At 42.0% G+C, this 57,671-nt stretch carries 63 protein-coding genes (2 of these 63 running past the window's edge); 20 read left to right on the top strand and 43 right to left on the bottom strand.

What is annotated here, in order from left to right:
• Positions 1–395: the final stretch of a DNA/RNA non-specific endonuclease gene (locus tag FD961_RS01845; protein WP_215393870.1), read on the top strand. The gene continues 634 nt to the left of window position 1, outside the view; the window shows 395 of its 1,029 coding nt (coding positions 635–1,029); its start codon lies off the left edge, out of view; its stop codon occupies positions 393–395.
• Here the strand turns inward: FD961_RS01845 and FD961_RS01840 are convergent.
• Positions 387–629, bottom strand: coding sequence for a DUF3820 family protein (locus FD961_RS01840; RefSeq protein WP_071464694.1), 243 nt, complete (start codon positions 627–629; stop codon positions 387–389). The two genes, FD961_RS01845 and FD961_RS01840, sit on opposite strands and share 9 nt — an antisense overlap.
• Positions 630–795: 166 nt before the next feature.
• Here FD961_RS01840 and FD961_RS01835 point away from each other — a divergent pair, with 166 nt between their 5' ends.
• From FD961_RS01835 to FD961_RS01815, 5 genes are all read left to right on the top strand, one after another.
• Positions 796–1,710, top strand: coding sequence for a DUF6662 family protein (locus FD961_RS01835; protein WP_215393869.1), 915 nt, complete (start codon positions 796–798; stop codon positions 1,708–1,710).
• 23 nt (positions 1,711–1,733) lie between these two features.
• Positions 1,734–2,282: an FMN-binding protein gene (locus FD961_RS01830; protein ID WP_215393868.1), complete on the top strand. Its 549-nt coding sequence runs from the start codon at positions 1,734–1,736 to the stop codon at positions 2,280–2,282.
• A complete protein-coding gene (locus tag FD961_RS01825; RefSeq protein WP_251371307.1) occupies positions 2,279–3,097 on the top strand; it encodes an FAD:protein FMN transferase in 819 nt (272 codons plus the stop codon). Before FD961_RS01830 ends, FD961_RS01825 begins: the two co-directional genes overlap by 4 nt.
• Complete coding sequence (locus FD961_RS01820) at positions 3,094–3,498, top strand: hypothetical protein (protein WP_215393867.1); 405 nt, start codon at positions 3,094–3,096, stop codon at positions 3,496–3,498. The genes FD961_RS01825 and FD961_RS01820 overlap by 4 nt, the downstream gene beginning before the upstream one ends.
• 67 nt (positions 3,499–3,565) lie before the next feature.
• Positions 3,566–4,381: a sulfite exporter TauE/SafE family protein gene (locus FD961_RS01815; RefSeq protein ID WP_215393866.1), complete on the top strand. Its 816-nt coding sequence runs from the start codon at positions 3,566–3,568 to the stop codon at positions 4,379–4,381.
• A 79-nt stretch (positions 4,382–4,460) separates the two neighbouring features.
• Here the strand turns inward: FD961_RS01815 and FD961_RS01810 are convergent, their stop codons facing one another.
• The 6 genes from FD961_RS01810 to FD961_RS01785 form a co-directional block, all read right to left on the bottom strand.
• Positions 4,461–5,189 (bottom strand): ABC transporter ATP-binding protein, encoded by a 729-nt coding sequence (locus FD961_RS01810; protein WP_071464690.1) that lies wholly within the window; start codon positions 5,187–5,189, stop codon positions 4,461–4,463.
• 30 nt (positions 5,190–5,219) lie between these two features.
• Positions 5,220–7,148, bottom strand: a complete 1,929-nt coding sequence (locus tag FD961_RS01805) for an ATP-binding cassette domain-containing protein (RefSeq protein WP_215394314.1) — start codon at positions 7,146–7,148, stop codon at positions 5,220–5,222.
• 2 nt (positions 7,149–7,150) lie between these two features.
• The gene (locus FD961_RS01800) at positions 7,151–8,029 is read right to left on the bottom strand and encodes a branched-chain amino acid ABC transporter permease (protein WP_071464689.1); all 879 of its coding nucleotides are present in this window, start codon (positions 8,027–8,029) and stop codon (positions 7,151–7,153) included.
• 140 nt (positions 8,030–8,169) lie between these two features.
• Positions 8,170–9,354 (bottom strand): ABC transporter substrate-binding protein, encoded by a 1,185-nt coding sequence (locus FD961_RS01795; protein WP_215393864.1) that lies wholly within the window; start codon positions 9,352–9,354, stop codon positions 8,170–8,172.
• Positions 9,355–9,501: 147 nt separating this feature from the next.
• Positions 9,502–10,386, bottom strand: coding sequence for an EamA family transporter (locus FD961_RS01790; RefSeq protein WP_215394313.1), 885 nt, complete (start codon positions 10,384–10,386; stop codon positions 9,502–9,504).
• Between the two features lie 28 nt (positions 10,387–10,414).
• Positions 10,415–12,034, bottom strand: coding sequence for a GMC family oxidoreductase (locus tag FD961_RS01785; protein ID WP_215393863.1), 1,620 nt, complete (start codon positions 12,032–12,034; stop codon positions 10,415–10,417).
• A gap of 113 nt (positions 12,035–12,147) precedes the next feature.
• On the opposite strand from FD961_RS01785, the gene FD961_RS01780 reads away from it, so the two are divergent.
• Genes FD961_RS01780 through yjgA form a run of 3 tightly spaced genes read left to right on the top strand, consistent with a single transcriptional unit; the run spans position 12,148 to position 13,363 of the window.
• Positions 12,148–12,450, top strand: a complete 303-nt coding sequence (locus FD961_RS01780) for a type II toxin-antitoxin system RelE/ParE family toxin (RefSeq protein ID WP_215393862.1) — start codon at positions 12,148–12,150, stop codon at positions 12,448–12,450.
• 36 nt (positions 12,451–12,486) lie between these two features.
• On the top strand, positions 12,487–12,804 hold the full coding sequence (locus FD961_RS01775) for a helix-turn-helix domain-containing protein (RefSeq protein ID WP_071464685.1): 318 nt from the start codon (positions 12,487–12,489) through the stop codon (positions 12,802–12,804).
• A 31-nt stretch (positions 12,805–12,835) separates the two neighbouring features.
• Positions 12,836–13,363 carry a ribosome biogenesis factor YjgA gene (gene yjgA / locus FD961_RS01770; protein ID WP_215393861.1) on the top strand — a complete coding sequence of 176 codons (528 nt, stop codon included), beginning with the start codon at positions 12,836–12,838 and terminating at the stop codon, positions 13,361–13,363.
• On the opposite strand, the gene FD961_RS01765 is transcribed toward yjgA, so the two are convergent.
• The 7 genes from FD961_RS01765 to pcaD form a co-directional block, all read right to left on the bottom strand.
• Complete coding sequence (locus FD961_RS01765) at positions 13,360–14,448, bottom strand: acyltransferase (protein ID WP_215393860.1); 1,089 nt, start codon at positions 14,446–14,448, stop codon at positions 13,360–13,362. The two genes, yjgA and FD961_RS01765, sit on opposite strands and share 4 nt — an antisense overlap.
• A gap of 18 nt (positions 14,449–14,466) precedes the next feature.
• A complete protein-coding gene (locus FD961_RS01760) occupies positions 14,467–15,057 on the bottom strand; it encodes a c-type cytochrome (protein WP_215393858.1) in 591 nt (196 codons plus the stop codon).
• A gap of 5 nt (positions 15,058–15,062) precedes the next feature.
• Positions 15,063–16,295 carry a sorbosone dehydrogenase family protein gene (locus tag FD961_RS01755; protein ID WP_251371304.1) on the bottom strand — a complete coding sequence of 411 codons (1,233 nt, stop codon included), beginning with the start codon at positions 16,293–16,295 and terminating at the stop codon, positions 15,063–15,065.
• Between the two features lie 128 nt (positions 16,296–16,423).
• Positions 16,424–18,586: a TonB-dependent receptor gene (locus FD961_RS01750; RefSeq protein WP_215393857.1), complete on the bottom strand. Its 2,163-nt coding sequence runs from the start codon at positions 18,584–18,586 to the stop codon at positions 16,424–16,426.
• A gap of 18 nt (positions 18,587–18,604) precedes the next feature.
• Positions 18,605–18,790, bottom strand: a complete 186-nt coding sequence (locus FD961_RS01745) for a hypothetical protein (RefSeq protein ID WP_215393856.1) — start codon at positions 18,788–18,790, stop codon at positions 18,605–18,607.
• Between the two features lie 30 nt (positions 18,791–18,820).
• Positions 18,821–19,399, bottom strand: a complete 579-nt coding sequence (locus tag FD961_RS01740; protein ID WP_215393855.1) for an HdeD family acid-resistance protein — start codon at positions 19,397–19,399, stop codon at positions 18,821–18,823.
• A 55-nt stretch (positions 19,400–19,454) separates the two neighbouring features.
• Positions 19,455–20,270: a 3-oxoadipate enol-lactonase gene (gene pcaD, locus FD961_RS01735; protein WP_215393854.1), complete on the bottom strand. Its 816-nt coding sequence runs from the start codon at positions 20,268–20,270 to the stop codon at positions 19,455–19,457.
• A gap of 142 nt (positions 20,271–20,412) precedes the next feature.
• On the opposite strand from pcaD, the gene FD961_RS01730 reads away from it, so the two are divergent.
• The 4 genes from FD961_RS01730 to FD961_RS01715 are packed head-to-tail and all read left to right on the top strand — an operon-like array spanning position 20,413 to position 22,958.
• Positions 20,413–21,387, top strand: coding sequence for a tripartite tricarboxylate transporter substrate binding protein (locus tag FD961_RS01730; protein ID WP_215393853.1), 975 nt, complete (start codon positions 20,413–20,415; stop codon positions 21,385–21,387).
• A gap of 20 nt (positions 21,388–21,407) precedes the next feature.
• Positions 21,408–22,328, top strand: coding sequence for an amidohydrolase (locus FD961_RS01725; RefSeq protein WP_215393852.1), 921 nt, complete (start codon positions 21,408–21,410; stop codon positions 22,326–22,328).
• 19 nt (positions 22,329–22,347) lie between these two features.
• A complete protein-coding gene (locus tag FD961_RS01720; protein ID WP_071464676.1) occupies positions 22,348–22,581 on the top strand; it encodes a hypothetical protein in 234 nt (77 codons plus the stop codon).
• 5 nt (positions 22,582–22,586) lie between these two features.
• Positions 22,587–22,958, top strand: a complete 372-nt coding sequence (locus FD961_RS01715; protein ID WP_215393851.1) for a hypothetical protein — start codon at positions 22,587–22,589, stop codon at positions 22,956–22,958.
• Positions 22,959–23,033: 75 nt separating this feature from the next.
• Here FD961_RS01715 and FD961_RS01710 read toward each other — a convergent pair whose 3' ends face one another.
• A complete protein-coding gene (locus FD961_RS01710; RefSeq protein WP_215393850.1) occupies positions 23,034–24,323 on the bottom strand; it encodes a serine hydrolase in 1,290 nt (429 codons plus the stop codon).
• 178 nt (positions 24,324–24,501) lie between these two features.
• Between FD961_RS01710 and FD961_RS01705 the strand changes: the two genes are divergently transcribed.
• Genes FD961_RS01705 through cobA form a run of 3 tightly spaced genes read left to right on the top strand, consistent with a single transcriptional unit; the run spans position 24,502 to position 27,720 of the window.
• Complete coding sequence (locus tag FD961_RS01705; protein ID WP_215393849.1) at positions 24,502–26,208, top strand: nitrite/sulfite reductase; 1,707 nt, start codon at positions 24,502–24,504, stop codon at positions 26,206–26,208.
• A complete protein-coding gene (locus FD961_RS01700; protein ID WP_215393848.1) occupies positions 26,205–26,798 on the top strand; it encodes a DUF934 domain-containing protein in 594 nt (197 codons plus the stop codon). Before FD961_RS01705 ends, FD961_RS01700 begins: the two co-directional genes overlap by 4 nt.
• A gap of 31 nt (positions 26,799–26,829) precedes the next feature.
• Complete coding sequence (gene cobA / locus FD961_RS01695; protein WP_215393846.1) at positions 26,830–27,720, top strand: uroporphyrinogen-III C-methyltransferase; 891 nt, start codon at positions 26,830–26,832, stop codon at positions 27,718–27,720.
• Here cobA and FD961_RS01690 read toward each other — a convergent pair.
• Complete coding sequence (locus FD961_RS01690) at positions 27,643–28,005, bottom strand: sirohydrochlorin chelatase (protein WP_215393845.1); 363 nt, start codon at positions 28,003–28,005, stop codon at positions 27,643–27,645. The genes cobA and FD961_RS01690 overlap by 78 nt on opposite strands.
• A 125-nt stretch (positions 28,006–28,130) precedes the next feature.
• Between FD961_RS01690 and FD961_RS01685 the strand changes: the two genes are divergently transcribed.
• Both FD961_RS01685 and FD961_RS01680 read left to right on the top strand, forming a co-directional pair.
• Positions 28,131–29,159, top strand: a complete 1,029-nt coding sequence (locus FD961_RS01685) for a calcium:proton antiporter (RefSeq protein WP_215393844.1) — start codon at positions 28,131–28,133, stop codon at positions 29,157–29,159.
• A gap of 176 nt (positions 29,160–29,335) precedes the next feature.
• Positions 29,336–30,418 carry a glycosyltransferase gene (locus FD961_RS01680; RefSeq protein ID WP_215393843.1) on the top strand — a complete coding sequence of 361 codons (1,083 nt, stop codon included), beginning with the start codon at positions 29,336–29,338 and terminating at the stop codon, positions 30,416–30,418.
• Positions 30,419–30,717: 299 nt separating this feature from the next.
• On the opposite strand, the gene FD961_RS01675 is transcribed toward FD961_RS01680, so the two are convergent.
• The 17 genes from FD961_RS01675 to FD961_RS01595 form a co-directional block, all read right to left on the bottom strand.
• Positions 30,718–31,704 carry an NAD(P)-dependent oxidoreductase gene (locus FD961_RS01675; protein WP_215393842.1) on the bottom strand — a complete coding sequence of 329 codons (987 nt, stop codon included), beginning with the start codon at positions 31,702–31,704 and terminating at the stop codon, positions 30,718–30,720.
• Positions 31,705–31,737: 33 nt separating this feature from the next.
• Positions 31,738–32,541 carry a glycosyltransferase family 2 protein gene (locus FD961_RS01670; protein WP_215393841.1) on the bottom strand — a complete coding sequence of 268 codons (804 nt, stop codon included), beginning with the start codon at positions 32,539–32,541 and terminating at the stop codon, positions 31,738–31,740.
• 22 nt (positions 32,542–32,563) lie between these two features.
• A complete protein-coding gene (locus tag FD961_RS01665) occupies positions 32,564–33,676 on the bottom strand; it encodes a glycosyltransferase family 4 protein (RefSeq protein WP_215393840.1) in 1,113 nt (370 codons plus the stop codon).
• Positions 33,677–33,678: 2 nt separating this feature from the next.
• A complete protein-coding gene (locus FD961_RS01660) occupies positions 33,679–34,656 on the bottom strand; it encodes a glycosyltransferase family 9 protein (RefSeq protein WP_215393839.1) in 978 nt (325 codons plus the stop codon).
• A 21-nt stretch (positions 34,657–34,677) separates the two neighbouring features.
• The gene (locus FD961_RS01655; protein WP_215393838.1) at positions 34,678–35,679 is read right to left on the bottom strand and encodes a glycosyltransferase family 4 protein; all 1,002 of its coding nucleotides are present in this window, start codon (positions 35,677–35,679) and stop codon (positions 34,678–34,680) included.
• 32 nt (positions 35,680–35,711) lie between these two features.
• A complete protein-coding gene (locus FD961_RS01650; RefSeq protein WP_215393837.1) occupies positions 35,712–36,608 on the bottom strand; it encodes a glycosyltransferase family 2 protein in 897 nt (298 codons plus the stop codon).
• Complete coding sequence (locus FD961_RS01645; protein WP_215393836.1) at positions 36,589–37,713, bottom strand: hypothetical protein; 1,125 nt, start codon at positions 37,711–37,713, stop codon at positions 36,589–36,591. The genes FD961_RS01650 and FD961_RS01645 overlap by 20 nt, the downstream gene beginning before the upstream one ends.
• A 5-nt stretch (positions 37,714–37,718) precedes the next feature.
• A complete protein-coding gene (locus tag FD961_RS01640) occupies positions 37,719–39,011 on the bottom strand; it encodes a lipopolysaccharide biosynthesis protein (RefSeq protein ID WP_215393835.1) in 1,293 nt (430 codons plus the stop codon).
• Positions 39,011–39,877, bottom strand: a complete 867-nt coding sequence (locus FD961_RS01635; protein WP_215393834.1) for a class I SAM-dependent methyltransferase — start codon at positions 39,875–39,877, stop codon at positions 39,011–39,013. Before FD961_RS01635 ends, FD961_RS01640 begins: the two co-directional genes overlap by 1 nt.
• Before the next feature lie 109 nt (positions 39,878–39,986).
• Complete coding sequence (locus FD961_RS01630) at positions 39,987–40,199, bottom strand: UDP-N-acetylglucosamine 2-epimerase (protein ID WP_371817165.1); 213 nt, start codon at positions 40,197–40,199, stop codon at positions 39,987–39,989.
• Between the two features lie 162 nt (positions 40,200–40,361).
• Positions 40,362–41,252, bottom strand: a complete 891-nt coding sequence (locus tag FD961_RS01625) for a transketolase family protein (protein ID WP_215393833.1) — start codon at positions 41,250–41,252, stop codon at positions 40,362–40,364.
• Positions 41,245–42,051: a transketolase gene (locus FD961_RS01620; protein WP_215393832.1), complete on the bottom strand. Its 807-nt coding sequence runs from the start codon at positions 42,049–42,051 to the stop codon at positions 41,245–41,247. The genes FD961_RS01625 and FD961_RS01620 overlap by 8 nt, the downstream gene beginning before the upstream one ends.
• The gene (locus FD961_RS01615; protein ID WP_215393831.1) at positions 42,048–43,112 is read right to left on the bottom strand and encodes an NAD(P)-dependent oxidoreductase; all 1,065 of its coding nucleotides are present in this window, start codon (positions 43,110–43,112) and stop codon (positions 42,048–42,050) included. The genes FD961_RS01620 and FD961_RS01615 overlap by 4 nt, the downstream gene beginning before the upstream one ends.
• A gap of 13 nt (positions 43,113–43,125) precedes the next feature.
• Positions 43,126–44,208, bottom strand: a complete 1,083-nt coding sequence (gene rfbG / locus FD961_RS01610; RefSeq protein WP_251371302.1) for a CDP-glucose 4,6-dehydratase — start codon at positions 44,206–44,208, stop codon at positions 43,126–43,128.
• Positions 44,199–44,975 carry a glucose-1-phosphate cytidylyltransferase gene (rfbF, locus tag FD961_RS01605; RefSeq protein ID WP_215393830.1) on the bottom strand — a complete coding sequence of 259 codons (777 nt, stop codon included), beginning with the start codon at positions 44,973–44,975 and terminating at the stop codon, positions 44,199–44,201. Before rfbF ends, rfbG begins: the two co-directional genes overlap by 10 nt.
• A 155-nt stretch (positions 44,976–45,130) precedes the next feature.
• Positions 45,131–46,306, bottom strand: coding sequence for a hypothetical protein (locus tag FD961_RS01600; protein WP_215393829.1), 1,176 nt, complete (start codon positions 46,304–46,306; stop codon positions 45,131–45,133).
• Positions 46,307–46,403: 97 nt separating this feature from the next.
• Entirely contained in the window at positions 46,404–47,639 is a 1,236-nt protein-coding gene (locus FD961_RS01595; protein ID WP_215393828.1) for a hypothetical protein, read from the bottom strand.
• A gap of 600 nt (positions 47,640–48,239) precedes the next feature.
• Here FD961_RS01595 and FD961_RS01590 point away from each other — a divergent pair.
• The gene (locus FD961_RS01590) at positions 48,240–49,241 is read left to right on the top strand and encodes a hypothetical protein (protein ID WP_215393827.1); all 1,002 of its coding nucleotides are present in this window, start codon (positions 48,240–48,242) and stop codon (positions 49,239–49,241) included.
• A 10-nt stretch (positions 49,242–49,251) separates the two neighbouring features.
• Here the strand turns inward: FD961_RS01590 and FD961_RS01585 are convergent, their stop codons facing one another.
• Genes FD961_RS01585 through FD961_RS01575 form a run of 3 tightly spaced genes read right to left on the bottom strand, consistent with a single transcriptional unit; the run spans position 49,252 to position 52,905 of the window.
• Positions 49,252–50,220 (bottom strand): GDP-L-fucose synthase, encoded by a 969-nt coding sequence (locus FD961_RS01585; RefSeq protein WP_215393826.1) that lies wholly within the window; start codon positions 50,218–50,220, stop codon positions 49,252–49,254.
• Positions 50,221–50,236: 16 nt separating this feature from the next.
• Complete coding sequence (gene gmd / locus FD961_RS01580) at positions 50,237–51,364, bottom strand: GDP-mannose 4,6-dehydratase (RefSeq protein WP_215393825.1); 1,128 nt, start codon at positions 51,362–51,364, stop codon at positions 50,237–50,239.
• Positions 51,365–51,423: 59 nt separating this feature from the next.
• Positions 51,424–52,905 carry a mannose-1-phosphate guanylyltransferase/mannose-6-phosphate isomerase gene (locus FD961_RS01575; RefSeq protein ID WP_215393824.1) on the bottom strand — a complete coding sequence of 494 codons (1,482 nt, stop codon included), beginning with the start codon at positions 52,903–52,905 and terminating at the stop codon, positions 51,424–51,426.
• A gap of 182 nt (positions 52,906–53,087) precedes the next feature.
• On the opposite strand from FD961_RS01575, the gene FD961_RS01570 reads away from it, so the two are divergent.
• Positions 53,088–53,234 (top strand): hypothetical protein, encoded by a 147-nt coding sequence (locus FD961_RS01570; RefSeq protein WP_215393823.1) that lies wholly within the window; start codon positions 53,088–53,090, stop codon positions 53,232–53,234.
• A gap of 83 nt (positions 53,235–53,317) precedes the next feature.
• Here FD961_RS01570 and FD961_RS01565 read toward each other — a convergent pair whose 3' ends face one another.
• The 7 genes from FD961_RS01565 to FD961_RS01535 all read right to left on the bottom strand — a co-directional run.
• On the bottom strand, positions 53,318–53,857 hold the full coding sequence (locus tag FD961_RS01565) for an HPP family protein (protein WP_215393822.1): 540 nt from the start codon (positions 53,855–53,857) through the stop codon (positions 53,318–53,320).
• A 156-nt stretch (positions 53,858–54,013) separates the two neighbouring features.
• Complete coding sequence (locus FD961_RS01560; protein ID WP_215393821.1) at positions 54,014–54,322, bottom strand: high-potential iron-sulfur protein; 309 nt, start codon at positions 54,320–54,322, stop codon at positions 54,014–54,016.
• A gap of 367 nt (positions 54,323–54,689) precedes the next feature.
• On the bottom strand, positions 54,690–55,472 hold the full coding sequence (folE, locus tag FD961_RS01555; protein ID WP_215393820.1) for a GTP cyclohydrolase I: 783 nt from the start codon (positions 55,470–55,472) through the stop codon (positions 54,690–54,692).
• 17 nt (positions 55,473–55,489) lie between these two features.
• Positions 55,490–55,861 (bottom strand): MAPEG family protein, encoded by a 372-nt coding sequence (locus FD961_RS01550; RefSeq protein ID WP_215393819.1) that lies wholly within the window; start codon positions 55,859–55,861, stop codon positions 55,490–55,492.
• 41 nt (positions 55,862–55,902) lie between these two features.
• On the bottom strand, positions 55,903–56,535 hold the full coding sequence (gene plsY, locus FD961_RS01545) for a glycerol-3-phosphate 1-O-acyltransferase PlsY (RefSeq protein WP_215393818.1): 633 nt from the start codon (positions 56,533–56,535) through the stop codon (positions 55,903–55,905).
• Positions 56,536–56,566: 31 nt separating this feature from the next.
• Entirely contained in the window at positions 56,567–57,499 is a 933-nt protein-coding gene (gene xerD / locus FD961_RS01540; RefSeq protein ID WP_371817164.1) for a site-specific tyrosine recombinase XerD, read from the bottom strand.
• On the bottom strand, positions 57,483–57,671 hold the final stretch of the coding sequence (locus FD961_RS01535; RefSeq protein WP_068947903.1) for a YajQ family cyclic di-GMP-binding protein. The gene runs 297 nt beyond the window's last position; the window shows 189 of its 486 coding nt (coding positions 298–486); its start codon lies off the right edge, out of view; it ends in the stop codon at positions 57,483–57,485. The genes xerD and FD961_RS01535 overlap by 17 nt, the downstream gene beginning before the upstream one ends.

Below are 57,671 nucleotides of genomic sequence, written 5' to 3'. Positions count from 1 at the left end.
ATGAGGCTCAAATGTCCCCGCCGATCTCTTATGCAGAATTAATAGGGAAGACGGGAATCGATTTTCAATTGCCGTTGAACAAGGGCCCTTCTCAGACCCAAGCAATCGCCCCCAATACCAAGCCAAATAAGGCCGTTCTTGGCGGGTGGTACCCCGTATTTTTTGATACGTACTCGCCAGAAAAGATCAACGGCATCGTTACTCGCATTCGGGAGGGAAAAGTGGCAAGTATTCAGATTCAATACGACAGCAATGAAGAACTTGCAAAACGAATCGCCTCGCAAATTGAATCGCGAACCGCCTTATTCATCAGCCCTATTCAAAGCAGCCCACCAGATACCCCTGGTGTTACCTACGAACGCAATCGCGTTACTGCCATCATTCGCTCAAAGTAGTTTTGATTTAGCTTGCAGGCCATGCGCCCGCTGAATGGGCGCAAGCAATCCGCGTAATCCATTGTGATCTAGGGTGTGCATTAACTCTAGCAACTCGCCTATTTCACCCTTCGGAAATCCTTCGCGTGCAAACCACGCTAAATAATTTCCTGGCAAATCTGCCAAAGCTCTCCCTGCATGCTTACCGTAAGGCATTTTCATGAGTACGAGTTTTTCTAGTGCTTGTGAATCCATTGAACTGAAATCTTACAAGGGAATACAAATCACCCTACAAATCTAGCCATTTATTCAGAGAAGGTCTTTTAACCAATTGAGAATCATTCTCATTTGATTTGCTATATTGAGAACCGTTCTCATTTAAGTTTTAGCCACTTCTTTCAACCCCTTCTCTCGAATAAATATGAAACTGACCATTCAAAAACTGATTGCCTTTAGTCTCGTCCTTGCTGCCACCTTACATTTCTCATTAGCTCATGCTGGTGAAGGTGTCTTTGGATGGATCTATACCTTAGATCTTCAACCAAAAGATAAATTGGAGTTTGAACAACGACTGCAACTAAACCAAACACAAGCATCGGGTACTTACGATGCTTGGACAGCAAGAACCGAGCTGGAATATGGCTTAACCAATGATTTACAAATTGCAGGCTATATCAATTCGTATTACACCGATGCCAATCAAAATTACACCAATCCAGAGGCATGCGGTGATACACCCACCTGCACAGGCGGCTATGGGGTACCTTCATCTCATGATCCCTCAACTGCTTATAGAAAGAGTGGCATTGAAGGCGGGTCTCTTGAGGCGATTTACCGCATTACCAATCCAGTGACTTCACCTGTTGGTATTGGTCTTTATTTAGAGCCAAGCTGGGGTAGAAATAAGGATGAAATTGAAGCTCGCTTATTACTGCAATCTAACTTTATCGATGATCGTTTAGTAGTAGCAAGTAACGTTGTTGTTGCCAATGAACGATTAAAGTTTATCGAAAATGGCAATGTTCCTGAATCGATGCTCGACATCTTAGTTGGAGCTAGCTATCGCTTTGCCCCCAAATGGTCAGCTGGTGTAGAAGCCCGTTTCCATAATGACTACTCAGAGCTCAATTTACGCAATCAAGTACAGCGTGCCACCTTTGTCGGCCCCAATTTGCACTATGCCGCGAAGGATTGGTGGGTAACTGGTGCCTGGCGCTATCAGCTTGCTGGTGGGACTTGCATGGGTGGCGGCGAAGCGGAATGCTCCAATGCCCGGGTATGGGATAGTCACTCGGTTAATGAATACATCCTCAAAGTAGGTTTTCCACTCAACTAAGCCATAGAGTAGAAATCAATCCAATGAACTGGAAACCATCTCCCTGTGCCTTAGCTGGGTTAGCGCTATTGACGGCCCCCATCATTGTTCAAGCAAAGATTTATATCTCCAGCGAGCAAGCCCAGCAAATTCTGTTCCCAAATGCATTATTGAGTAAATCTCCCCTCATCATTACCGATGACTTACAAGAAAGAATGCGAACGGCATCCAGTATTCGCCACCCCTTTCGGGGAGATCGCATTTGGCAATCATCTAATGGCGGCTGGTTCGTGATCGACGAGGTCGTAGGCAAGCATGAAATGATTACTTATGCTGTCGCTCTCAATGCCAAAGGAAGCATTACTGGCGTTGAGATATTGGAATACGTTGAGTCCTATGGCTATGAGGTGGCAGAGGCTCAGTGGCGCAAGCAATTTGTAGGTAAAACTTCAGTAGACCCCATCAAGCTCAATCAAGATATTCAGAATATTGGTGGGGCGACCATGTCATGCAAACATTTGACTGATGGCGTTAAGCGCGTAACCGTGCTTTATGAGCTGGCTCTCAAGAATCTTCCAGTAAAAACCAAATGATGATGCGTTGTAAACCACTATTGGGTACTTTTGTTGAAATCGTGGTCGACCAGGAGGATTGTCAAACAGCAATTGATCGTGCGTTTTGTGTCATTCAAAAGATTCAAGAGCTAATGGGTTTTCATAACCCCAATAGCGAACTGAATCGCATCAATCATTTTGCCCACCAAAAAGCAGTAGATATTCATCCTTGGACAGCACAAGTCTTGTGCATTGCCAAAAAGATATATCGCCATTCTGGCGGCTTGTTTAATTGTGGAATTGGTCACCGACTAGTAGCCGCTGGTTTACTGCCTCGCCACATCACCTTTAGCAACCATGATCTTGGTGGCATCGAAGATATCAGCTTTCTCGCGCCAGAGCTCATTATCTCTAGGCGTCCAGTATGTTTAGATCTTGGTGGTATCGCAAAAGGGTTTGCAGTAGATATGGCAGTCAAGATACTCATCTCTGAAGGCGTCTTTTCTGGTTCAGTCAATGCCGGAGGAGATCTGCGAGTGTTTGGTGAATCTTCTTGGCCTATTCATATCCGCAATCCAAGACAGCCCTCGGAGTTACTCGAAATTGGCACCCTGCAAAATGCAGCACTAGCTACCAGTGGTTTATATTTTGCAAAACGAGATGAACAACATAGTCACCTCATTAATCCGCTATCTCAAGAAGAATCAACTATTCAATCAAGAGACTCCTATTCAGTATTGGCAAAAGAATGTATCTATGCAGATGCCCTAACAAAAGTCCTGGCCCTATCTCAAAATCAATATCATCCCTGCTTTAAGAAATTCTCAGCTCAGGCCATCAGGATTACCACATGAGTCGCCTAGGGAAAATGCCGGCATGGCAAAAGTGGTTTGTCACTTCTGGGATGATGATTTGCTCTCTTACTGGGGTCATCTACCTCCTCGGACATCAACTACAGATTAATCGAGTATTGCTAGGTAACCATAACGTCTTAGCAATACATGGGATTGCTGCAATATTTGCAACACTGGCACTTGGATCAATACTGCCTTTTCACCTTAAGGCGGGTCTCAAGTCAGGGCGAAAATGGCTTAGTGGATTTAGCCAACTAAGCCTCTTAAGTGCATTAATCATTTCTGGAGCGCTACTCTATTACGGCCCAGAATGGATGCGAGACACAGTGATTGATGTGCACTCGGTTATTGGCTTGCTATTCTTTGCCATCTTTCTTATGCACCAACCCATCAGACTTTGAGAATAGGGAGTGGGACAGCCGCTAATTAAGGCATAAAAGAATTCATTCCCCTATAAAATCTAGTGGAATGGATAACTCAATCATCAGCCCATTGCTGGGCGTATTAGTGGGCCTCTTGATGGGTCTTACTGGCGCTGGAGGTGGAATTCTGTCCGTACCGCTCCTGGTATTTGCCCTGCACATGAATATGGTGGATGCCAGCCCTATTGCTCTTTGTGCAATTGCACTTGCAGCAAGTGTGGGCGCCCTTCTAGGACTAAAAAACAATCTCTTGCGCTATAAAGCAGCCATCTTCATGGCTAGCTTTGGGGTGATATTAGCCCCTCTGGGTTTTTGGCTTGCTAATCGCATTCCTAATGGTCCATTGCTATTAATTTTTAGTGCCGCTCTTTTTTATTCTGCATTGAGTCAATATGTAAAAGCACGTCAATCTATTCTCGGAATTCCAGATTCTTTGCGGCAAGCACCACCTTGTTTAATAGATCCAGCTATTGGTAAATTTAATTGGAATGTCCCCTGCGCAAAAGCACTTCTTCTGACGGGTGGCCTGGCCGGATTTTTGTCTGGACTGCTTGGAGTCGGCGGTGGCTTCATCATCATTCCTGCTCTAAAACGCTATACCAATTTACCTGCACAATCCATTATCGTCACCTCATTAGGGGTGCAAGCCTTGGTATCTAGCGGAAGCGTCGCTTATTCTGCAGCATCCGGTAATGTGAATTTTCTGATTGCCGCCCCGTTCTCTCTGGGGGCACTAGCAGGACTACTGATAGGGATGGTGATTAGTAAAAAACTGAGTGGGCCTCGTTTGCAGCAAGTATTTGCAGTGATGGTTTTTGCTGTTGCAATCAGCCTCACTATTAAAGGCCTTCATATCTTTTGAAAACCAGTTTGCATTGGTTGCTCCTAAAGAAAAAGCCCTTATTTCTAAGGGCTTTTTTCATAACCACTAAGGCAATTTCTTAGTGGCCACCTGCTCCACCCAAGTATGCCGCCTTAACTGCCGGGTCATCCTTGAGCTTACTTGCTGGACCATGCGTAGCAATCTTGCCATTCTCTAATACATAGCCGTAGTCAGCCACGTTCAGAGCTGCAGCAGCAAACTGCTCGACCAATAGCATCGTTACACCTTGTGATTTGAGATTAGAGATAATCTTAAAAACCTCTTCCACCAAAATTGGCGCAAGACCCATAGAAGGCTCATCCAACAGAATGATCTCTGGGTTGAGCATTACGGCACGAGCCATAGCCAACATTTGCTGTTCACCACCAGACAAAGTACCAGCCAACTGATTGCGACGCTCTTTGAGGCGCGGAAACATCTCCAGGGCCTTATCTAAATCATGTTTGATATCACCCTTTGGGCGGCTACCAGTAAAGCGTGGAAATGCGCCCAGCAATAAATTGTCAGTGACTGACATGGTGGTAAAGACACGACGGCCTTCAGGACTATGAGCCAAACCTAGGCGAGCAATTTTATGGGAGTCATAACCATCAATTTTTTCACCACCTAAAGTAACTTCACCTGCAGTTGGCTTAATCATGCCGGTAATGGCACGCATTGTGGTGGTTTTGCCGGCACCGTTAGAGCCAATCAAAGTAATTACTTGACCCTTGGGCACATCAATATTGATGCCATGGAGGACTTTAACTTTGCCGTAGCCTGCTTCAAGATTCTTAATAGATAACATGGTATTTACCGATTCAATAGGTTCTAGTGATTAAGCGCCCAAGTAGGCATGAATCACCTTCTCGTCTGCCTGAACTTCAGCTGGCTTACCTTCCGCAATCTTCTGACCGAAGTCCAACACAGAAACGGTATCGCAAACTGACATCACTACGTCCATATGATGCTCAATCAGGATGAAAGTAATGCCGTTATCACGAATCTTACGAATGATGCGCAAGAGTTCCTGAATATCGGGAGCGGTCAAACCAGCAGCTGGCTCATCCAAGAGGAGTAATTCTGGGTCAAGGGCTAATGCACGAGCAATCTCAAGCAAACGCTGCTTACCATAAGGCAAGTTGCGCGCCTCTTCGTTTGCTAAATCATCCAAGCCAACAAACTTGAGAAGAGCCATAGCGCGAGCATGCGCTTCAGCTTCTTCACGCTTGTAACGTGGGAGGTGCAGAGCAATTTCAACCATATTGGATTTGAAGGTGTGATGCAAACCTACCAAAATATTTTGGATGGCAGTCATTTCACCAAAGAGCTGAACGTTCTGGAAGGTACGTGCGATACCAGACAAGGCGATGTCAGAGGAAGTTTTGCCAACAACGCTCTCACCAGCATACAAAACGTTACCCGCTGTCGGAACATAAATACCAGTCAATACGTTCATCATCGTGCTCTTACCGGAACCGTTTGGTCCAATCAAGCCATGAATGGTGCCGCGCTTAATACTGAGATCCACTTTGTTCAACGCCTTCAAACCACCAAACTGCATTAATACAGAATCCACCTTTAAGAGTTCTGCACCAGCATTTTGATTACCAACAGCGCTGATGAAGCTAATGGAGTCATCCACCGCTTCAGCATCACCGCCACGAACAGTTTTTGCCTTACCAGCAATAGATTGATAGAAGCTCTTTGCAAAACCAACAATACCGTTTTGTAAGTAGTACACCACCAACAAAATCATGAAGCCGAAAATACTCAAGCGCCAGTCAGAAATACTATTGAGCCAGAATGAGAATGCAGCTAAACCGACTACGCCAGCGATGGGAATCGCTACACGTCTTGGAGTCGTGACTTTCTTAGAGAGCGCCATTGCAGCACCAATTACCACCACGACCGCAATAATCGACGCAACAATGCGGAATAGATTGATGTCATCGAGCAATTTTGGCAATAGAACAATAATCGCTGCACCAATCACTGCACCTAAGCGTGACTTACGTCCACCCATAATGATGCCGAGCAAGAAGAGAACGGCCAGTTCATTGTTGTAGGTGTTGGGTGAGATGTATTGCTCAGAGTAGGCATACAAGCAACCAGCCAAGCCAGCGAAGCCCGCGCTAATGACGAAAGCAATCACTTTAAAGCGGTATACAGAAACACCCATACAGTCACAAGCGATCGGGCTATCACGCAAAGCTTCAAAAGCACGACCCATTTGTGATTTCACAAAACGGTCAATCACGATCAGCGCCAGAATACAGAATGCAGACACTAACCAGAAGTACTCAGCCTTAGTCATTGGGATACCCATCAACTCTGGACGAGTTAATTTGATGCCTAATGGGCCTTCAGTCAACCAAGTCATCTCATTAATAAGAATCTGAGCAATCGTTCCGAAGGCTAGGGTCACCATCGCCAAATAAGGTCCGATGACCTTCAATGCCGGTAATGCCAAGATGCCGCCAAAGATCGCAGTCACGATGATCGAGGCTGGGATTGTTACCCAGATAGGCAAGCCGAAATGGAAGAACAAGATGCCAGCGGTATATGAGCCAATACCAAACAATGCGGCGTGACCTAAAGATACTTGGCCTACATAGCCGACCACAATATCTAAACCAAACAAAAGAATGGTGTAAATCAGAATTGTTTCTGCTAAATGAATGTAATAAGGATTGTGAATTACTAGCGGCAGAATAAATAAACCAGCTATCGCAATCAATAGAGGAATGGAAGACTTCAATTTCATCATTAAACTTTCTTAATTGCAGATTTGCCGAAGAGACCAGATGGCTTGTATGCCAATACGAGCAGCAACAAAATCAAACCTGGAACATCTTTGTAACCAGTAGAGATATAAAAGCCAGTAGCTGTTTCAACAATACCCAGAATCAAACCACCCACAATGATTCCCAGGCCGCTTGATAAGCCGCCAATAATCGCAACCGCGAAAGCCTTTAAACCCAAGGCGCCGCCCATGGTTGCGCCAGTTAATGTCAAAGGCGCAATCAAGACACCAGCAAACGCTGCGGTCAATGAGGACAAAGCGTATGAAAAGGTAATCACCATGCTGGTGTTGATGCCCATTAAGCCAGCAGCATCGCGATCATTTGCAGTGGCAACCACTGCTTTACCGTAAATTGTTTTGCGGTTAAAGAATTCAACCAATAACATCATCACCAACGCGCCGACCACAACTAAAATTTCCATTGGCAAAATATTAGCGCCCAAGAAGCTCATCGGCTCCATTGGCAAAGGAGATGGGAATGGCAATGCATCACGACCCCAAATATTTTCAGCAACGTTCTTGAAAATAATACCGAGTGCAATTGTGGACATAATCCAACCGAACTCAGACTTGATTTTGATTGCAGGACGCACACCAATCAACTCAACAAAGCTACCTTGGATCATGCCGAAGATACAAACAATGGGAATCATGGCCCAGTAGTTCATGCCAAAGGTATCGACACAAGTCAAACCTACCAGTGCACCTAACATCAGGGCTTCACCCTGACCAAAGTTCAATGTGCCCGATGTGGCAAAAGTAAGCTGGAAACCGAAAGCGATCACCGCATAGATCATCCCCACCGCGATACCGCTTGAGAGGATTTGTGCAAGCATGTCCATTGTTATTAGCCTAAAAGATACTTAAAACTGTTTTATTGACGAATCCGACATTGTAAGCAAAACGCCGCTTTGACGGCGGCGCTTTGCATTCAAAAATGTTGCAGTGCAAAAAGAACTGACTTGCACATGAACTACAAGAATTACTTCTTCTTAGCAGTTGCATCCTCAGCATTCAAGAACTGAACACGGCCATTCTCAACCACGCCCATAACAACGTCTTTTGCTTTGATTGCTTCATGATCGGTTGCAGAGTATGGCTTGTTGTAAGTCATCACAACGCCATCAACTGGAGTTTTGAGATCTTGCAATGCCGCCAAAATCTTTGGTCCTTCAGTGCTGTTTGCTTGCTTGATTGCAGCAGCCAAGAGGTAAACAGAGTCATACCCTTGAGCAGCTGAAACTGGAGAAGCGATATTGTTATTTTTTGGCTTGAACTCTTTCAAATACGCTTCTTGGAAGGCCTTACGCTTAGCTGTAGTTGATGGTGTTTGAATATAAGTTTCAGGCATTGTTGCGCCGTCACCATTCTTACCTGCAGTATCAATAAAGCTAGCCATAGACAATGTCCAGCTACCGATCATTGGTTTTTTCCAACCCAACTTGCCCATGCCGTTTGCAATTTGTGCCAACTCAGGTCCGATTGCGTAAGTCAAAATCACTTCAGCACCAGCATTTTTTGCCTTAAGCAATTGTGAAGTCATATCGACGTCACCAATGTTGAACTTCTCAACCGCTACAGGGGTTACGCCATAGGCCTTGAGTGCTTTCTCTAAGTCTTCACGACCCAATTGACCGTAGTTTGTTGAGTCAGCCAAAATCGCCACCTTCTTTAGGCCACGCTTTTCAACTGCTTCTTTAGCAATCATCGGTGCTTGAATATTGTCAGCAGCAGCCGTACGGAAAACATAGTTCTCCGGAGCATTTGGGAACTGATGAGTAATCAATGAACCCGTTGCTACGTTATTAATTACAGGGATCTTTGCATCTTGATAAAATCGCTGTGAAGCCAAAGCAACACCAGTATTGATGTAACCGAGAGTAGCAACTACTTTCTCGTTGTTAATAAATTCTTGAGTAATTTGTACGCCACGCTCGTTCTTAGCTTCGTCGTCACGCTCAACTAAAACAAGTTTATTGCCGTTAACACCGCCAGCAGCGTTAATTTCTTTAGTTGCCAAACGCACGCCATCACGCATACTCACACCCATTGAGGATGAGCCGCCTGTGAATGGACCAATAACGCCTACTTTGATATCAGCTGCATAAGCGCTGGTTGCAAGCATTGCAACAGCCGCTGCTGCAAAAATGTGATGACGAATCTTCATAAAGTCTCCATGACTAAAAGTGCTATTGAATAAGTATTTTTTATAGGTACTACAAATAACGAATAGTTATCTTACTGTTAATGCATGGTCAAAAAAAGGGCTTTGTATTAGGGTTTTACACTAGCCCTGAGGGCCAGCGAGGTGCGATCAACAGTAGCGTGTAAGGCGGTTCCGCAGACTTGGCCAAAATAAATTGACCACCAAACCAGCGATTACCAAACTCGCCGCTAATACTTTCCACGCCGGTAATGGCTCAGCCAGGAAAAAGGCTGATGCCCCCATCCCAAATATGGGTACTAATAATGGTGCTGGCGCCACTACGGCGGCAGGATGCTTAGAAAGCAACCAGGCCCAGGCACCGTATCCAAACAGGGTATTGCCCCAGGACTGCCAAAGCACGCCAAGCCAAGCACCCAAAGGCGCAGAAGTCAGTGATCTACTCACGGATCCCCACCCTCCTTCGAATATGAGGGCAATAGCAAAAAGAGGTGGAATGGCATAAACGCTAGCCCACACCACATAAGAAAGCATGTTGATGGCTCCTGCACGCCGGCTGGCAGTATTAGCAATACCCCAAGAAAAGCCGCAAAACACCACTAGGGCCAATCCTAGAACGGTTGTGGTGGCATCGGTATGCACTGCAATAATCCCCAGACCGATCATGGCGACACCCACCGCCACCGCTTGATAGAGCTTCAGTCGCTCTTTAGCAAACAGCATGGCAAAACCAATCGTGAAAAATACCTGAGTCTGAATGACCAAAGAAGCTAAACCAGGGGAAATATACCCATCGATCGCGTAGTAGAGCACTCCGAATTGACCTACCCCTACAGCCAAGCCATAAACACAGAGATTGATCCAAGATACTTTTGGCCTTGGTAACAAAAGTGCAGCCGGCAGAAATGCAAAAACATAACGAAGTGCAGCAAATAAAAATGGTGGGAAGCTCGCCAAGGAGACTTTGATCACTACAAAGTTAGTGCCCCATACGGCTACGATTGCTAAAGCCAGGAGCAGATGACTTGCTGGCAACTGGTAATTCAGTTGAGGCTTTCGTGAACTATTCACGCGTGAGCAATTCTGCTGCGCGCTGCGCAATCATCATAGTTGGCGCCGCAGTGTTGCCCGAAGTAATCGTTGGCATCGCAGAAGCATCCACTACTCGCAGATGATGAATGCCCCTCACGCGCAACTCTGAATCGAGCACTGCCATCGAATCATCGGCGCGCCCCATCTTGCAAGTTCCTACAGGATGAAAAATCGTTGTTCCAATATCGCCTGCTGCTTTAGCCAACTCTTCATCACTTTGATACTGTGCACCAGGCTTATATTCTTCCGGGGCATAAGGTCTAAGTGCCGGGCTTTGCACAATACTGCGCGTCAAGCGTAAAGATTCTGCTGCGACTTTACGATCGTCATCCGTAGATAAATAATTGGGATGAATTGCTGGTGGTGCTTCAGGATCCGTTGAAGTGATGTGCACACTTCCGCGTGATGTTGGACGCAAGTTACATACGCTTGCAGTGAAAGCATTGAAGGAATGCAAATCTTCACCAAAGCGCTCAAGCGATAAAGGTTGTACGTGATATTCCACGTTGGCACTCTTTTGCGTAGGTGAGCTATAAGCAAAGGCGCCCAACTGTGATGGCGCCATGGACATGGGGCCTGAGCGCTTAAGGAGATATTCCAAGCCAATCATCATCTTGCCAAATAAAGAATTGGCTTTGGTATTTAAGGTCTTAATGCCGCTGACTTTGTAGATCATGCGTAATTGCAAATGGTCCTGCAGGTTCTCGCCAACACCAGGCAAGTCTGCAATGACTGGAATACCTAGTTTATGGAGATGCGCAGCAGAACCTACGCCTGAACGCTCTAGTATTTGTACGCTACCAATCGCACCAGCACACAGAAGCACTTCGCCACTTGAGTTAATGAGCGCTTCACTAGTTACCCCATTCTTCTGGTACTCAAGGCCAAGACAGTTTTTAGTGATTGGATCAATTTTGAGTTTGCTAACAACTGCCTCAGTAAGTACAGTTAAGTTGCTGCGCTTAGCCGCCTCTTTTAAAAATGCTTTTGAAGTATTCAGCCTCCAGCCCTTACGTTGACTGACATCAAAGTAACCCACGCCAAAGTTATCGCCTCGATTAAAGTCATCTGACGCAGGAATACCAACCTCAACTGCCGCATCCCTAAACCGATCCATGATCGGCCAACGCAGGCGTTGCTTAGATACAGTCCATTCGCCACCCTTGCCATGCCATTGGTCAGCATTGCTGTGATAGTCCTCAAATGCTTTGTAGCGCTTGAGCGCATTCTCCCAAGACCAAGCATCATCTCCTGTGGCCTGCACCCAAGATTCATAATCGCCCGCTTGACCGCGCATATAGATCATGCCGTTAATGGAGGAGCATCCTCCGAGCACTCGACCACGGGGATATAGCAACGAGCGGCCATTCAACCCTTTTTCAGCAACGGTTTTAAAGCGCCAATCCGCTCTTGGGTTATCAATGCAATAGAGATAACCAACCGGAATATGGATCCAAATATAGTTATCGCTCTTACCTGCCTCAATCAGCAAAACCTTCTTTTGAGGGTTTTCAGTCAAACGCTTCGCCAACATGCAGCCTGCGCTGCCCGCTCCAATAATGATGTAGTCGTAAGTGTTTGCTTGAGTCATGTTTTCATTGCAACAAAAAAGTTCATCCTATTATTTACCAATCCAAAAAATCAGGTATTTCTTGGTATTTTTGTTGATTTGTTATAGAATCATTTTTGATCTAATATTAGATCATGAGAACTAGCTATAAAAAAGCATTTGCCCAATTTGTAAAAAAGTCTCGAAGACCACTGCAGTTGGCAATAGAAGATGAGGTAATAAGGGTCTGCAACAACCCCAAAATAGGTAAACAGAAAGCTGGCGACCTTCAAGGAGTTTTTGTGCATAAGTTTCACTTTAATAAACAAGAATATTTAATGGCATATGAGTTTGATCAAAGCCTTGATCAACCGATTATTACCTGGATTAAGTTCTACCAAATTGGATCTCATGAAAACTTTTATACCCAGCTAAAAAGATCAATTCGATTGAACTAAAAGTTCATAACCGTGCAAAGAAAGTGAGGTGCAAACATGATTCAATCTATTACTGCAGAGGATTTGTTTGCTCAAGTGAAGCAAATGCCAGCAAAAGAACGAATTAAATTTTTCTCTTTAATTGCAATAAATGCCTTTAAAGAGACTGACTACAGCCATGATCAAGTATTTGGAGATCTCAGAAACGCGAGTTTTTCAGCAGAAGAGGCTGCGGAATTTTTAGAAATTTCCCTCCCAACTTTGCGCAGATACGTTCAGGCAGGCAGATTAAAGCCGTCAACCATTATTGGGAGAAGTCAGCTATTTTCCAGTTCTGATTTACGACTTCTAAAGCAAAAAATGAGTAAAGAATAGTTAGGGCTCAATACCCGTCTAAAATAGCCATATGCATATCAATGAGAAAAATCGCACACCCAAGCTTCCTGAGGAAGATGAAGGCCCAAGCAAATCGGAGTTAAAGCGCCAAATGACCGAGCGCCAGAAATTGGCGGAAGTATTGGCGGCTTTAAGTAGCGATGCCCTTAAAACCATCCCTATGGATGAGGCGATCAAAGTAGCAATTGCAGAGACCAATAAGATTAAAAGTTTTGAAGCCATTCGTCGTCACAAGCAATACTTAGGTAAGCTCATGCGCTTCTTGGACGAAGAAGAACTTGATGCGATCCAAAAACGACTTGATGCTATTCAGGGGGTAAGCAAAGCAGAAACGGCTAAATTGCACTTCTTAGAAAGCTATCGCGACAGGCTGATTGCGAATGACGAAACGTTTACCAAGATGATTGAAAAGTATCCCGATATGGATATTCAGAATATGCGTACCCTGATTCGGAATGCACGTAGAGAGAAAGAGCAAAACAAACCGCCAAAGGCTTATCGAGAAATCTTTCGCGTCTTAAAAGAGATGGGTCTTTAGAGCTTGATTCTGCGAGCTGGCACTTCAACCCAACGATACAGATAAGTTGCTGTCATCCAGCTAGCGGCAATAGCAATCATCATTAGGGCTAGCGCCATAACGCCATCGTGGCGCTGATTCATGCCCCAGGCAATATACAAAGTATTGGCCAGCAAGATAAATGAGAAGTGAATTAAGAAAGCGCAATACGATCTTCTGCTACCCCAGAGAATTACATTGACTAACTTATGGGTTTGAGATTGATGTTGAGGTCGCTTATGAGCCTGCTTCTGATCTTTATATGCCCAGTCACCCCAGAAGATCAATGCAATAGCAACGACATACGCCAAAATATTGCGTAGCCAGAATTCATGAAAGCTTGACACCACAATCACCAAGCCAATCACAACAATCCATATTTGAGCAAAGCGATTGACTGTTTTATCAGGAAAGTTTTTGCAAAGCTGCGCCAGCACCCCTAAGCCGTAGGCACCCATGAAGTAAATGAAATAGTTTTCATAATCTCCATGACGATTGAAATACAGCAAAGATGCAACACAGAGAACTAGCAACATCCAAACAACGGATCGATAGCCCGGAAATAGGCCAAGCATGATGGCCAGAATCGCATACAACTGCCAATCAATCGCAACATACCAAACACCAGCCGAGATTGAATCTAGACCTAAGATACCTTGCAAGAAAAATAAATGCGCCAAGAACTGGCTAAGCGTTTCTGATTCGCCCACAAATTCATCCTGGACCCAGAAGCGCGCAACCCATGCACAAGCTATTGTGATGAGCAAAGCAACAACATAAGGTGCAAATAATCGTAGGTAGCGATTAAAGATTGTCTTTAAGACATTGCGTAGATTTTTAAGGTCACTTGTGCGCGTGAGGGATTGGGCAGCCAGGTAGCCGCCCATCACCAAAAAGATCTGTACAGCATAACGACCATACTCAAACAACCAGGTCATGATTCCCGGCAGAAGTTGCCTAACATCTTGAGCAATCTGACCATAACTCGAAAAATGATGAAGAATGATCGTTAGAGAGGCAAAAGTCTTTAAAAAATCGACAAGAAGAAAATGGTTTTTTGACTGCAAAGAGGAATCTGACGCAAGTTAATTAAGGGAGGCTGCATAAGCAGCTAGAGCTTCGATATCGTCATCACTCAAGCCGCGTGCTGCACTACCCATTGTGCCATCCATATCAATGCGCGTACCAGATCGAATGTTTTTCAGTTGAGTCATTACATATTCTGGCGATTGACCTGCTAAGCGTGCAATGTGCTTTTGCCCCTGCAGCTGCGCCCCATGACAAGAATTGCAATACTGCGTACTGGAGATCTGTTGACCCTTGGCAATTTTTTCTGTATTGCCTGGTTTTGCAGGTGGTGGCGGCAAGGCCGAATAGTAAGCAGCAATATCACGCATATCCTGATCACTCAATCCGGCCGCAAGCGCTGCCATTGCCCCGCCATTGCGCTGTTGCCCTCTAAACTGAATCAGTTGATAGGTAATCGAAAGTGGTGGTTGTGCAGCAAGATTGGGAATCTCTGGAGAGATACCAATGCCATTTTCACCATGACAAGCAAAACAGCTTTGTGCCTTGACTTTGCCAGCAGCAGCATCTGGTGGTGCTGCACCAGCATTGAATGACAGAAAAGAAATATTAAAAAAGGCCACCACGAGGATGGCCTTAGTACTAGTCATTAATTTCATTTGCCGTATGACACGCGGAAGATTGCACCAGTCTCATCATCGGATACCAACATCGATCCATCTTTGAGAACCTGTACATCTACTGGACGACCCCAGAAGTTATCACCATCAAGCCAGCCTGTAACAAATGGCTCAGACTTAACAACCTTGTTATTGGAATCAAGAACTACGCGCACAACTTGATAGCCCACGCGCTTTGTTTTATTCCAAGAACCATGCTCAGCAATAAAGATATTGCCCTTATATTCTGCTGGAAATTGCTTACCGTTATAAAAACGCATACCCAAAGCAGCTACGTGAGCACCTAAGTTGTAGACAGGTTTGTCAAACTCGTCGCAAGAACGTCCTTTACCAAACTCTGGATCCAAGAAGTCGCCTTGATGGCAAAACGGATAACCAAAGTTCATACCTTTTGGACGAACCAAGCGGTTTAATGTGTCATTTGGCTTGTCTTCTGCAGCCCAATCACGGCCGTTGTTAGTGAACCAGAGCTCTTTAGTGCCAGGCTGGAAGTCCATACCAACACTGTTACGAACACCTGTTGCCACTGTTTCCAAAATATTGGTTTTGAGATTTAAACGCACAATCGTTGCATGAGTAGCTGGCGGCACAACAATATTAGCTGGCGTACCAATTTGGAAATACAAATACTGTCCATCAGGACTGAGCTTCATAAATTTCCAGCCATGTGGCTCATCTTTAGGGAGCGCATCGAACACCACTACTGGTGCCGGTGGATTATCTAAGTTCTGCTCGATGTTGTCGTAACGAATAATGCGAGAAAGTTCAGCCACATAAAGTGAGCCATTAGTAAACACAACTCCGTTAGGGCGATGCAAGCCTTTAGCAATCGTTTTTACTTCACGCTTACCGTCTTTAGTTACTACGGCATACACATTGCCAGTAAAGCGGGTGCCTACATACACTGTGCCGCTTGGAGATTCGGTCATTGAGCGGCCATTTGGCATACCTGATGCCCATAGCTCAACCTTGAAGCCTGCTGGTACTTTTAACTTGCTTACTGGGATTTCATCTGCAGGTAGCGCAGAGATGCCAGGAGGGTTTGGAGCTAAAGATGGATTCATGCCATCAGCAGTTCTACCTTGCGCCCATGTTGGCGGAATAGCTGGTGTAGCAGCAGGCGCGGCCGCTGGAGCCTGAGCACTTGCTAAAGTAGCCACTGCCATTCCTGCAGCAAACATCAAAGAATGAATAGTTTTTAATTTCATAGATACGTCTCCTGATTTCTTTTATTTTTTTACTCGTGTCTTTACTGCTTTGAACTACATTTTGCTAAATCCTAAAGCATTTTGAATACATTCACATTAAACAGCAACTACTGCAGTGCACCAAATTACTAGAAGATCACTCTTGCACCCACGGTAATTGCTTGCGGCATACCAGCCTGATACGAGGATGCTTGTGAAGCTATGTTGAAAGTGACATATTGGCGATTAAATAGGTTCACTACCGAGGCAAATACGGAGGTCTGAGGGGTTACCTGGTAATTCGCCTTTAATCCAACCACAGCATATGCAGGCACTGGCAGCGATCCTGTTGCCATCCAAGAATTACCGACATAACGAACCGTAGTCGTCAAGCTCGCCTCTGGAATAGGGAAATAGCTAATACCGGCATTAGCCATATTTTTAGGAACGCCGCCAACCTGAGTATTAATGGGATCAGTTGTTGCACTCCAGGTCAGGATGGTGTTGGTATAGCTATAACCACCATCTAATGCCCAATGTGCATTTACATCCTGGTGATATTGCAATTCAATACCGCGACTTAAGAGGTTTTGTTGGTTGGTGTAGTAACTCACGTTGGTGTAGCCACCCCCGGCATTTTGAACGCAACCCGAAATCCCCGAGGAAGTGCAAAGACTATTTGCAAACGCCCAGTTGGCACTTGTAATTTTGTAGCTCGCAATCGCATTCTGAATATAGTTATTAAAAGCAGTGAACTGGGCAAAGCCACTCTTCCATCGAAAGTCTGTACCCACCTCATAACCCGTCATCGTCTCAGGAGTGAGATTAGGGTTAGCCAATGAATAGCCACTGACATTATTGCCATAACTGCGCAAAGTGTTATTCATACTGGGCGCATGAAAGGCCTGATAGGCAGCGCTTCGTAAATTCCAATCGCTATTGACCTTGTAAACCAGGCCTAAAGATGGGCTTAACTGAGTCTTGCTTTGATTAGGGATGCTTTGGTAAACAGGATTAACGCCATTAGCGCCTGCGTTATAGGACGTTGGCGTTTGACTGTTCCATGAATCGACGCGTACACCCAATGTCGTTTCGAGAGGGATGGAGCTAGCATTGGATTTAATTTGGCCGAGGAGGCCATAAAAATTTTGCTGGCCCTGCGCATAACTAACGGAGTTCACAGCACCCGCACTACTCAAATTATTGGTTAAGTTTGAAGCTGAGATATTTCTGGCGTCAACCCCAATAATATATTGATCAATACCTACAGCCTTGAGGTCATGCGTGTACTGCGCGGAAGCGCCTAGCGTTGAATAAGGATCTGTGTAATTAGCATTTACGTAAGGCTTATAGGGTGCAGTAGTGAGGTTGTTAGCAGTCTGTTTATAAAAATTGGTGTTTTGATAAAAAACATTCACTTGAACTTTTTTATCGATATCCAGATTCGTAGTTGAGCCACCCGCTACATCGGCTGTCTGAATTAAATTAGGCGCAATGGCATAGTTATTACTTAAATCAGCCATAGTGCTGTACCCCAACCTCAAGAAGGCGTTGGTGTCTGAGCTAGGCTTGAAATAATTTTGCAGACGGATATTAGAATTCTTAACCGCATCTGTACCCATACCGTTTTTAATATTGCTCGGCGACCCCGGAGAAATCGTGGCGTAGTTCTGGAAACCTTCGCTGGAGAGGTAATCTGCAGAAAGTCGCATCTGCATGGCATCAGAAACAATTAAATCTTTTGAAGCGGCGATATTACCCGTGCCAAATGATCCAATGCTCGCAGAAACATCTTGTGAGCTATTTTTAGGCGTCTTAGTATTAATGTTAATCACACCACCCATGCCGTAGTTGCCGTACAGGCTAGATACCCCGCCACGCACAAACTCTACGGACTCAATCGAAGACATGGGCACTAGATTCCACTGCACCGTTCCATAAAAAGCATCGTTTGCCGGAAGACCATCAATCAATACTAGAGTGCGGCCATAACCCAAACCGCGCACATTAATACTTTGACCTGTCGGGTCTTTTTGGTAATAAGGGACGTCATTCAAAAAGACGCCGGGCACATTCTTGAGGACCTGATCAATGGTTTGGTCAGGAGAAGACTCCAATACTTCTTTTGTCAGAATGGTGGTGTTAAGTGACATCTCGTCCAAGGGCGTTCCTGAACGGGTGGCATTCACCACCATGTCGTTTAACTTTTGATCGTAGTTTGGAGGTGGCGCAATTTGCGCCCAACTGACTACTGTGTGACTAATGAAGTAGAAGGCAATAATATGCCGACTAAACCCCAATATCTTGCACATACATTGATTAAAAATGAACTACTTAGATTTGGGCTTACTCTTGCCCATCAAAGAAGCTAGCATCGGATTTGCCTCTGCTAACTCTTTTTTGGTTTTTGCTACCGCATCAGCAGCTCCAGGTTTAGGAGTCTTAGCCGCGTTCTTCATACGCTGAGCAGTGGTCAAGGCTAAGTTTTTGTATAAGTCTGTTTTTTTCATTGCCATGATCGCTGCTCTTTGTATTGAATGAGTAAATTACTTCGTGAGTGACTTGGCAGCAAAGCCTAAGAACAATAATGACCAGCCTTGCAATAGCAATTCAATGGCAATCAAGAGGCCAGGTAGCCACAGGCTTGAGGATGGGAAGTTATTCATGATGAGAACGCCCATCAAGATTGAAATCGCTGCAGATAGTGCGAGCCAGAACCACTCTGCAAAATGACGATGCTGAAATGCAGAGATTAAGCGCAAGAAGCCGGTGATGAAGAAGATCGCAGCGAGCCACAAGGTGATTGCCTCTAGTGCTGGGATTGGGAAGGCCCAAACATAAATAGCGGCACCAATATACAAAACAGCAAAGATGAGCTGAACGCTGACACTTTTCCAGCCAGCAGATTTGAATGCATGTATACCTTGAAGTACTCCGCCAGCAAACAAGAAAATGCCAAGCACGTTAACGGATACCAAGGAGAAAAGAACCTGACCGGCAACGCCAATCATGCCAAGGATGATGAACAAAATGCCTAGCCCAATTAGCGCTCCAGGAACTTTTGCTGCTGCACCCAATACATTGGCGCGCATTGCTTTAATTTGATCTACAGATAAATCGGTCATATAAAACCCCTCTTTGTTATTAGTGCTTATTTAGAAATACACCTTCATACAAACTTCACAGACGATCATCTACTGAATCGATAAATTCTCGCACCGCTTTATTGAATCTAGCGGGCTGCTCGATATTCGATAAATGGGCTGCATCTTCAATAATAACCATTCTCGATCCATCAATCAGGCGATTGAGCACAATGCCTTGATCTACTGTGCAAGCTGGGTCATGACGACCAGATAACACTAGGGTAGGTGCTTTAATCTTGAGAAGCATGGTGCTTTGAGCCATATCGCGCACTGCGCTGCCACAACCAATATATCCATCGACATTGGTTGCCAAAATCATTTGACGAACCTTTTCAATATCTTGTGGAGCTCGCTCGATAAATGGTGCAGTGAACCAGCGGTTAATAGTTCCATCCACCAAGCCTGCAAGGCCTTGAGTGCGCGCAGTTTGAAAACGATCTTCCCACAAGCTGCGTGGCGGCATTTCGCTTGCGGTATTACAAAGTGACAATGAAAGAATGCGCTCAGGGTAACGAGCGCCTAATTGTTGGCCAATCATGCCGCCAATAGAGAGCCCCATAAAATGGGCTTTCTCAATCTTTAAGGCGTCTAGTAAACCAGCAGCATCGTCAGCCAGCTGTGCGATGGTGTATGGGCCAGGCGCAACACCAGACTTTCCGTGCCCTCGTTTGTCGTAACGTAGTACGCGGTAACGATCTGTAAATGCAGGCATATTCCAATCCCACATACTGCCATTCGCCATCAGACTATTTGCCACTAAAAGCACCGGTCCATCTTCGGGACCATCAAATCGATAAGCAATATCAACGCCATTGACGTTAACGGTTTTGGTGTCTTGCAATTGAGTCATTTGTCTCTACCTTTTTAATATCTGATGGCCTCTGTTTATCTCTATTTATATATTGCCGAGACCATGGTAGATTATCCAATGAAATACCTAAGAAGGTATAAGGATAAAACTATAAAACGCTTATAAAAGCATAGGAGACAAGATGTTTAGATCGCTGATTCAGAAAAGGCTCATCCTCATTCTGAGCCTCGCATTTGGAACGAGTCTGGCGCTCGCCCAAAGCTACCCTAACCGTACAGTCAAAATGATTGTGCCTTTGACTACAGGCTCGGGCGCAGATATTGCTGGCCGCGTGGTAGCCAAAAGCCTTACCGAAACCTGGAAACAACCGGTCATTATTGAAAATCGCCCTGGTGCAGGCGGACTTATTGGGACAGGTGTTGTGGTGAACTCTGATCCCGATGGCTATACCTTATTAGTGCAATCGGCATCCTATGCAGCCAACCCGGCGATCTATAAAAAGCTGCCTTATGACCCACTGAAGAGTTTGATTGATGTGGCCATTCTTGGGCAAACTCCTTACGTCATGATTACCGCTGCTGATGGTCCATATCAAACCATTCGTGATTTAGTGATTGCAGCCAAATCCAAGCCTGGTGAAATTACCTTTGCCTCTGCAGGTGTTGGTAGCTCCACCCACTTGGCCGCCGAATACTTCAACCAAATGATGGGTGTGAAATTGATTCACGTGCCGTACAAAGGATCTCCAGAAGCGATTCAGGATACGATGTCTGGTCGCACCGCTTTTTATATGGCGCCATTAGATACCGCGATTGGACAACTAAGAGGTGGCAAAGTGCGCGCCCTAGGCGTCACCAGTAAAACCCGCAATGCTGCTGTTCCAGAGATTCCTACGATTGCAGAGCAAGGCTATTCTAATTTTGAGATCGCATTGTGGTTTGGTGTCTGGGCACCAACTGGCACACCTGCTGCTGTTGTGAAAAAGATCAATGCCGATATCAATCAATCAATGCAAGATCCTGAAGTCAAGAATGCATATGACAGCAAAGGAATTAAAGCCACTCCTATGAGTCCAACAGAATTTAGTAAATTTGTTCGCGAAGAAATGGCAAAGTATCAAAAGATTGCCAAGGATGCCAATATCGAACCGCAATAACGAATACGATCAATTTAGCTTTGACTTCTCACACTCAAGCACCATTGTGCCAAGCACCAGATCCAGAGATTCGATCACCCAAGATTGAATATCCGGCTGGGGCTGTAGACTGTCATGCACACGTTTGTGGACCAGCAACGCAGTTCCCGTATGCACGGGAGCGTATCTACACCCCGCCAGACGCCACATTAGAGAGCTATCAATCTCTACTGGGCATGCTAGGCATTGATAGAGCGGTCCTCGTTCAGCCAAGCGTTTATGGAATCGATAACCGAGCCATGCTTGCGGCATTGAGAGCGCACCCCCAGAAATTTCGAGGTGTTGCAGTTGTTTCCAATAATCCGAACGATATTCAAGATCAAGAATTAGAGCAATTGCATGCCGCTGGAGTGCGCGGCATTCGCTGCAATATCGTCGATGTAGCCGATAAGTCTGCTGGATTACCAGTACAGAATCTCAAATCATTAGCCGAACGTATCAAACCATTTGGGTGGCATCTTGAGCTTTTGATGCATGTCAATGAGTATCCTAACCTTGCCAAGGTTTTTGAAAACTTTCCTGTAGATTTAGTATTTGGACATTTTGGTTATAGCCATGCAAAACATGGGGCCCATGATGCAGGATTTCAGGGTTTATTAGATTTACTCAAAAATCAGCAGGCTTGGGTCAAGATGACGGGACCTTATCGTATTTGCGATGGCGATCTTCCCTACTCTGATATGCGCCCATTCAATGATGCAGTGATTAAGGCAAATCCCAAGCAACTGATTTGGGGAAGTGATTGGCCACATGTGATGGTCAAGAAGCAAATGCCTCATGATGCCGATCTATGCGACCTTTTTGGAGACTGGGTTACAGACCCGGCCCTAAGAAAATCCATCTTGGTAGATAACCCTTGTATTCTGTATGACTTCCCAGCGTTTAATGCTGAACAAAATTAAGTGAAAAGAATAGGTTTATATGGATACCACCCTTACTGTTATCTTGGGCATTGTTGCGATGCTGCTGCCACTAGTAGTTGGCCGCCTAGTATGGAAACGTTTTAACCAATGGTTTGGTCGCAATGATGAAGCCTATATGGATACTCTTGAATTCTTTCTTAAGAAAATTGGCTTTACTGTATTAGTTGCCTTTATTCTTCTCTGGCTAGGAATGAGCCTCGTCTTTAATGGCAATGGCGCTGCATTGACTTAAGCAATATGAGCGATCAATTCAAAGCGATTCTGACTAAAGCAAAGTTGAACTTTGCCATACTGACTAGCATTCTTGTGATTGCTATTTTGGGTAAATTCATAAACCCTGAATTAACGAATTCTATTTTTGTGACTGCAGATCAATTGGTATCTGATCTCTACTTGGTGTTTATTGCCATTACCTTGGGTGCATTCATACCCAACTTCAAACTAGTGGCATTTGGATCCATTGGCATCTTTATTGCTGCCGCTGTTCTTATACAACTCAAAGTCTTTAACTACCTTACTACCGAATACCTATTTGCAGTACTCATTGTGACTTTGGGATTTGCATCGATAGCCAATCTTTACAGGCACTATCGAGAGCATGGACTGTAAAAGCATCAAGCTATAACTCTAAAAGCAAAAGCCCCTAAACAAGGGGCTTTTCGATTGCCGCGGTTGATTTTGAATTTACTTCTCCAATGCTCCGTAAATCACCGCATTGAGTTGCTCGCGATGAACCTTACGTATTTCACCGGGAGCAACTGCCATCATCACAACGACCATTTGCTCTTTTGGGTCTACCCAGAAAATAGTTCCATTGGCGCCATTCCAAGTGAAGTCTCCAATATTGCCGTTAATCGCTGAGAGACCGCGCTCCATACGTACTGCTACGCCTAGGCCAAAGCCATAGCCAACACGCCCTGGCTCAGTACCGCCCACATTATTTTTAATATCTTTATTCAAATGATTCGAGGTCATGAATGCCACAGTTTGAGGGCCGAGGACTCTCTTGCCATCCAAGCTACCGCCGTTGAGCAGCATTTGACCAAAACGAACATAGTCACCCGCGGTTGAGAACGCACAGGAACCACCACAATCAAACTTTACCGTTTGATTCAGAATATCGACTTTTTGTGGCTTGCCAGTGAGCGGATCGATTGGCAATGGCTGAGCTAAACGAGCCCGATCTTTTTCCGCTACCTGAAAAGTAGTATTGGGCATACCCACCTTATTCCAAATACGCTCTTGTAGTACGCCGCCCAAAGACTTCCCTGAAATTTTTTCTTCAATGATGCCCAGCACATCAATACCAAAGCCATAATCCCAGGCGGTACCTGGCTCATATAGCAATGGATTGCTAGCTAACTTATCAATAAATTCTGAAGATGTATATTGCACTGCCGCTGGAGCAGAGCCTGCTGGGAATAATTTATGTACTGGCGTTGTACCACGACCGCCATACGTTAAGCCATTGGTATGACGCATGAGATCTTGCACGGTTATCGGATTTTTTGCTGGCACGGTTGTGAGGTTGCCATCCCCATCCACTTTGCCTACTTTCATCTCTTTAAATTGGGGGAGCCAATTGGAGATAGGAGCATTGAGCGGTAACTTACCCTCTTCATAAAATGTGAGGCCACCAACAGTCGCCATCACTTTTGTCATGGATGCCAAATTAAATATAGCGTCCGTAGTCATTGGCTTGTTATTTGTCTTATCTGCATAACCATAGGGCTTGAAAATAACTAACTTGCCATTTTTAGCAACAGCCAATACCGCCCCTGGCAATTGATTATTGGCAATCTGGTCTGCAAAAAAGGCGTCGATTTTCTTCAGGCCGTCTGGACTAAAACCTTGACCGGGGGTAGCACTCAATGGCAATGGTGCCTTTGAATAATCGGCAGCAAGCAAGGTTGTGCTGCTCAATAAGCCAGCGCCAAGGGTCAGCGCAAGGCCAATAGCCTGTAATTTCTTCATCTTGTCTCCATTTTTGGGTTTTTGGGGCTTTGATTGCCCTCTGTTTTGAGTCTTCTGAGACTATTGAAGCAGACTTTTAATAGCTTAGGGTTTTCTCACATCTATATAGCTATGAGTTATATAGGATTGATTTTTGAGTATTTGAAGGAATATTGAAAATCCATGACAATCGTGGGCTATGTATAAATATGACCACATTGACCAAACCCTTGTAGATCAACGAGTTGCACAATTTCGAGACCAGGTAGCAAGACGCCTTGATGGCAGCCTTGCTGAAGAAGAATTCCGCCCACTGCGTTTGCAGAATGGCCTCTACCACCAACGCCATGCTTACATGCTGCGCGTAGCAATTCCATACGGCTTATTTAATTCTAATCAATTGCGCGCAATGGCCTTGATTGCTAAAAAGTATGACCGCGGTTATGGTCACTTCACTACTCGTCAAAATATTCAGTACAACTGGGTCACACTTGAAGATACACCCGATATTTTGGCTGAGCTTGCCAAAGTAGAAATGCATGCCATTCAAACTTCTGGCAATTGCATTCGTAATATTACGAGTGATGCCTTTGCTGGCGTTGCTGGTGATGAGTATGTTGACCCACGCCCTATATGTGAGCTACTCCGTCAGTGGTCCACATTACATCCAGAGTTTGCGCACTTGCCACGTAAATTTAAGTTTGCGATTAATGGTGCCAAAGAAGATCGCACAATCCTCCTTTGCCATGATGTTGGTATTGAACTCAAGAAAAATACAAATGGGGAACTCATTGCTGACATCTATGCTGGTGGTGGCATGGGTCGCACACCAATCTTAGGCTCACTCATTAAGACTGGCTTGCCATGGCAGCTATTGCCAAGTTACCTCACTGCCCTATTGCGCGTATATAACCGCTTTGGCCGCAGAGACAATCTTTACAAGGCTCGCATCAAGATCTTAGTGAAAGCCTTAAGCCCAGAAGAATTTGCCCGCCAAGTCGAAGGTGAATGGCTATTTAACAAAGATAGCGATGTCAACTTTACCCAGGCAGAGTGGGATCGTGTTGCGAAGCATTTCACCAAACCTGCATATCTGTCTCTGGCAAAGCTATCCGATCAACAAGTGATCAATACTGCGAGCGAAGCAGAAAGAGCGTCTTTCGCAAGATGGCTAGAGCGTAATGTGAAACCGCATCAGGTGCCTGGTTATGCGAGCGTGATTTTGTCGCTTAAGCCACATGGCTCAGTAGCGCCTGGTGACGCCACCACTGCACAAATGTTGGCAATCGCTGATTTAGCAGATCAATATAGTTTTGGTGAGTTGCGTGCAACGCATGAACAAAACTTAGTACTGGCTGATGTAGAACAATCTAAGCTCCATGAACTTTGGCAAGAAGCGAAAAAGCAAAAAGTAGCCTTACCAAATATTGGTCTACTGACTGACATCATTGCCTGCCCTGGCGGCGACTTCTGCTCTTTAGCCAATGCCAAGTCTCTACCGATTGCCAAAGCGATTCAGGAGCGCTTTGATGATCTCGATTACTTATTTGATTTGGGTGATATCTCACTCAACATTTCGGGCTGCATTAACTCTTGTGGACACCATCACGTTGGCAATATTGGCGTTTTAGGTGTCGATAAGGACGGTGAAGAGTGGTATCAAATTACCTTAGGTGGTGAGCAAGGTAACGATGCCGCCATCGGCAAAGTGATTGGACCTTCTTTTTACGCAGATGAAATCCCAGACGTCATCACTAACGTGATTAACACTTATGTAAATCATCGCAACGAAGATGAATCTTTCATAGATGCCTATCGCAGAATTGGGGTGGCCCCATTCAAAGAAGCCGCCTACAAGAATGCTAAGAAGAAAGAGAAGGCAGAAATTGCGGGAGATGCTTCATGAGTCAAGCCAATCTAAGTAATAGCACTGAAATTGCTGCACATGATCAGATTTTGCATTTTCCTAAAGGTGGCAAACCTAACTTAGCCCCTAATGAATGGCTGATCTGGAATGGTAGCCAGGATGAAGGCGGCCTTCCTGATTTAGAGCACGGCAAGCAGAATGTTCTAGTACCTTTTGCTTGGTGGGCACAACATTACCAGGAATCCGACATTCAGAGCAAAACAAAAGCAGGTCATATTGGCGTGTGGTTTGCTGCTGATGACGATATCTTGAAACATGCTGAACTGATTGAAGAAGGCAAAAAGATATGGCCGCTAGTAGCAGCGCACTTCCCGATTTTTAGAGATGGTAGAAGCTTTAGTACTGCTGCACTACTGCGTGATCGATTTCAATGGACTGGTGAAGTTCGTGCCATTGGTGATGTGCTGATTGATCAACTCTTACAAGGTGCCCGCGTTGGTTTTGATAGTTTTGCATTACGCCCAGACCAAAAGACGGATGTTGCTCTCAAGCAATTTGATTTGTTCTCAGTGACGACTCAGAATAGCTGGCGTGATAAGCGTGCAACTTTAAGCAAACTAAGCGTCTAACTATGATTATAGAAAAACGATTCATCCAAAAATGAGCAAAGAGCTGAGCAACACCTTAAACCAAAGCGCTTCTGGCGAATTGGGGAAAGTGTATCTAGTCGGTGCGGGACCTGGTGCAGCAGATCTGATTACTGTGCGGGGAGCAAAACTCTTGGCACAGGCAAATATTGTTTTTCATGATGCTCTGGTAGAGCCCGAGATGCTTGCTCTATGCCCTCAGGCTGAATTAGTGGCTGTAGGTAAACGCTGTGGCAAGCTCTCTTCTGCGCAGCAGTTTATTAATAAGCGCTTAGTAGATGCCGCTCAAAAGTACAAAATCATCGTGCGTCTAAAAGGTGGCGATCCCATGCTCTTTGGTAGGGCTGATGAAGAAATTACTGCGTTGAAAGCTGCTGGCATTAGGGTTGAAGTAGTCCCCGGCATTACTGCAGCCCTAGCTGGTGCAGCAAGCTTGCAGCAGTCACTTACTTTACGAGGCATCAGCAGAAGTGTTGCCTTTATTACCTTAGCTCAAGGCACCGATCACTCGCTTTCAAATCAAGATAAAACCCTACAACCCATCACAAACCCAAACGCAGATACCTTGGTTTATTACATGGGGCGTAAAGATGCTGCCAAAATTGCAAAGCAACTCATTGAGCAAAGCCCCAATCAAACTGCCAGTACACCAGTGCAAATTTTGGAGGCAGTATCTACCACTCGTGAGCGCCTGTGGTCTAGCACTCTTGGCGAATTAGCACTTGGCAAAGCGGATGATTGGTTTGATAGTCATTCACCAGCATTGATTATGGTTGGTGAAGCACTAAGAAATTCAAATAGTAACGCCACAGGCTCTGAAGAAAATTTAGAGGGATCTAGCTCCGAAATCAACAATAGCTTGCAAGACACTCAAGTCCTCGCCAACGGCAGGCGTCGCGCTTAAATTAACCCTCGGAAATTTTTCCCGGCAGGCATCTAGCAATAAAGGAAAATCATTACGCAAATGACCGCCCTGGCCAAAAAAGACGGGCACTATAGTAATTTGAGTGGCGCCTCCACTAACCAATGAAGTCACAGCCTCTTCTAGTGATGGTTGCATCATTTCCAAGAAAGCGAGTTCTACCGGGGTGTCAGCATGCTGGGCACGCCATAGACTAGCGAGTCGATCAAAGGGCTCGCGCCAACGGTTATCTCTGGCGCCATGACCAAAAAGAATGATTGCTTTCATAAATTACTTTTAAACTCTAACTATTATCGGTTTTACTAGATGAATCTTTTTTAATCTAGATTTATCTGTAAGCTTAACTCTTATTTTGTAATAGTGAATTTTAATTAATTCGATAAGGCCAATTCATGGAACTTCTTCACTCTCTGGCTTCTCAAACTTGGTTTATAGCCCTAATGGCCGTCCTGCTGATTGGCGGGGTACTCTCAGCCGTCCATCATGCAGAGGTGATTGCTCATAAGACAGGTGAACCCTATGGCGCCCTAGTATTGGCGATTAGCGTCACCATTATTGAAGTATCGCTGATTATCTCTATGATGCTAACTGGGCACGAGGGTTCTGAATTCATCGCACGCGATGCCGTATTTGCAACAGTGATGATCGTTCTCAATGGTGTGATTGGCTTATGTATTTTTATTGGCGGTCTACACCATCATGAAATGTCATTTCGCAACGAAGGCACCAACTCTGCATTAGCAGTTTTGACAGCGCTCGCTACATTTATTTTAGTAATGCCAATCGTGACTACCAGCACTCCAGGACCTGACTTCACCAAGAGCCAATTGGCTTTTGCGGGCATTGCCTCATTTGCTCTCTATGCTGCATTTTTATTCTTTCAAACGGTAAGTCACAGAGACTATTACCTACCCAAAGTTGAAGATAAGAAAAACGATATCAACTTTCATGCGCCAAAGCCTAGCAATCTCAAGACTGGAATTAGCGTTGCATTACTCATCTCCTCACTCATTATTGTTGTAGGCCTCGCAGAGTTACTAAGCCCAGCTATTGAGGCCGGCGTTAAGGCTGCTGGCGCCCCTAAAACGATTGTCGGCATTGCTATTGCAATGTTGGTACTTTTGCCAGAGGCCTTTGCAGCCGTCAGAGCTGCTAAAGCTAATCGCTTACAAAGTAGCTTGAACTTAGCACTTGGATCAGCGCTCGCCAGTATTGGATTATCCATTCCCACAATTGCTGCCATTGCGATTTACTTTAATTTTCCATTGAGCCTGGGTATCAGCAGCCTGAATATGACACTCATGTACTTGACCTTCTTTATTGGGGCGCTCACTCTGGCGATTGGCAGAACTACCCTATTACAAGGCGTGGTACACCTCATCATCTTCTTTGAGTACTTATTCTTAAGTTTGGTGCCTTAAACAAAGGCTAAATATGAGCAAAACAGGGATTATTGTTTGAATTTCTTGCAATAAGCTACGCATCACATGCGGATATCCAATATTGACACCCCACCATCAATAGAACATCGGGAGCAAAGTCAGCAAATACCCCCAGACTACCTAAAAATAGTACTTTTAGATTCTATAATCACTTAATGGTCAGCTTAATCACAGCATTCTTCGTCTCCTTTATTGTCACGATTCTCATTATTCGTACCCAAAGTATTCATGGGCGAATTAGTGGGGATATCGATCTTAATGGCCCGCAGAAGTTCCACACTAGATCTGTCCCCAGAATTGGGGGTTTAGGTATTGGTCTTGGCATTTTCTCTGCGATTGCACTTCGTTATCAAGATTCTGCAAGCAATACTGAAGAACTTTTTTTACTCTTTGGTGCGCTGCCAGTCTTTGGCATCGGCTTACTAGAGGACCTCACCAAAAAAGTAGGTGTGCGCACTCGTTTACTTTTTACCGCGCTAGGTGCATTAATTGCTTCGCTACTATTAGGTGTCAGTATCGATAGATTAGATATCCTGGGTTTTGACCTTCTGATAGCTATGCCAGCCATTTCTATCGCGTTCACCGTTTTTGCTGTTACGGGTCTTGCTAACGCTTACAACATTATTGATGGCTTTAATGGTCTCTCAAGCATGGTTGGCATGATCACATTGATAGCCCTTGGTTATATGGGCATCCAATTTAATGACCCGCTTCTGATCTTTCTGAGCTTTGCGATGATCGGCGCCATTTTGGGATTTTTTATCTGGAACTACCCTAGAGGGTTGATATTTTTAGGTGATGGTGGCGTCTATTTAATTGGTTTTTGGGTTGCCATGCTAAGCGTGATGACTGTCAGTCGTCATAATGAAATTTCACCTTGGTTTGCAGTGATGGTCAATGCCTACCCAATTCTGGAGACACTCTTTACCATCTACCGCAGAAAGTTTCATCAAGGTAAAAGTCCAGGCCACCCCGATGGCATCCATTTCCATTCGCTCATCTTTAGAAGAATTTTGAATCCTTCTTATATTAGCAATGAATTAGAGTGGTTCAATGCCAATGCAAAAACATCACCTTATCTTTGGGTGCTCAGCTCAATGGCCATTATTCCAGCAATCTTATTTTGGCACTCCACCCCCATCTTGATGGGATTCTCAATCATATTTATTGCCACCTATGTCTGGCTCTACAAAAGACTGGTGACTTTCAAAACACCGCAGTGGATGCGTCCTCAATAGTTAGAATCCGTAAACTTGAAAATATTTAAAGAATAAAGTGCAAATAATTCTATCGAGCAAGATATATTGCGTTAGCGAGCCAATCCCCTAATTTAACTACCCCCACTTCAATTAAATCAGAAATTGAAGGTATCAGCGGCCATTTCATGAGTGTAGGGGCTGCGGATTTACTTAATTCAGGGGCGAGCATTTCAATAATTATGCAAAGAGGCCGATGGTCACAGACTGATACAGTGATGAGGTATGCTGAACATGGAAGCCCTATATCTGAGGACTGGTCATAAAAATGAAGAAAATTACTATTCAGAATAAAAAACCTGCTCACCTTTATGATCTTCAATAAATTCAAAACGAACTGTCTTTTCTATCGCCTCCATTAATGGGGTAGGTGGAATAAAACCAGTTGATTCGATTGCAGATTCATATACTGAATTGGCGCAAAACTTTTTAACCCTGATAGCACTGATAGGAAACTTTTTTCCAGTAATACTTGCTACAAAATCAAAACAAGACCCAATTAATAGACCAAGAGAAAATGGCAGTCTAAATTTAATCTCAGCCGATCTACCCAGCAGCTTATTTACATACGCAACCAAGGCATTCATCGTAAAATCAGGCTTATCAATATAGTTATAGATATGCACGCCGGGCTTGAACCCCAAAGAATATTCCAAGAACGCTGCGACATTCTCAACATAAGCCATAGACTTTCGGTTTGAGCCATTGCCAACCATTACAAATTTACCAGAGGCAATTTGCTTGAGAAGATTAAAAACATTCCCCCTATTTCTCTCCCCGAAAACTACTGTTGGACGAACTATTACTAGACAACGGCATTCTGGGTATTCTGATTGCCACTGCTTATAAACTTGTTCCGCCTCCCACTTGGTGCGACCATAGTCGTTAAAAGGAGCAATTGCCCCAGATTCATCAGTTCCCAAAGGGGCAAACCCATAAACAGCTACTGAGCTAGTGAAAATAATTTTATTAACGCCTTTAGCCCTAGCTAAATTACAAATATTTTTAGCGCCATCCACATTCACTTCATCATACAAACTTAATGGACGAACATCATCGCGATGCTCCGCAGCAAGATTAATAAACGCCGAGGGGTCAGAAGAAGAATTATGTACTAGCGGTCTACGAACATCAGCCTTTAATGCCTCACCAGGGAAAAATATGCTCGGGTCTTTGTCTATAATCTCGAATTCGATTTTAGCTTGGCTTAAGCGAATGCAAAGTCTTGTCCCTATGAACCCACTACCTCCAATTACGATTACACTCAAAAAATACCCCCTAATTTTTTAGACATTTTAAAATCAAGTATTCGTAGTTGCAATCTTATTCAATCGACTTCTTTCCGCATCAAAAATCCAGCCCCATTTATTAAAATATTTAATAATATTGAAAGCATGTATAAAAAGCATTTTTATTGACTTTTTAGAGGCGGCCCCATATTCATGATAAATAGTTACCTCAGGATAAAACATTGTTCTGTATTCAACTGCAATTCTCCTTGTTAAATCTATATCCTCTGGATACATAAAGAATCTCTCGTCAAATACTCCGCATTTCCTTAATGCATCAGTTCGTAAAAACATAAAACATCCAGATAGATAAGGAACAAACATTTCTTTGTTGTAATTAGTAGATCGCATTTCAAATTTGAAATTATTTTTTTTCCAAATTTTTTTAGTGAAGATCATTCTGCCAATTAAGTCAAATGGTGTAGGAACTAATTTACACAGGTACTGAATATTACCGTTTGGAAAAAGAACTTTTGGCATCACTAGACCAACATCAGATCTTCGATTCATATAGTTAATAAGGCCGCCAATAGTTGGCGCATCGAAATAGACATCGGCATTCAAAACCAGGTGGTAACTTCCGCCCATTTGAAGCGCGTGTCTTAAGGCTAAATTATGCGCCGCTCCATATCCCGGATTAGCCGGGTTAAAAATATACTTAACATTGTTAAATAGACATGCGAATTTCTCGAGCCCATTAGTTGGTGAATTATCAATGAGAAATATAGTGGCATCGATTGAGTTATTAATGCTATTTATACATCTAGTAAGCTGGTGATAATCTGTCTTAAATAGGACTATTGATACTGTCAGCATAAATAATAAATTATCTGGAAGGTTAAGAGCTTCTAACTTTATTAAATTTCATTGCAAAAGATAAGATAATGTTAGAGAAATCTACAACAAAATTATCAATAGAAAGATTTTTAACTGTATCTGAGATATCTTTGCAATTTATTTCGCCAAACTGAAGATAGGAAATAGCCAAATTGGCAATTTCCTCCGGACTTCTAATGTTAACCACTCTTGAATTGGAACGAGATAAGTAGGTTAGAGGACCAAAAGAATTAGTAGCAATAACGTATGTCCCACAAGAAAGCGCCTCCAATATAGGAAGGCAAACTCCTTCATACTTAGAGGTATGTATCAATAATTTTGCAGAGTTATATATTGTGCGCAATTCATCATCAGACTTGATGGAAAAAAATTTGACGCGATCAAAAGTTTCAAAACTAGAGAAAAGATCGGTTTCTTGTGACACAAACCAAAATTCATAACAATTAAGCGACTCACTAAAATACAAGCAGTTAAAAACATTTTTTAACAATTCAAAATCTTTGAACCAACCTCGTCTGGGGAAAAAAAGGACAACATTCTTCTTTGGAGCTGATGAGTCGGGGTAGAAAACTTGTTTATCAACCCCCAAGATAACCCTGTGAATACAAACTGATAAATTTTTGACTATAACCCGGAGTTTTCTTTCTCCGTAAATGGTTGTTACAATAAAATTATTCGAAGAATGTCTATACCCCCAAAAAACAAAAAACCTCAGTAACCTTCCAATTAGTGTAGACTTTTTAAAAAAAACTTCTTCAGAATCCTGGACAAAATATATTGAGTTCTTACGTTTCACGCCTGGTGACAACGAATAAATAAATCCAGTTAACCAATGCGAAAGTATAAAAACAGAATGCTTTCTCGTAGAGAAGTAGCTCCAAAGCAAAAGTAAGTAGTGGAAAATATTTCTAGCATCAAGCAACACAACCTCAATACCAGAATTTATCTTATAAATTGGACTCCATGCACCTCTAGGGCATAGCAATATAACTTTTAATCCAATAGAAGTTAAATGATTTGCGATTTTAAATATAATTCGCACTCCGCCATGGTATTTAGCACCAATCAGTGGAATGCATATTGTTGGCAGTTCAATACTTTTGCAGCCTTTCACTATTATTTATCCATTTCATTCAAGTCGGTAGATTGTGTTTCGCTAAAAGCAAAGAAATTAAGGCACTCATTACTACATGCAATTTTATTAAAGCATGGCGAGCAGGGTACGTTCAATTTAAAAGTTGTGGAGTTAAAACCAGGTAGATACCACTGATTTGGATCGGCAACCCCACTAAAGAAGCCATATACCTTAGCCCCTAACAAAGAAGCAAAATTAGAGACGAAAGACTCGGAGCCGTAAATTATTTTTGCAGCAATGATTAATTGGGCAAGCTCAAAAAAATTAAAATATTTAATTTCTACTGTTAAATTCTCCAGTTTTAAATTTTTCAATTTTAAAAGCAAACTCCCATCATCACTGGGCACTCCTAGCAGTAGTATTTCCTCATTTGGATGCATTTTGACTATTTCCAAAACGAATTCGTAATTTAAAACTCGTGTTTTTTCAGAACTAAATGGATGAATAATTACATCAAATCTTTTAACTAACTCATTTCCCTTGGTAACATTTTTAATATGATGTAAAAAAAAAGATTTTTTAGCATAGGGAATCTTCGCCAACATTAAAAATTGTTCATGTATTGCAAGCTCTGCTCTTGAAAAATTTATTATTTTTTTACTATTAAACCGATTCAACTTAATTGAATCAAAAAATGATATGGATTGTTCTATTAAAAAACCAGATCTCCATCTATAAGTGTCGATAGATACATCGTATGAATTCCAACAAGAACATATTTTCCTAACAAAAATATTGAGAGCCTTAAGCAATGCAAAAGATTTTATTGAGGAGATGATAGTATTATTTTCTTCAATTATTTTAAATGGAAGCTGTAAATCTCTGATAATTTTTATGTTATTTTTATTAGTACATATAGTTACATCAACTAAAGCAAGGTCGATTTTCATTAGAGAATAGCAAGCTAATATAAAATCCCCAAGATTCCCCTTCGTATACCAAAGTAATTTAGTTTTCATTACCCTATCAAGAACTTATAATCAAGACATTTCAGTAATATAATTGTACAAATTTCTCAGTAATAAAGCAGAATTCAATCCTCTAAATTTAGTTTTATAGTCCGGTACATACTTAACAATACTATTTTCAACCCTGCATAACATTTTTTCTACCATCATTTGATCTAAAGATTCTCCATCTGAATAAGATGCAAAGTCGCCGAAATATTCTCTGGCACCTCCAACATCAGTAACTATGATCGGTCGGTTTCTTACGGCTGCCTCCATGGCGCTAATACCAGGCGTTTCCCACCAAGATGGTAGCAAATAAAGTGAGCAACCGTCTATGGCTGCAAGCATCTGTGGACTTCCATGCACTAGCAAACCCTTGTATTTAACAAAACCTCCGCCAATTTTTAATATTCTTTCGAGATAATTTTTATCGAAAACAGATCCATAAATATGGTATTCAATTTTTAATTTTTTAGCTACATGAGCTACGAGGTGCTGATTTTTGCGCGGATCTATTGTTGCAATAGTAAGAAGGTATGGAGGATTTTTCTCGTTAGGTGAAATTGACTCATGCTCGAAAAAAATATCATCTACAGTATTAGGAATTACATGAATTAAATTATTGTCAATGCCGTATTCAAATTGAATTAACTCTGACTCAGCCTTTGTATTAGCAATTAAAGAGTTGCAATTTCTAAAAAATTCATATCGCTCTCTATATGCAGCAACGGGTCTTATATTATTAAATATTGCCGGAGAAATTAATGTCATCTTTTTGGCAAAACTATAAAATTTACTTGAGTTGGACCAATAGTTACATGAAACAATGGATTTAGACTTGGCGCCTCTCCTTATTTGATTAAACATTTGTAAATTATTTATAGGAAAAAAATGAATAGCATCAGAGTTGGAAATATTGGGGTCAAGACTTACATCCAAGCCAAGCAGATGTAAATTTCTTTTCCATGATTCCAGCTGTCTTTGGCAGCCTCCAACACTGAAATATGGCTCAATAACGTAAGAAATTTTCATTATAGAATTTTTTTAAATTAAATAATATATTACTATTTAATTACTTTTTTTATATAATTAAATAACAAAGATTTTATAATAAAAAAATAGTATGATATTTTTAATGAAGATGAAGTCAATTCGCTGGACGGAAAATGAATTTTAGAAACTCCTGGAATTTTAAAAAAGAAAGCCGCCCAAATTAAATAACCAAATTTTGCAGTCGGGAAGCAGCGCAAACCATTAACAACTTGGGCATAAAATACATTGAAATATTGGACTGGATTATAGGTAGCAGCAGTTGGGCTATCAAAAAAAATAGGTGATTTTATAATTGATATTTTCTTTGAACTGGATATTATCGATATGGACTTATTAAGAAAACTCATTTGCTTAAATCTATGATTAAGAGGATAGAGATTATCTAATTTTCTAGAAAAAATTTGCATAGATATAAATCCTAGTCTGTAATGCAAACAAAATTTAATGACAAGTTTGAATAATAAATTTGGTAAAAACCTATTAATTACATATATTAAATTTAGGTTTAGATGAGTATAAGATAATAGTATTGTATCTGGCCTACTTTTAAAAATATTAAATATTGGTTGTAAAGTACTAAAAATATAGTCATCATCGCCAAGATACCAAACATATAACCCTTTGAATTTAGACTCTATAATTGACATTGAAGACTCAGCGGTTCTTATTTCAAAATTGCCACTTATATACTCACACTTCATGTCAAAATTTTCACATATTTTCTTTGCAGAATGATTTTCATCATTATCAACTACTATTATTTCGACTTTATCCCTATACTCTTCAGGAGTATTATCAAAAATTCCTTTTAGACACTTAGCCAAACATTCAGGCTTTCTAAAAGTTGGAATTCCAATTGTTAACCAAATTAATGGCAGAATAACTGTATTACTTTTGTGAATAAACATTTTTTAAATGATAACCCAATAATAAGGCTGTTAATGAAATTGCAGAATATTGAATGGGATGAAAAAAAGAAATCAATATTAACATAGAGCCAACATAACCAGCTTTGGAAATTAAATGAATAGTAAGATATAGAAACATGATTGAGGCAGTCAATCCACCAAATACATTTACCAGTTGAAAATAAAATATTCCAGTTTTATGTAATTCATTATCATTAGGTGGAAATAGCACTGACTCAATAGAAAGAGAACTTAATGCATTTTTAAGCAACCCCCCTCTTATACTATCAGTAATATCAATAAATCTAGCAAAGTAACTATCATCTCCTATAAAAAATAAGAAGCATACAATTATTAGAGTCAGCGAGAAAAAGAATAGGATAATATTCTTTTTTACAGCAGCAAAATATAAAATCGGTGTAAATATTCTCGATTGGGAATAAATTGAAAGGGATAATGCTATCAAAATATTTATTTTATGTACTCTAGATAGAATTATTGCAGTTGTTGCGATTAGAAATATAAAATACGTCGGTTCAGAAAAAAATCCGATTGGTCTATAGTCATTCCCAACCACAATGTTTGTCTTAAAATTAGGTAAAACAAAATGAATAATGGCCTCTAGAATCCAAAATGTAATTAAAAAAATATAAAATAATTCTATTTTTTTAAATATTATATTGTTTTTACTATCGCAATCTAACTTCAAAAAATTTAATCCATTACAAGCAACGTAAATCATAAAATAAGTCAAAAATAATTTAGCAGGATATATTGAAGAAATAATATAAGAGTAGATCGATATGAAGATCAATAAAATAATAAAAATGTCAATTTGTTTGCCATCTTTTATAAAATAAAATAGTATAAAGATACATATTATTAAGTATGGAATAGATACTGGGATTCCATCAATTAACTCAAAATATTCAAAAAATTGAAAAAATAAAAAATAGAACAATTTTTCTTCGGTTTTTCCTGATGCAAAAAAAAGAGCTAAAAAAGCAATCAAGGCCGTCAAGCCAATAATTTCATAGTCACTCTGGTACCTTGCTAGCAACAAAATAATTGCTAAGAAAAATATTTTAATATGGTCTTTTAACATTTTTTTTATATAAATTCATTTCTTCTTCTCTCTGAAATAAACTTTTTATAATACATCACTGGAGACAATAATGTAAAAACTGACGTTACAATAGCAACATAAAGCCTAAATGGAATATCATCTAACCAGAAAAGTAAGTTGATTGTTATAACTCCCATTATTATATTCTCCTTAACAAATATTTCCTTATCTTTAGCCCTTAAATATATACTGATATTAGCGCAAAATGCGTTAGCCAAAAAATGTAAAGAGAAAATTAAAATAATGTATTTATCTGGAAATTTATCAAGATAGAAATTCATCAATCCTTGTCGTCTTAATAGCTCAATAAAAATATTAAAAAAAATACAGCTTAGCATAGAAAATAATAATGAATGCATGAAGCATTTGTTGAAAATAAAGTTAGCTTTTTCAATATGTTTATTTTTTAATAGGTTAATTAATTTTGGAATATTCGTCTGCATAAACCCATTTGAGATGCTTAATAAAAAACCTAATATTGATATTAATAATCCAACCTGCCCAGCCATAATAGCCCCGTATTTTCGAAATATAAAGGGTACGTATAATGTGAATATAAAATAGCCTGAAACCATTGTTATCATCATATTTCTCTGAAAATAATAATTTTTTCTAATGAAAATATAAAGATATCTAATGTTTATTTTTAATTTAAATATGTTCTTATTAAAACTATAAAATATTAATCCAGTGCTCAGTAAAATAGCCGATTGGTATATACCCGCAGACATTAGCCCAAAACCAAGGTAAATGCATGCGATAAATATCAGAATAGATATTAATGAAGATGTTAATTTAATAACTGATGAAACTGAAAATTTTCCAAGCCCCTCTAGGATCATGAAGTTCGGAAGTAAGTAAAAATTAAGGCACGAAGCTATTGAAAATATCACCCATGATAAATAAACATATCCATCTAAAAAATATTCATTTGTTGATGCTATGAATATAATATTTACTACAATGAAATACAACGTAGCTGTAAATAAAAAATATGTCTTTATAGCATTGCTTATATTTTTAAATATTCTATTATTTTTTACATCAATTAAATCTAAACCATAATAATTTTTTGAAATGTAATTTTGAGTTACAGTCAACATACCAAGTTCAAGAATGCCCTGAACTGCCAATATTGATTGAAAAAGGTAGTAGTACCCTAGCTCGTTCTTGCTGAAGGTGGCTGGAAGAACCGCAACAACCAATAATCCAGCAATTGCACCCCAAATTTTAAATGCTATTGTAAATATTATGTTTTTATTATAAATATTGGACACTATTCAACCATTCTTGATGCTTTCACAAGGCTTATATTTTCTCTCGATGATTTCAATGAATTATTTTTTCTAAACTTATATCCCATTATTTTCCAATATAAGGGTCCAAATAAATAATTTTTTTTAATTATTTTTCTAGCTTCTTTTTTGAATTTATAAAAATATAATTCTGTTTTTCTTAATTCTTCTTTGTTATTCCATCTATATACATAGTCACTTTGTTGTATATTATCGTGCTTAAACGTTTTGCTCTTTAACCTTGCGCTAACAAAAATGCACATTTGATTTGAACTAGAAATATTTAATCTATCTCCAAAATTCGGTTTTTTTATCCTATACCATTTATAGGGATTTGTTAAATCGACTAAGAATACAAAAAGATCTTCATAACCGTTATTCTCAGAATATAAAGAAAAAAACAGTTCCGGTGAAAATTGCCAAAATCCATGTCCGCAGAAGTTATTTGCAGGCAGTATGTGGATAACTTGCCCCCCTTCTTTTAATAATTGAGAACAATTTTTTATGGCTTGGCTAACATTAAAAATGTGCTCCAGGCTTCCTGCGTCTATTACAGTGTTGTATTGGTTATGCATACTTAGAGGTATGTCGGTGTTCATATCATGAATAAATGTTGCATTTTCATATTTGCTGTTGTCAAGAGAATCAACTTGTGACGCAGATAAATTTTTTTGTAGCATTTCTTCACAATATTTATCATCAATATAATTTTTTTTCTTTCTAAAAATATCTTCAAATTCCTGCTCATCTATTAGAAGCGATTGACGTCCAATAGTTAGGGTTTTATTAAAATCCCTTCTGTTGGATATAAATTTTAAAAATGTAAGTGCATATATATCTATTCCCATTACTATCCTTTTTATAAAACTATTGAGTTTTTAATATTTTTTCTATAACTATAAATTTATTATCAGCTTAGACTCTATCATTGACTAAGAATTTAAATTTATCCCTTACTTAATCACAGCTTAAGTATTTAAGTATTCGCCTCGTAATTCTTTCTGATGCACAGCCATCTCCACAAGGATATGAAATATTAGTCATTTCCTTATAGGCCCCAACATCAAGCAGAGGTCGATGTATTTCTCGAACAATTGCATTGCGTTCTGTGCCCTCAAGTCGAGATATCCCCATAGCAATAGCCTCTGGACGCTCAGTTTTTTCACGCATAACTAAAACAGGCTTACCCAAAGATGGCGCCTATTCCTGAATGTCTCCGCTATCAGTAAGAATCATAAAACTATTGGCGCCATCTTAATAGCTTCAGGCTTTGTGCCAAACACAATAAGTACTTTTCTCAAATTTCACATTAAATCCTGCGTATATTCCAAATTATTCAATTAACCCCCCTAACTTATTCATAACATCCTGCGATCCAACTGCCCCACACACAACTGGATCAAGCGCATAACTGCTAATTCTTTTTAAAAAATTTGGGGCATCTAATAAAGATTCCAACATCCACGATGAGAACCCTCCATCTCGCAGATGATCCTCATAAACCTTTACATCATCGAATAGCTTAACTTGCTCAACTTGATATTTTTTACACTCCATACCCCACAAAGGCATACTAAAAAGATAATCGTGAGAGTATTCTGAATTTTTCTTGAGACGGCGATGGGCTATCTGAAGAGCATACCCAGTAGCTAAATGAGCTCTAGTGGAATCATCGTTTCCCGCATGAATCAACTTCCATTTTCCGGGGGATAAAATGGGAACTTCTTTATGCAACAATGCTTCGCCAGCTTTATTTAATCTTAAATAAGAAGGTTGGGGATTATTAATTAAATATCTTAAACAACCCCGCACCTCTAGTGGATCCCCTGGTGATGCTATCAACATATTGGGCATCGCTCTGATTAATGCATAGTCCTGAACTGCGTGATGCGAATAGCCCAACGCCCCATAAGACAATCCACCACCAACCGCAACAATAGTCACCGGCAGATTATGGTAAGCAACATCATTGCGAATTTGCTCAGCACAACGAAAAGTTGGAAAATTTGCAATGGAATACACAAATACATGATAGCCCTCTGATGCCATTCCAGCCGCTAAGCCCATCATGTTTTGCTCCGCAACTCCAGCGTTTATAAATCGCTCCGGAAACTCTTCCGCAAATGGCTCAATAACCGAATATCCCAAATCCCCTACGATTAGCGCTATAGCCGGATGCTGACGAGCAAGCTGAACTAATTCATCTATAAACGCGTTACGCATTCTCTAGCTCCTGCATTGCCAATAGAAGCTGATCGTCTGAGGGAGATTTGTAATGCCACTCAACCCGATTTTCCATAAAAGAAACTCCCTTGCCTTTCGTTGTGTGAGCAATTAAAAGGCATGGTTTACCGCCTTCCCATGACTCAATCTTAAAAGCATTACACAAAGCGACACAATCGTGTCCATCGACCTCCTGAACCGACCATCCAAAAGCTTTAATCTTATCCGCCAAAGGTTCAACTCCAAGGGTTTTCTCGACGGTCGTCAAACTTTGTAACTTGTTGTAGTCGATCACTGCGATAAGATTATCGAGATGATGGTGCGAAGCAAACATCATGGCCTCCCAGTTTGCGCCTTCGCCCAATTCGCCATCACTCAAAAGAACAAAGGTGCGCCATTTTTTCCCCATCTTTTTTGCTGCCAATGCTTTACCAACTCCAAATGACAAACCATGCCCCAATGATCCAGTGGAAAACTCGACTCCGATAACCTTATGGCTAATGTGCATCATCATGCTCGAATTATCGGTTGCATAATTCTCAAGCTGACTTTCGGGGAAAAATCTACGAGCGGCAAGCGCCGAATATACGGCCACACATGCATGCCCTTTACTCAATATAAAGCGATCTCTATCATCCCAATCGGCTCGAGATGGATCAACGTTCAAAATTCGGCCGTACAGAACAGCCAAAATATCCGAAATTGAAAGAGCGCTTCCAATATGTGAGGCCTTAGCACGATGTACCATACGAAGCGACGAGATTCTAATAACCTTCGCCAGCGCCTGAATCTCTTTCATGTATTCACCATCAAGTTTTCACGGACCCAATTTGCTGTTCGTAGAATTGCTTCGTCAAGACAAATAGGATTTGGCAAACAAAGCTCACGTCGCGCTCTGCTAACATCCGGGACATATCTTTCAATAGATTTTTCAGGATTAGCCTTTTTTGCAATTTCAATCTCTTGGGTGGATCTGCCTATAAGGTTCTTGATGCGCGAAGCTAATGCGCCAATTGACAACCCCTCTTGCCCGCCTACGTTCCAAACGCGCCCAGAGGCCCCTCGGAGAAGCATAGACCACAACCATATAACCGTATCTGCTGCGTATAAATAACTGCGAATAGGGGTGCCGTCACCGGAAATAATAATTTTCTTATTAAACAACGCATCATATATAAAATTACCGATAGCAAAATGCTTATCTAAGGGCAAATATGGTCCTACTTGTGCATAAATGCGAGCAATTTTCACTTGCAGTCCAGTCTCAATTGCTTGAGTACAAGATAGCCATTCTGATACTCGCTTTCCCTCGGCATAAGCCGAATCTAGCAAGGTTTGATCTGGCCCACCAAGATATGTTTCCGGCATACCATCCAAGTCGAAGGGATGCGGCCCATATACAGCACCTGAGCTGGTTAGTAGAAAATCCTGGGCCCCGCTAGCACGAGCGAAATCTAGAATGCGTCTTGTACCATCAACGCATGATGAAAATGTCTCAGATGGATTGTTTCTAGCAATTACATCTGTCGCACCATGAATAATAATATCTATTGGTCCAGATAAAAACTCAAAGGTGCGTATATCCCCCTGGTGAAACTCAATATTTTTTTCGCTTGCTATATAGGGCGCTTGTCTCTTAAATGCTTCAGGAAATCTACTTAAAACTTCAATTTTGCAATTTAAATCTAATCTTCGATTTGCATCAAGCAACGATGACAAAATCCACTTTCCAATAAAGCCCGTTCCACCTGTTATAAATATTCGTTTATTCAAAAAAAAATTCCACTCTGACTCAGATAGGCCAAAAAACATATGATCTAAATCGTCAACTGAAAGGCTGGGAAAAATATTTTTATCCATCAAGTAAAGTATATTAACTGTTTAGATAGATATAAATTTGGGCAAGAGTGAATTCGCGCATATCTCTTTTTTCTTTGTATGCAGTTTTCCAGTGAATAATTTTTTGTATCGCTGTTTCTAAATCCCATTTCGGTCTCCAGCCTAATTGCATATGTGCTTTGGAACAATCTAGCTTTAATAAGCCGGCCTCATGAACCTGCCCTGCATCCTCTTTTTCCCATCTTGCAAATCCACCCCATCCAGCAATCAACAAATCAATCACATCCCGAACCGAACGATTATCTTCATCTCGTGGCCCAAAGTTCCAACTAGAGGCAAAGTCTGATCCCCGCTCATAAAGCGCTTGGGCCAAAATTAAATAACCCGAAAGAGGCTCTAGAACATGTTGCCATGGGCGTGTTGCAAACGGATTTCGAATCATCAGAGACTTGTTTGCCTCAAATGCTTTTATCGCATCAGGGATTAAGCGATCTTCAGACCAATCCCCGCCACCAATAACATTACCAGCTCTAGCAGATGCAATATTATTGATTGAATCAGATTTAGAAAAATACGACTGTCGGTAGGCAGATGTGACTAACTCAGCACAGCCCTTACTATTACTGTAGGGGTCGCAACCACCCATGGGTTCGCCCTCACGATAACCCCAAACCCACTCCTTATTCTCGTAACACTTATCGGTTGTCACTACAACGGTGGCACGAATTGAGTCAATGTTTCGCATACTCTCTAAAACATGTACCGTACCCATCACATTAGTGGCATAAGTCTCTACTGGATTTACATAGGAATAGCGCACCAATGGCTGAGCTGCCATATGTATCACTACATCCGGATTTGCGCTAGACATCACTTTTTGTAAGCTTGATAAATCCCGAATATCAGCAATGTGTGATTTCTCAATCAAAGAATCAATCGCCAAAATATCAAACAAATTGGGCGTTGTATTGGGCGCTAATGCGTAACCCGTCACTTTTGCACCCATAGATGTCAACCAAAGGGATAGCCAGCTCCCTTTAAATCCGGTGTGCCCCGTTAGAAAGACTTTTTTGTCCCTCCAAAATTGTGAGTCAACTTGAGCAGGCTTCATTGCCATGACTTCCAAGGAGCCTTGCCTGAAGACCAAAGCTCCTCAAGATAATTCTTATCCCGCAAAGTATCCATTGGCTGCCAAAATCCATGATGCTGATACGCCATCATTTGTGACTCCTGTGCCAAACCCTCTAAAGGCTCACGCTCCCAGACGGTGGAGTCGTCTTTAATCAAGCTAATCACTTCGGGAGAGAGCACAAAAAAGCCGCCATTGATCATCCCGCCATCACCCTTAGGCTTTTCTTTGAATGAGGTAATGTGATGATCCGAATGTATATCGATTGCACCAAATCGTCCCGGTGGATATACAGCAGTTAAGGTTGCTTTTTTGCCATGACTCTTATGAAAACCAATGAGCTTGGTGATATTTACATCACTCACACCATCGCCATAAGTAAAGCAAAAAGCTTCTTCATCCTGAACGTACTGAGCCACCCGCTTTAGACGTCCGCCTGTCATGGTGTCAGCGCCAGTATCGATCAGAGTAATTTTCCAAGACTCAGCATATCGATGATGCACTTCCATCTTGTTGAGTGCCATATCAAACGTCACATCAGACATGTGCAAAAAATAATTTGCAAAATACTCTTTGATGACGTAACCCTTATAGCCACAGCAAATGACAAAATCATTCACCCCATGGGCAGAATAGAGCTTGAGGATGTGCCATAAAATTGGCATGCCGCCAATTTCAATCATCGGCTTAGGTTTACTTTCAGTTTCTTCTGAAATTCGTGTTCCTAAACCACCCGCCAAAATGACTGCTTTCATAAACTTTATATTCGTTGATTATTTTTCAAATGATTTTGCTAATTTGCTCTACTTTGGAAACTTGAATGCTCGACAGATTTCGACCTTTTTCAAATATAAGCACGCTAATGCCTAGCCTCACGAATTCATTTCTAATGGAGCCTCCACGTGAGACTTCACATAGTACTGCGGCTTTTTATCGATTGCCACACTTTTTGACCCAGTAGTACTAAAAGCATTAAGAACAATGCTAGTGCAAAACCACCTGAGGTCGCCTTGATCACGCCTTTTTTCCCGCTCGAAGTTGGTGCAGTGTTAGCCTCCAGCCCGTTGGTAAAGCGCACCTGAATATCCAGTAAGCGCGCATGCAAGTCATTTAAAAACTGCTCGCTATTAGAATCATTTTTAGTCAACTTTTTGCGAAGTACCGCTTCAATATCAAGCAATTGTTGATCTAGGGTTAATCCATCAAAGGTTTGATCTTGCAGGGGGAGAGCAAGTTGCAAAAATTCTTTAATCAGCGCTATTTGATCAAGACGACGCTGCAGTCGCGAGAGCGCTTCTTTAGAGGTATTGATGTCATTATTAGCGGCGATAATTTGGGTCTGCAGTGGAAGATACTTGGCGCTGGAATCTTGAGCATCAACTACTTGTTGCGCTGGTGCGTTGCCGCCTGGAAAGCGTTTATGAAGCTCCTCTAATTGACGAGCGCGTTCTTGTTGGTAGCCTATCTCGATTTGGGTGCTGGTAATTTTTTGCCGCACATCGGCATCGGTGCTCATGGTTAGACTCTCATAGCTATTGAGCATGGAGCGCAGTTGCAAGTAGGCGCTACCGGTGCGCAAAAACTTAGCGGCAGCGCGCACATTTTCGATCGATTGTTCTTTAGATGGACCTGTCGCAGTGAGCGTTAAATTGATAATAGTGGTGGAGGCAGCATCTAAATCTTTACTGATACCTGCTAAATCTTTTGTATCGGCCTTAGAGAGGGCATAAGTAGGAACAACATTTTTTTGCCACCACCGATCACTACTCATCTCTTTATAAAGGGATAATAGATTTTCTGGGGCTTTATTTTCATCAATGATTTGATCGGCTAAATTGGGCAAGCTCTTTTGCAGTATTTTCCAAGATACGAGGTCAAGGGTGTAGCTATTATTATTATTATTATTATTTAGCAAAACATAATCGGCCGAATAGTTACCCAAGACAAACCATCCAGATATTCCTAATATCGCGCCTATGATTGCACTAATGGCAAGTTTTTTCCAAGACTCTTGCAGGAAGTTAACGATATCTAAGAGTGAGATTTCACTCTCATTCGATTGGGCACTTAATTCCTGCAATGTCATAAATTACTCTCTTTTGCTTGAAGATTACCTTGTATAAAAATCTTTTTTACTTTGCGCTTCTTTTACAATCTTTCTCCGCTCATGTTTTGATTATAAATTACAGAAGGGTATCTGCGGCCTTAATATATCTTGCAATACGAACTAAATGGGCTTTATTTTTGGGTCTATAGGGCGTTAACAAAGCCGCATTTAATGCAATCAGGGAAAAAAGTATCTCAACGCCATGTTGGGAGCTGATCTCCCCCACCGTATAGAGACAAATTAAACCCACGGAGAACATGAAAACTGTAGATCGGAAATTACTTTTTGAACCTAGGGCTAAATAACCTAAGTAAACCAGAGCACTGAAAAGCAAAAAGAGGCCTGGGTATCCGAAAGCAAGGCCTATTTCGACCCAAGCGCTGTGAGTGGATGGTAAATAAGTGATGCCATTGGGATAACTTTCTTTCATAAGAATGGTAAAGGGCTGCTTTAAGACCCCAATTCCCAAAGGATGTTGGGGCATCAATACCGTTGCCCCGACAGTTGCCCAAGCTAAGCGCTCATAGGTATTAGCCTTTACCACCCGACCAGAATCATTGAGTGGGTAACCATATTTTTGCGGATCTTGCCAGTTAGAGTATTTCTGTATTTGTATTGAGGTCTTAGTATCCTCCCACATCGAAGACCAGCCCGCATTATTTTGGATGTGCTGTTTGATACCCCAAGCAGTAACTAATGCCAATCCCAAGATCAATAACAACACAACGGCCCCTCTAGCTAAACTCATACTATGTGTGCGCAATGCAGTAAAAATATTGGTCAGCATTTTTCCAATAAAGATGGCGATCAGGATTGTAACAAGCCCCACTCCATTTCGTGCATCAAAAATAAAGACATAGGCATAAAGGGCCGAGCTTAAGCCTAATAAAGTCAATATCGCAGTCAGAATCGTTGATATCCATTTTCCTCTCATAGCCGTGTCGAGCATAGTACCTAACAATCCAATAACTAAGATTGTTCCCGCCAGGACGCCGCTGATCTTTCCAGGATAGATGTAAGAAAACCAATCAACAACAAATAAACTTTTTAGCGCAATAGCCTTGGGGATGTATTGATAAAAGAGGTAGGCAAAGCTGCCCAAGATTCCCAGCCAAAGAAAATTGATTGCATTGGGTCTTTTGCTAATGGCCAAACCTGTACCTACCCCTACAATTACGGCCAGAAGACTGCGTAACCAGGTACTGATTAATTCATGGAATTGCTGCTCAGGAAAGCGAGAGAGAAAGCAGTAATGGAATATCACCCAGCAGAACATCAAGCCCAGAGGAATGAGTGGCGCGCCATTCTTCACTGTCATTTTTATTTCTTGGGATTTAAATACTGAGTAAATGTAAATAATGGATATCAGCGTACCGATCCCAAGTAATGAGTTTCGCAGGGCAATCGTACCTTTAACTGCCCAAATACCCAGGAGCACACTGCTAATCAATATCAGCGCATATCCCATGACATTCATTGTTTTATGGCTAGATTGATTCAATGTGAAATTGATATTCATATTTAATTTAAACCAGGCGCCAAGTTTTTTAGATGTTAGATTAAGCTGAAAATATCGAACCAATCTCTTGCGACTATCCGGAGGTTTATTTTTTGACCCTTAAATTAAAAGCTAATTACTTTAATGCTACTTATGCTGACGATTATGAGTTGTATAAAGCGCTATTATCTAAAATGAAGCCTGCAACCTAATTCCAATAGCATAACATTTAAGTATGTTTATATAAGCAACATTATTGGGCTAGCTTTCATACATGGGAGCTGTAAAAGTTACGCTCTAAGAACCAAAGCCCAAAAGGTTGGGTATTATGAAGCCGGGGATACGACCTACTGATTGACTGGTTGCGTCTGTAAAACGTAAACAATTATTCTCATTTTCAATTTATCGCAAGCCATGCTTAAAAAACTGCTCTTTCAATTCTTCGGCAATTTTATTAAGAAGCATGATCGCAGAAAAATCGTTGAGAAAATTCTTTATAGCGATAGTTTTGACTACTCCATAAAAAATGCCAGCTTTATAAATAGCTGGACCGCTCTGTTTGCATGTGATATCCATCCAAAAGACCCAATGGCAAGTCAAAAAGATAGTCATTATGTCGACAGTATTCCCAATCAACTAAATAGCCTTACTACCCAGGAATCGCATATTCCCACAATTTATGTTCAAACCATATGGTTGACTTATTTTTCTAAATCAGTATTGCCAAAAATTACTCAACCATTTGTACTGGTTAGTGGTGATAATGACTTGCCTGTTGACAAACACATCCTTGGAGAAGAGCTCGAAAAGATCCTGAACTGCCCATATTTAGTGAAATGGTTTGCTCAAAACAAAGATGTAGAACATCCCAAACTTCAAACTCTTCCAATTGGCATCAATCTTTATAATCTTTGGAACGACCCCTTGCAATGGGGTGGCGGTTTTATTCTTCCGGCAATGCAGGAGCTGAAACTCAAAACGATTTCTGAAAATGCTGCAGCATTTTCAGAGAGGAAACCAGAAATATTTTGTAATTGGCATTTTTCACTGGATCGCGGAGATCGTAGGCATTGCCTCGAAATAATTGATAAATCAGTTTGCTATTTTCAGCCCGCACCAACATCTGTAGATCAAACTTGGGCTCTTCAGTCTCAATATCAATTTGTGCTCAGCCCCCATGGCGCAGGTCTAGATTGCTTTCGCACTTGGGAGGCTTTAATTTTAGGCTGCATTCCGATTGTTAAAAAGGCGAGAATGAATGAGGTCTTTAAAGACTTACCAGTAATTGAGGTGGAAGACTGGGGGCAATTGAATGCTGATTTTTTAGCGAGCGCCAGATCAACGCTTGAGATAAAAGAATTTAATCTAGAAAAATTAACAATGCGCTACTGGAGAAATCAAATCCGGCAGCCCTAGCAACTCAAAATTATCTACTGCTGAATTCTAGGTACGCCGTCTTCAGACCATTTTCCAGATCAACCTTCGGAGACCAATTCAAACGATTCAGGCGCCCCGAATCCATCCACTTACGTGGCGAGCCATCTGGCTTAGTAGAGTCAAAACTAATCCTACCTTGATAGCCGGTTGCCTTTGCTACCGCAGTAGCTAACTCTGCAATGGTGACATCAGAACCATAGCCTACATTTAAATGACTTTGCATGGGTTCTGTTTGACTATCGTAAGTTGCCTTATCCAAGTGCATGACAAACACGGATGCCGAGGCCATGTCATCAACATAGAGAAACTCTCGCCTTGGAGTTCCAGTACCCCAGATCACCACTTCAGGAGCATTACTCAATTTAGCCTCATGAAAACGTCTAATGAGCGCTGGTATCACATGGCTGTTTTCAGGGTGATAGTTATCACCTGGGCCATATAAATTGGTTGGCATGACTGAGCGGTAGTCCACACCATGAGATTCACCATATTGACGGTTATAGCTCTCACACATCTTGATGCCCGCAATTTTGGCAATCGCATACGGCTCATTGGTAGGCTCAAGCTTTCCGGTAAGTAAGGCGTCCTCACCCATAGGCTGGGATGCTAGCTTTGGGTAAATGCAACTGGAGCCTAAAAACAGGAGTTTTTTAACGCCGCTTAAAAATGCGTGATGAATCACATTGTTTTGCACCATCAAATTGTCGTAAATGAATTCTGCTGGGTAGGAATTGTTTGCATGAATCCCGCCAACCTTAGCCGCAGCTAAATACACCTGATCAGGCTTTTCTATTTCAAAAAACGTTTTTACTGCCTGCTGATTGGTGAGATCTAATTCAGCATGAGTGCGAGTAATGATGTTTTTATAGCCTTTAGCCTGGAGATTACGCACAATAGCAGATCCCACCATGCCGCGATGGCCGGCTACGTATACTTTTTGATTTAAATCTGTTGGCACGTATGTAATCTTCTTTTTAGCTTTCTTTACCAACCGCTACCGAGTAACCATGCTTACTCAACAATGCATGCTGCTTAGCCTTGTCTAAGTCATTAGCCACCATCTCGACGATCATTTGATCGAGTGTGATTTCTGGAACCCAACCGAGTTTTTCTTTGGCTTTAGTAGGATCACCTAAGAGTGTTTCTACTTCTGTAGGACGGTAGTAGCGTGGATCGATTTGCACGATCACATCACCGACTTTAAGAGCTGGGGCTTTATCGCCTTCTATACTTGCTACGATGGCTTTTTCATTCTCTGCGCTACCCTCAAACTTGAGCGTAATGCCCAATTGTTTAGCGCTACGAATAATAAATTCACGCACTGTGAACTGCACACCCGTCGCAATCACAAAGTCTTCAGGTTTATCTTGTTGCAGCATGAGCCACTGCATGCGGACATAATCTTTAGCATGACCCCAGTCACGCAACGCATCAATGTTACCCATGTAAAGACATTTCTCCAGGCCCTGAGCAATATTAGCCAAACCACGTGTTACCTTGCGGGTAACAAAGGTCTCACCGCGACGCTTAGATTCATGGTTAAAGAGAATGCCGTTACAAGCATAAATGCCATAAGCCTCACGGTAATTGACAGTGATCCAATAGGCATACATCTTGGCTACTGCATAAGGACTTCTTGGGTAAAACGGTGTGGTCTCTTTTTGGGGGATTTCTTGAACTAGGCCATAGAGCTCAGAGGTAGAGGCTTGGTAAAAGCGGGTCTTTTTCTCCAGACCCAAAATACGGATGGCCTCTAACATCCGCAGCGGTCCAATAGCATCTACATCGGCAGTGTACTCAGGAGATTCAAAAGAAACTGCAACGTGAGACTGTGCGCCTAAGTTATAAATCTCATCAGGCTGACATTCTTGAATGATGCGTACTAGATTGCTGGTATCCGTTAAATCACCATAGTGAAGAATTAAATCCGGATGATTAATGTGTGGATCTTGATAGATATGATCAATCCGTTCAGTATTAAAAGAGGATGCGCGGCGCTTAATGCCGTGAACAATGTAGCCTTTTTCCAATAAAAACTCAGCAAGGTAAGAACCGTCTTGGCCAGTGATACCGGTAATGAGGGCGACTTTTTGTTTTGTCATTATTAGCTCTTCTTTATTTTTAAATATTTCTTATCAATATGATTTTGATTGGAGGGTAGTTAGCTTCTACCATAGGTGTCTTCAAACCGCACGATATCATCCTCGCCCAAATAACTACCTGATTGCACTTCAATAATCTCCAAAGGAGTTTTACCGGGATTTGCTAGACGATGTGTTTGTCCTTGAGGTATATAAGTACTTTGGTTTTCTGTGAGGACGATGACTTGGTCCCCATTGGTGATTTCGGCGGTACCTTTGACCACGATCCAATGCTCAGCCCGGTGATGATGCATTTGCAAGGAAAGGCTAGCACCTGGCTTTACCTGAATACGCTTTACCTTAAAGCGCTCGCCTTCATCGACGCTGTCATACCAGCCCCAAGGACGCGACACCTTTCGATGAAGGCTCTTCTCTTCACGCTTTTGAGCTTCAAGCTGAGAAACAATATTCTTGACGTCCTGGCTATTCTTACGATCAGCCACTAATACTGCATCAGCGGTTTCAATAATGATCAGGTTTTCAACCCCGACAGCACTGACTAAACGACTGCTTGCATGGATCAATGAATTCTTAGAATTTGTGATGAGCGCATCACCATGACTCACATTACCTTGGGCATCCTGCTTTCCGACTTGCCACACTGCATCCCAAGCACCCAAATCATTCCAGCCAGCATCTAATTCAACCATTTTGATAGGGAACCTGGATCCCGGGCATTTTTCGATTACCGCATAGTCAATGGACTCGCTCGGAATAGTTTCAAAGACTTTTTTGTCTGGGCGAATGAATGTCGCATCACCAGAATGGTCTTCGATCTTAGCCAGCCAAGCGGTTTCGGTAATACCGAGAATATCCGCACGAAACTCTTTTAAGGCTGCAAGCCATACACTAGCCTTCAGAACAAACATGCCACCATTCCAAAAGTACCCACCCTCTTGCAAATATTGCTTAGCAGTAGCTTCATTGGGTTTTTCTACAAAGCGTTCAACGGTATACCCATTCCCTGATGCAGCACCTCGTACTTTAATGTAGCCATAACCTGTTTCTGGAGCCGTAGGTGTAATGCCCAAAATTGCAATAGCGCCTTCTTTTGCAATCGCAATGCTTTGAACCAGAGCTTTTGTAAATGATGCAGGATTAGTAACCGTTTGATCTGCAGGTGTCACTACTAAAATGGGGTCTTCTGAGCTTGATCCCAACTCTTGAGCATAGAGTGCCGCTAGTGTGAGCGCTGGTGCAGTATTTCTTCCTGTGGGCTCTAGTAGTAGGGTTGCCTCAATAGATTGTGCGCCGTTTTTTAATTCACGTAATTGATCAAGCGCCAAGAAACGATGTTCCTCATTGGTGACAATGATGGCTTTGCCTACAGAGATTTCATTATTTGCAACCGTGTAAATGCGATTGATCGCCTGCTGAAAGAGGCTTTGATTTGAGTCGTCACCAGAAAGTACTAAAAATTGCTTAGGGAAGCCTGAACGGGAAAGCGGCCAAAGACGAGTTCCAGACCCTCCACAGAGAATTACGGGCAAAACTGGCGTCATAAGCAAATAACTAACCTTTTTAATAAATTGCGTGAATTGCACTTTTAAATCTTATAACCATAGATTTTATCGCTTTATGTAGGGCGAAAATCTTTTATAAAATAGGCGCTGTAGCAATAAAGAGCGCAAGATAGCGCTTCGGAAGCACAAAAAATCTTAATAACGCAGTAACAGGAGCAAATATGACCACCAGCAACACCCCAAAAATTAATGTTCGCAATTCAGTTAATGAGTGCGCTCAATCATTAAAAAAAGAAAATGCCGGCAAATATCACAATTACGGCATCAAAGACTGTATTGCCTCAATTGCAGCAACTAAAGTTCAATAATTGCTATTTATTGAAAGATAGCAACAGATAAGGAAAAATAGGCCTAAATAATCAATTTTTTGATCAATTTAAAATCAGTTAGATCATTTTGGCCTGTTTGGGTACCTTTTTCCAGTCAAATTACTGTAAATCGCCCCAACAATTACCAGCAGGATTGAATCCACCATTACCGGGAAAAAAGCATAGCGGTAGTGTGCTACGTGCCCAAGTACCACTATCAAGGCAACGGCAGCCGCAGGTGGATGGAGGCAGCGCAATACAAACATCCCCAATATCGACAAACTTGCGGCAATTGGCATTGCCAATAAAGGCTCGGGGATTAATATAAAAACAGTAATTCCAATCAATGCAGATAAGGTATTGCCGGCAATCACCGCCCAAGGTTGGGCCATTGGGCTGCCAGGCAAGGCAAATACTAGCAAAGCACTGGCGCCCAAAGAAGCCATCAGCCACTCATCAATACCAGTCAGCTCACCGAGTAACTTGGCAATCGTAAAAACCAACATCAGACCAACCAGAGCCCCGGCGCAGGATCGCAAACGCTCTTGCCAACTGACCTCAGGTTGATCGCCACCCAAATAAAAGGAATAGTGTTTGATTAAATATTTAGCAGTATGTTTCATTCATTGCCCCAGTAGACATCTCATTATTCAATCCTCATCATCATAGCCGTGAATATACGTCAACATCCAAGCTAAATGAGGCAATAAAAAAGACCGCCAAAGCGGTCCTTTTTATTGAATGAAGCGATGCGCTTCATCATATGGCCAAAGCAATACTTAAGCCTTTTTAGCGTAAGCAGAGCACCAACCTTTAGCAGCCACTTGCTTGCCAGCAAACAATGGGCAACCGCCAGCTGCAGATCCAGCTTTACCTTGATAAAGAGCACAGTTGTCACATTCTTGACCAGCAGCGTACTTAGCATACTTCGCCTTATCAACTTTAGTAGCGTCTGACTTGTAACCCAATGCAGCAGCTTGTGGATCAGTATCAGCAACCATTGCTTGAGCTTGAACTTTACCGTTCAAAGCCAAAGTACAGGCACCAGCAGCAGACAAAATCATAAATTGGCGACGACTATTTTTCATGGGTTCTCCAAAAAGTAAGACAACAAAAAGTTACACAGTTACAAAACTTTGTTGATCATAGTGGAGAAGATTTGCACTTACTAGTCAGCTCGTAAGCTACTGATTTATATACAAATATAGATGAGAATTGTTCTCACCAAAACTTCAGCCAAAAGAAGTTATTTCCAGCCCTTCAAATTCATGCAACCTGCACGCTGTCGTAGATAAACCCCGCTACCTGTTTCTGGGTAGTCTTCTTGACACTCTCTGAGATCCTTCCGGTAAGTAGCTTGATTATTTTTTGAGGCATCTTCGTTTTTAATAGGCTCACTAATACAAGCCGTGAGAAGAAGCAAGGCAGCCAGAGAACACAAGAATCTCATCTCAATTATTTTCGATCAATCAAAGCTAAAAATTCACGGCGTAGATTGGAGTCCTTCAAGAACGCACCGCGCATCACACTATTAATCATCTTAGAGTCGCGATCTTTTACACCTCGCCATTGCATACAGAAGTGATCGGCATCCATCACGACCGCTACACCAATCGGCTTAATTTTCTTTTCCAACATGTCTGCCAATTCCACCACGGCTTCTTCTTGAATCTGTGGTCTGCACATGACCCATTCAGTTAGACGTGAGTACTTGGATAAGCCAATTAAGGCAGACTCTTTGCTTGGTAATACTCCAATCCAAATACGACCCATGATCGGGCAAAGGTGATGCGAGCATGCACTCCGTACGGTAATTGGCCCGATAATCATGAGCTCATTAAGGCGACTCACATTGGGGAATTTCGTAAGTGTTGGCTGCTCTACGTAGCGGCCATTGAAGACTTCTTGCACATACATCTTAGCCACACGCTGGCTTGTATTACGGGTGTTGTGGTCGTTTTCAGTATCGATCACTAAGCTCTCCAAGACAGCCTGCATCTTTTGTGACACCTCTTCAACCAGCCCCTCTAACTCGCCCGGTTTAATAAATGCAGCAATATTGTCATTGGCATGAAAGCGTGCTTTTTGTGCTTCGATACGACGGCGTATGACAACCGAGAGTGGAAGACCAGACTCGTCTTCTTTGGTGGCAACTCTTTTAGTTACTGATTTAGTTGGGGCAGACTTCTTATCAGCAACCTTAATGGCTACTTGTTTAACTGTTTTTTTGACTGTCATATTGATGGTTGCTCTATTTAGACCTGAAAGAAGATGGAAATGATACAAATAAGCCCTAGCAACCATACGATCGATCTAGTAGTGGGCCAATTGGCGATGTAGCATACGAGATATGCAATGCGAGCAATAACAAAACCAGTGGCAAGAAGATCAACTCTGGCCTGAGGTGCATTAGCGATACTGGCAATAATCACTGCCGCAAAAAAGAGTGGCAGAGATTCAAAGAGATTAGCTTGGGCAGCATTAGCGCGCGCCCTAAAACCTGTTTGCTTGGCTAACCATTGCCTTGGCATACTGTTGTCATATTGCTCAAAGCCCTTCTTGGCAATTCCGGCGGCAACATATGGGAATAATCCCATAAATAGAATGCAGGCATAAGCGATTGTCATAGGGATACTTTCTTTACTGTTGAGCTACTTTAGCCATGACTTCAGCTCTTACTCTTCTTAGAGCCGATACGACTCTCAGTGCCATTGAGTAAGTTCCTAATATTGCTACGATGACGCCAAATCAAGAGAATACAAACTAACAAGAGTGCAATTCCCATCGGCTGAAAGCCAAATAGGAATACAAAATAGATAGGTCCAAATACAGCTGCAGCCAATGCAGCTAAAGATGAATATCTCAAGAATACAGCCACAATAATCCAGGTGCTTAAGGTAGCGGCACCCAGGATTACATTGACGCCAAACAAAATTCCGCAAGCTGTCGCGACTCCTTTGCCACCTCTAAAGCCATGAAATATCGGAAATAAATGCCCCAAAAAAACAGCAACCACTACGCCACACAAGACCCAAGAACCTAAGGTGCTCGTTAACGACTGGTCACCTAGTAACACTCGTGCAAGCATGACTGCAAAGTAACCTTTGAGTGCATCACCCAAAAAAGTGAGCGCGGCTGCTAATTTATTGCCAGTACGCAACACATTGGTAGCGCCAGGATTACCGGAACCATAAGAATGGGGATCGGGTAAGTTCATACACTTACTCACCACAACCGCAAATGAAATAGAGCCGATGAGATAGGCGATTGGAATGAGCAAAAAATCTAAAGTCAGAGTCATAGCATCATCTTAATCACTTTTGCTACTCCAATCATGATCCACGAGGGTGATGCTGCTGATGGATCGATTTAAGACGCTCTCTTGCCACATGGGTATAAATCTGGGTAGTAGAGATATCTGCGTGGCCCAACAGCAACTGTACTACCCGAAGATCAGCCCCATGATTGAGCAAATGGGTTGCAAAGGCATGACGCAGTGTATGAGGTGAAAGAGCTACTGGGATATTAGCAACCGTGGCGTAACGCTTGATCAACGCCCAAAATGCCTGCCTTGTAAGCCCCGTTCCAGTATGGCGCCCCACAAAAACGGCATCCGTTGTTTTACCTTCCAACAAGGGAGTGCGGGCCTCAGCCAAATATCGACCGAGCCACTGACCTGCCTCACCACCAAACGGCACTAATCGCTCTTTGCCTCCCTTGCCATTAACTACCCTGACCACACCCTCATTTAAACCTAGCGCAACGGTTTTCAGGGAGACGATTTCTGAGACGCGCAAGCCACTCGCATACATGAGTTCTAGCATCGTACGATCACGTAAACCTAAAGGTGTTTCGATATCTGGCGCATTAAGTAAAGCGCTTACTTGATCTTCACTCAATGTTTTTGGAAAACGTAATGCCTGCTTTGCAGCACGTAATCCAATACATGGATCGTTCTTGACTAAATTAATACGCAAAGCATGTCGATAAAAACGTTTGAATACCGTCAGACGACGATTAGCAGTAGTAGCCTTATCTGCACGACGATGCGCAATATAAGCAGTGAGATCTTTTTCCTGGACTGAATATAGATCAGCGCCAGACTCCTTATGGAGCCACTGAGCCAATAACAATAAATCTCTACGATATGCCGATAGACTGTTCTTGGCCAATCCATCCTCTAGCCAGCAAGCATCACAAAAACGTTCGATCGCTGCTTCGCTTGCTGGAGCTATCGCGGGAGAATCATTAGTCACGGAAATTATTAAAGCCCAATGGCGCTTCGGTAACGTCTTTTTTCAATAAAGCCATCGTTGCTTGAAGATCATCACGCTTGGCACCAGTGACACGTACTGCATCACCCTGAATGCTTGCCTGGACTTTAATCTTGCTGTCCTTGATGATACGGACAACTTTTTTAGCAAGCTCTGAAGTAAT

The sequence above is a fragment of the Polynucleobacter sp. TSB-Sco08W16 genome, assembly GCF_018687455.1.
Lineage (GTDB): Bacteria > Pseudomonadota > Gammaproteobacteria > Burkholderiales > Burkholderiaceae > Polynucleobacter.
The sequence above is the reverse complement of the archived record's forward strand: the minus strand, read 5'-3'. Positions and strand labels throughout refer to the sequence as shown.

Bases quoted from the DNA above. Each gene is read 5' to 3' on its own strand.
- FD961_RS01830 (WP_215393868.1), top strand. From the start codon at position 1,734: ATGAACTGGAAACCATCTCCCTGTGCCTTAGCTGGGTTAGCGCTATTG.
- FD961_RS01835 (WP_215393869.1), top strand. From the start codon at position 796: ATGAAACTGACCATTCAAAAACTGATTGCCTTTAGTCTCGTCCTTGCT.
- FD961_RS01560 (WP_215393821.1), bottom strand. From the start codon at position 54,322: ATGAAAAATAGTCGTCGCCAATTTATGATTTTGTCTGCTGCTGGTGCC.
- FD961_RS01680 (WP_215393843.1), top strand. From the start codon at position 29,336: ATGGTCAGCTTAATCACAGCATTCTTCGTCTCCTTTATTGTCACGATT.
- FD961_RS01815 (WP_215393866.1), top strand. From the start codon at position 3,566: ATGGATAACTCAATCATCAGCCCATTGCTGGGCGTATTAGTGGGCCTC.
- FD961_RS01635 (WP_215393834.1), bottom strand. From the start codon at position 39,877: ATGGGAATAGATATATATGCACTTACATTTTTAAAATTTATATCCAAC.
- FD961_RS01805 (WP_215394314.1), bottom strand. From the start codon at position 7,148: ATGAAATTGAAGTCTTCCATTCCTCTATTGATTGCGATAGCTGGTTTA.
- FD961_RS01705 (WP_215393849.1), top strand. From the start codon at position 24,502: ATGTATAAATATGACCACATTGACCAAACCCTTGTAGATCAACGAGTT.
- FD961_RS01740 (WP_215393855.1), bottom strand. From the start codon at position 19,399: ATGACCGATTTATCTGTAGATCAAATTAAAGCAATGCGCGCCAATGTA.
- gmd (WP_215393825.1), bottom strand. From the start codon at position 51,364: ATGACAAAACAAAAAGTCGCCCTCATTACCGGTATCACTGGCCAAGAC.
- FD961_RS01730 (WP_215393853.1), top strand. From the start codon at position 20,413: ATGTTTAGATCGCTGATTCAGAAAAGGCTCATCCTCATTCTGAGCCTC.
- yjgA (WP_215393861.1), top strand. From the start codon at position 12,836: ATGCATATCAATGAGAAAAATCGCACACCCAAGCTTCCTGAGGAAGAT.
- FD961_RS01655 (WP_215393838.1), bottom strand. From the start codon at position 35,679: ATGAAAATTTCTTACGTTATTGAGCCATATTTCAGTGTTGGAGGCTGC.
- FD961_RS01565 (WP_215393822.1), bottom strand. From the start codon at position 53,857: ATGAAACATACTGCTAAATATTTAATCAAACACTATTCCTTTTATTTG.
- FD961_RS01810 (WP_071464690.1), bottom strand. From the start codon at position 5,189: ATGTTATCTATTAAGAATCTTGAAGCAGGCTACGGCAAAGTTAAAGTC.
- FD961_RS01685 (WP_215393844.1), top strand. From the start codon at position 28,131: ATGGAACTTCTTCACTCTCTGGCTTCTCAAACTTGGTTTATAGCCCTA.
- FD961_RS01590 (WP_215393827.1), top strand. From the start codon at position 48,240: ATGCTTAAAAAACTGCTCTTTCAATTCTTCGGCAATTTTATTAAGAAG.
- FD961_RS01630 (WP_371817165.1), bottom strand. From the start codon at position 40,199: ATGCGTGAAAAAACTGAGCGTCCAGAGGCTATTGCTATGGGGATATCT.
- FD961_RS01645 (WP_215393836.1), bottom strand. From the start codon at position 37,713: ATGTTAAAAGACCATATTAAAATATTTTTCTTAGCAATTATTTTGTTG.
- FD961_RS01825 (WP_251371307.1), top strand. From the start codon at position 2,279: ATGATGATGCGTTGTAAACCACTATTGGGTACTTTTGTTGAAATCGTG.
- rfbF (WP_215393830.1), bottom strand. From the start codon at position 44,975: ATGAAAGCAGTCATTTTGGCGGGTGGTTTAGGAACACGAATTTCAGAA.
- FD961_RS01710 (WP_215393850.1), bottom strand. From the start codon at position 24,323: ATGAAGAAATTACAGGCTATTGGCCTTGCGCTGACCCTTGGCGCTGGC.
- FD961_RS01690 (WP_215393845.1), bottom strand. From the start codon at position 28,005: ATGAAAGCAATCATTCTTTTTGGTCATGGCGCCAGAGATAACCGTTGG.
- FD961_RS01800 (WP_071464689.1), bottom strand. From the start codon at position 8,029: ATGGACATGCTTGCACAAATCCTCTCAAGCGGTATCGCGGTGGGGATG.
- FD961_RS01570 (WP_215393823.1), top strand. From the start codon at position 53,088: ATGACCACCAGCAACACCCCAAAAATTAATGTTCGCAATTCAGTTAAT.
- FD961_RS01550 (WP_215393819.1), bottom strand. From the start codon at position 55,861: ATGACAATCGCTTATGCCTGCATTCTATTTATGGGATTATTCCCATAT.
- rfbG (WP_251371302.1), bottom strand. From the start codon at position 44,208: ATGGCAATGAAGCCTGCTCAAGTTGACTCACAATTTTGGAGGGACAAA.
- FD961_RS01715 (WP_215393851.1), top strand. From the start codon at position 22,587: ATGAGCGATCAATTCAAAGCGATTCTGACTAAAGCAAAGTTGAACTTT.
- folE (WP_215393820.1), bottom strand. From the start codon at position 55,472: ATGACAGTCAAAAAAACAGTTAAACAAGTAGCCATTAAGGTTGCTGAT.
- plsY (WP_215393818.1), bottom strand. From the start codon at position 56,535: ATGACTCTGACTTTAGATTTTTTGCTCATTCCAATCGCCTATCTCATC.
- FD961_RS01720 (WP_071464676.1), top strand. From the start codon at position 22,348: ATGGATACCACCCTTACTGTTATCTTGGGCATTGTTGCGATGCTGCTG.
- FD961_RS01775 (WP_071464685.1), top strand. From the start codon at position 12,487: ATGATTCAATCTATTACTGCAGAGGATTTGTTTGCTCAAGTGAAGCAA.
- FD961_RS01615 (WP_215393831.1), bottom strand. From the start codon at position 43,112: ATGGATAAAAATATTTTTCCCAGCCTTTCAGTTGACGATTTAGATCAT.
- FD961_RS01760 (WP_215393858.1), bottom strand. From the start codon at position 15,057: ATGACTAGTACTAAGGCCATCCTCGTGGTGGCCTTTTTTAATATTTCT.
- FD961_RS01660 (WP_215393839.1), bottom strand. From the start codon at position 34,656: ATGAAAACTAAATTACTTTGGTATACGAAGGGGAATCTTGGGGATTTT.
- FD961_RS01625 (WP_215393833.1), bottom strand. From the start codon at position 41,252: ATGCGTAACGCGTTTATAGATGAATTAGTTCAGCTTGCTCGTCAGCAT.
- cobA (WP_215393846.1), top strand. From the start codon at position 26,830: ATGAGCAAAGAGCTGAGCAACACCTTAAACCAAAGCGCTTCTGGCGAA.
- FD961_RS01600 (WP_215393829.1), bottom strand. From the start codon at position 46,306: ATGACATTGCAGGAATTAAGTGCCCAATCGAATGAGAGTGAAATCTCA.
- FD961_RS01820 (WP_215393867.1), top strand. From the start codon at position 3,094: ATGAGTCGCCTAGGGAAAATGCCGGCATGGCAAAAGTGGTTTGTCACT.
- FD961_RS01795 (WP_215393864.1), bottom strand. From the start codon at position 9,354: ATGAAGATTCGTCATCACATTTTTGCAGCAGCGGCTGTTGCAATGCTT.
- FD961_RS01650 (WP_215393837.1), bottom strand. From the start codon at position 36,608: ATGTTTATTCACAAAAGTAATACAGTTATTCTGCCATTAATTTGGTTA.
- FD961_RS01620 (WP_215393832.1), bottom strand. From the start codon at position 42,051: ATGAAAGAGATTCAGGCGCTGGCGAAGGTTATTAGAATCTCGTCGCTT.
- FD961_RS01575 (WP_215393824.1), bottom strand. From the start codon at position 52,905: ATGACGCCAGTTTTGCCCGTAATTCTCTGTGGAGGGTCTGGAACTCGT.
- FD961_RS01755 (WP_251371304.1), bottom strand. From the start codon at position 16,295: ATGAAATTAAAAACTATTCATTCTTTGATGTTTGCTGCAGGAATGGCA.
- FD961_RS01745 (WP_215393856.1), bottom strand. From the start codon at position 18,790: ATGGCAATGAAAAAAACAGACTTATACAAAAACTTAGCCTTGACCACT.
- FD961_RS01670 (WP_215393841.1), bottom strand. From the start codon at position 32,541: ATGCTGACAGTATCAATAGTCCTATTTAAGACAGATTATCACCAGCTT.
- FD961_RS01750 (WP_215393857.1), bottom strand. From the start codon at position 18,586: ATGTGCAAGATATTGGGGTTTAGTCGGCATATTATTGCCTTCTACTTC.
- FD961_RS01840 (WP_071464694.1), bottom strand. From the start codon at position 629: ATGGATTCACAAGCACTAGAAAAACTCGTACTCATGAAAATGCCTTAC.
- FD961_RS01780 (WP_215393862.1), top strand. From the start codon at position 12,148: ATGAGAACTAGCTATAAAAAAGCATTTGCCCAATTTGTAAAAAAGTCT.
- pcaD (WP_215393854.1), bottom strand. From the start codon at position 20,270: ATGACTCAATTGCAAGACACCAAAACCGTTAACGTCAATGGCGTTGAT.
- FD961_RS01785 (WP_215393863.1), bottom strand. From the start codon at position 12,034: ATGACTCAAGCAAACACTTACGACTACATCATTATTGGAGCGGGCAGC.
- FD961_RS01700 (WP_215393848.1), top strand. From the start codon at position 26,205: ATGAGTCAAGCCAATCTAAGTAATAGCACTGAAATTGCTGCACATGAT.